At 57.0% G+C, this 55,732-nt stretch carries 64 protein-coding genes (2 of these 64 cut by a window edge); 20 read left to right on the top strand and 44 right to left on the bottom strand.

Features of this window, described 5'->3' with window-relative positions; genetic code table 11:
* Positions 1-52, top strand: partial view of a hypothetical protein gene (locus WFN61_RS09865; protein WP_337038622.1) — the final stretch only. Its footprint begins 680 nt before the window's first position; the window shows 52 of its 732 coding nt (coding positions 681-732); the start codon falls outside the window, past its left edge; it ends in the stop codon at positions 50-52.
* Here WFN61_RS09865 and WFN61_RS09860 read toward each other — a convergent pair.
* The 14 genes from WFN61_RS09860 to WFN61_RS09795 form a co-directional block, all read right to left on the bottom strand.
* Entirely contained in the window at positions 49-1,530 is a 1,482-nt protein-coding gene (locus WFN61_RS09860; protein ID WP_337038621.1) for a terminase, read from the bottom strand. The genes WFN61_RS09865 and WFN61_RS09860 overlap by 4 nt on opposite strands.
* Positions 1,527-2,201, bottom strand: coding sequence for a terminase small subunit (locus tag WFN61_RS09855; RefSeq protein WP_337038744.1), 675 nt, complete (start codon positions 2,199-2,201; stop codon positions 1,527-1,529). Before WFN61_RS09855 ends, WFN61_RS09860 begins: the two co-directional genes overlap by 4 nt.
* 23 nt (positions 2,202-2,224) lie before the next feature.
* Complete coding sequence (locus WFN61_RS09850; protein WP_337038620.1) at positions 2,225-2,563, bottom strand: hypothetical protein; 339 nt, start codon at positions 2,561-2,563, stop codon at positions 2,225-2,227.
* Positions 2,556-2,726: a GhoT/OrtT family toxin gene (locus tag WFN61_RS09845; protein ID WP_337038619.1), complete on the bottom strand. Its 171-nt coding sequence runs from the start codon at positions 2,724-2,726 to the stop codon at positions 2,556-2,558. Before WFN61_RS09845 ends, WFN61_RS09850 begins: the two co-directional genes overlap by 8 nt.
* The gene (locus WFN61_RS09840; RefSeq protein WP_337038618.1) at positions 2,726-3,076 is read right to left on the bottom strand and encodes a DUF551 domain-containing protein; all 351 of its coding nucleotides are present in this window, start codon (positions 3,074-3,076) and stop codon (positions 2,726-2,728) included. The genes WFN61_RS09845 and WFN61_RS09840 overlap by 1 nt, the downstream gene beginning before the upstream one ends.
* Positions 3,073-3,672, bottom strand: coding sequence for a hypothetical protein (locus WFN61_RS09835; protein WP_337038617.1), 600 nt, complete (start codon positions 3,670-3,672; stop codon positions 3,073-3,075). The genes WFN61_RS09840 and WFN61_RS09835 overlap by 4 nt, the downstream gene beginning before the upstream one ends.
* Positions 3,669-4,052, bottom strand: a complete 384-nt coding sequence (locus WFN61_RS09830; RefSeq protein ID WP_337038616.1) for an SAM-dependent methyltransferase — start codon at positions 4,050-4,052, stop codon at positions 3,669-3,671. The genes WFN61_RS09835 and WFN61_RS09830 overlap by 4 nt, the downstream gene beginning before the upstream one ends.
* A complete protein-coding gene (locus WFN61_RS09825; RefSeq protein WP_337038615.1) occupies positions 4,049-4,732 on the bottom strand; it encodes a hypothetical protein in 684 nt (227 codons plus the stop codon). Before WFN61_RS09825 ends, WFN61_RS09830 begins: the two co-directional genes overlap by 4 nt.
* On the bottom strand, positions 4,725-5,345 hold the full coding sequence (locus WFN61_RS09820) for a hypothetical protein (protein WP_337038614.1): 621 nt from the start codon (positions 5,343-5,345) through the stop codon (positions 4,725-4,727). Before WFN61_RS09820 ends, WFN61_RS09825 begins: the two co-directional genes overlap by 8 nt.
* A gap of 61 nt (positions 5,346-5,406) precedes the next feature.
* Positions 5,407-5,751, bottom strand: a complete 345-nt coding sequence (locus tag WFN61_RS09815; protein ID WP_337038613.1) for a DUF1064 domain-containing protein — start codon at positions 5,749-5,751, stop codon at positions 5,407-5,409.
* Positions 5,752-5,850: 99 nt separating this feature from the next.
* The gene (locus WFN61_RS09810; RefSeq protein ID WP_337038612.1) at positions 5,851-6,684 is read right to left on the bottom strand and encodes a DnaT-like ssDNA-binding domain-containing protein; all 834 of its coding nucleotides are present in this window, start codon (positions 6,682-6,684) and stop codon (positions 5,851-5,853) included.
* Positions 6,684-7,853 (bottom strand): DNA cytosine methyltransferase, encoded by a 1,170-nt coding sequence (locus WFN61_RS09805; RefSeq protein ID WP_337038611.1) that lies wholly within the window; start codon positions 7,851-7,853, stop codon positions 6,684-6,686. Before WFN61_RS09805 ends, WFN61_RS09810 begins: the two co-directional genes overlap by 1 nt.
* Positions 7,850-8,044, bottom strand: a complete 195-nt coding sequence (locus WFN61_RS09800; protein ID WP_337038610.1) for a hypothetical protein — start codon at positions 8,042-8,044, stop codon at positions 7,850-7,852. The genes WFN61_RS09805 and WFN61_RS09800 overlap by 4 nt, the downstream gene beginning before the upstream one ends.
* A 139-nt stretch (positions 8,045-8,183) precedes the next feature.
* Complete coding sequence (locus tag WFN61_RS09795) at positions 8,184-8,414, bottom strand: hypothetical protein (RefSeq protein ID WP_337038609.1); 231 nt, start codon at positions 8,412-8,414, stop codon at positions 8,184-8,186.
* Positions 8,415-8,567: 153 nt separating this feature from the next.
* Here WFN61_RS09795 and WFN61_RS09790 point away from each other — a divergent pair, with 153 nt between their 5' ends.
* The 13 genes from WFN61_RS09790 to WFN61_RS09730 all read left to right on the top strand — a co-directional run bounded on the left by WFN61_RS09790 (position 8,568) and on the right by WFN61_RS09730 (position 14,507).
* The gene (locus WFN61_RS09790) at positions 8,568-9,158 is read left to right on the top strand and encodes a helix-turn-helix transcriptional regulator (protein ID WP_337038608.1); all 591 of its coding nucleotides are present in this window, start codon (positions 8,568-8,570) and stop codon (positions 9,156-9,158) included.
* 206 nt (positions 9,159-9,364) lie between these two features.
* Entirely contained in the window at positions 9,365-9,511 is a 147-nt protein-coding gene (locus WFN61_RS09785; protein ID WP_165570648.1) for a hypothetical protein, read from the top strand.
* Positions 9,512-9,652: 141 nt separating this feature from the next.
* Positions 9,653-9,958 carry a hypothetical protein gene (locus WFN61_RS09780; RefSeq protein ID WP_337038607.1) on the top strand — a complete coding sequence of 102 codons (306 nt, stop codon included), beginning with the start codon at positions 9,653-9,655 and terminating at the stop codon, positions 9,956-9,958.
* Positions 9,955-10,854: a YqaJ viral recombinase family nuclease gene (locus WFN61_RS09775; RefSeq protein ID WP_337038606.1), complete on the top strand. Its 900-nt coding sequence runs from the start codon at positions 9,955-9,957 to the stop codon at positions 10,852-10,854. Before WFN61_RS09780 ends, WFN61_RS09775 begins: the two co-directional genes overlap by 4 nt.
* 9 nt (positions 10,855-10,863) lie before the next feature.
* Positions 10,864-11,883, top strand: coding sequence for a recombination protein RecT (recT, locus tag WFN61_RS09770; RefSeq protein WP_337038605.1), 1,020 nt, complete (start codon positions 10,864-10,866; stop codon positions 11,881-11,883).
* A gap of 43 nt (positions 11,884-11,926) precedes the next feature.
* Positions 11,927-12,178 carry a helix-turn-helix transcriptional regulator gene (locus WFN61_RS09765; protein WP_337038604.1) on the top strand — a complete coding sequence of 84 codons (252 nt, stop codon included), beginning with the start codon at positions 11,927-11,929 and terminating at the stop codon, positions 12,176-12,178.
* 10 nt (positions 12,179-12,188) lie between these two features.
* Positions 12,189-12,491 carry a PerC family transcriptional regulator gene (locus WFN61_RS09760; RefSeq protein ID WP_337038603.1) on the top strand — a complete coding sequence of 101 codons (303 nt, stop codon included), beginning with the start codon at positions 12,189-12,191 and terminating at the stop codon, positions 12,489-12,491.
* The gene (locus WFN61_RS09755; protein ID WP_337038602.1) at positions 12,484-12,642 is read left to right on the top strand and encodes a DUF1317 family protein; all 159 of its coding nucleotides are present in this window, start codon (positions 12,484-12,486) and stop codon (positions 12,640-12,642) included. The genes WFN61_RS09760 and WFN61_RS09755 overlap by 8 nt, the downstream gene beginning before the upstream one ends.
* Entirely contained in the window at positions 12,639-13,190 is a 552-nt protein-coding gene (locus WFN61_RS09750; protein ID WP_337038601.1) for a hypothetical protein, read from the top strand. The genes WFN61_RS09755 and WFN61_RS09750 overlap by 4 nt, the downstream gene beginning before the upstream one ends.
* A complete protein-coding gene (locus WFN61_RS09745) occupies positions 13,187-13,789 on the top strand; it encodes an MT-A70 family methyltransferase (RefSeq protein ID WP_337038600.1) in 603 nt (200 codons plus the stop codon). Before WFN61_RS09750 ends, WFN61_RS09745 begins: the two co-directional genes overlap by 4 nt.
* Positions 13,786-13,980, top strand: a complete 195-nt coding sequence (locus WFN61_RS09740) for a hypothetical protein (protein ID WP_337038599.1) — start codon at positions 13,786-13,788, stop codon at positions 13,978-13,980. The genes WFN61_RS09745 and WFN61_RS09740 overlap by 4 nt, the downstream gene beginning before the upstream one ends.
* Before the next feature lie 99 nt (positions 13,981-14,079).
* Positions 14,080-14,241 carry a hypothetical protein gene (locus tag WFN61_RS09735; RefSeq protein WP_337038598.1) on the top strand — a complete coding sequence of 54 codons (162 nt, stop codon included), beginning with the start codon at positions 14,080-14,082 and terminating at the stop codon, positions 14,239-14,241.
* Positions 14,238-14,507, top strand: coding sequence for a hypothetical protein (locus tag WFN61_RS09730; RefSeq protein WP_337038597.1), 270 nt, complete (start codon positions 14,238-14,240; stop codon positions 14,505-14,507). Before WFN61_RS09735 ends, WFN61_RS09730 begins: the two co-directional genes overlap by 4 nt.
* Here the strand turns inward: WFN61_RS09730 and WFN61_RS09725 are convergent.
* From WFN61_RS09725 to guaB, 3 genes are all read right to left on the bottom strand, one after another.
* Positions 14,504-15,757 carry a tyrosine-type recombinase/integrase gene (locus tag WFN61_RS09725; protein WP_337038596.1) on the bottom strand — a complete coding sequence of 418 codons (1,254 nt, stop codon included), beginning with the start codon at positions 15,755-15,757 and terminating at the stop codon, positions 14,504-14,506. The two genes, WFN61_RS09730 and WFN61_RS09725, sit on opposite strands and share 4 nt — an antisense overlap.
* Before the next feature lie 192 nt (positions 15,758-15,949).
* Positions 15,950-17,527, bottom strand: a complete 1,578-nt coding sequence (gene guaA / locus WFN61_RS09720) for a glutamine-hydrolyzing GMP synthase (protein WP_144818175.1) — start codon at positions 17,525-17,527, stop codon at positions 15,950-15,952.
* 79 nt (positions 17,528-17,606) lie between these two features.
* A complete protein-coding gene (guaB, locus tag WFN61_RS09715; protein ID WP_144818174.1) occupies positions 17,607-19,073 on the bottom strand; it encodes an IMP dehydrogenase in 1,467 nt (488 codons plus the stop codon).
* Between the two features lie 157 nt (positions 19,074-19,230).
* Between guaB and xseA the strand changes: the two genes are divergently transcribed.
* A complete protein-coding gene (gene xseA, locus WFN61_RS09710; protein WP_337038595.1) occupies positions 19,231-20,604 on the top strand; it encodes an exodeoxyribonuclease VII large subunit in 1,374 nt (457 codons plus the stop codon).
* A gap of 7 nt (positions 20,605-20,611) precedes the next feature.
* On the opposite strand, the gene WFN61_RS09705 is transcribed toward xseA, so the two are convergent.
* Complete coding sequence (locus WFN61_RS09705) at positions 20,612-21,754, bottom strand: MFS transporter (RefSeq protein WP_337038594.1); 1,143 nt, start codon at positions 21,752-21,754, stop codon at positions 20,612-20,614.
* A 66-nt stretch (positions 21,755-21,820) separates the two neighbouring features.
* On the bottom strand, positions 21,821-22,042 hold the full coding sequence (locus WFN61_RS09700; RefSeq protein WP_144818171.1) for a zinc ribbon domain-containing protein: 222 nt from the start codon (positions 22,040-22,042) through the stop codon (positions 21,821-21,823).
* A 269-nt stretch (positions 22,043-22,311) separates the two neighbouring features.
* Here WFN61_RS09700 and WFN61_RS09695 point away from each other — a divergent pair, with 269 nt between their 5' ends.
* A complete protein-coding gene (locus WFN61_RS09695; protein WP_144818169.1) occupies positions 22,312-22,746 on the top strand; it encodes a Shiga toxin A subunit in 435 nt (144 codons plus the stop codon).
* A 94-nt stretch (positions 22,747-22,840) separates the two neighbouring features.
* On the opposite strand, the gene WFN61_RS09690 is transcribed toward WFN61_RS09695, so the two are convergent.
* The 15 genes from WFN61_RS09690 to WFN61_RS09620 all read right to left on the bottom strand — a co-directional run bounded on the left by WFN61_RS09690 (position 22,841) and on the right by WFN61_RS09620 (position 43,230).
* The gene (locus WFN61_RS09690; RefSeq protein ID WP_337038593.1) at positions 22,841-23,119 is read right to left on the bottom strand and encodes a hypothetical protein; all 279 of its coding nucleotides are present in this window, start codon (positions 23,117-23,119) and stop codon (positions 22,841-22,843) included.
* Between the two features lie 109 nt (positions 23,120-23,228).
* A complete protein-coding gene (locus tag WFN61_RS09685) occupies positions 23,229-23,522 on the bottom strand; it encodes a hypothetical protein (RefSeq protein WP_337038592.1) in 294 nt (97 codons plus the stop codon).
* 337 nt (positions 23,523-23,859) lie between these two features.
* Entirely contained in the window at positions 23,860-25,404 is a 1,545-nt protein-coding gene (locus WFN61_RS09680) for a peptide MFS transporter (RefSeq protein WP_144818168.1), read from the bottom strand.
* Positions 25,405-25,669: 265 nt separating this feature from the next.
* Positions 25,670-26,107, bottom strand: coding sequence for a hypothetical protein (locus tag WFN61_RS09675; RefSeq protein ID WP_222126336.1), 438 nt, complete (start codon positions 26,105-26,107; stop codon positions 25,670-25,672).
* A gap of 2 nt (positions 26,108-26,109) precedes the next feature.
* A complete protein-coding gene (locus WFN61_RS09670; RefSeq protein WP_144818167.1) occupies positions 26,110-26,568 on the bottom strand; it encodes a Panacea domain-containing protein in 459 nt (152 codons plus the stop codon).
* A 185-nt stretch (positions 26,569-26,753) separates the two neighbouring features.
* Complete coding sequence (der, locus tag WFN61_RS09665) at positions 26,754-28,238, bottom strand: ribosome biogenesis GTPase Der (protein WP_103818871.1); 1,485 nt, start codon at positions 28,236-28,238, stop codon at positions 26,754-26,756.
* Between the two features lie 130 nt (positions 28,239-28,368).
* Entirely contained in the window at positions 28,369-29,547 is a 1,179-nt protein-coding gene (gene bamB, locus WFN61_RS09660; RefSeq protein ID WP_144818165.1) for an outer membrane protein assembly factor BamB, read from the bottom strand.
* Positions 29,548-29,557: 10 nt separating this feature from the next.
* Positions 29,558-30,178, bottom strand: coding sequence for a YfgM family protein (locus tag WFN61_RS09655; RefSeq protein ID WP_144818164.1), 621 nt, complete (start codon positions 30,176-30,178; stop codon positions 29,558-29,560).
* A gap of 36 nt (positions 30,179-30,214) precedes the next feature.
* Positions 30,215-31,489, bottom strand: a complete 1,275-nt coding sequence (gene hisS, locus WFN61_RS09650; RefSeq protein ID WP_144818163.1) for a histidine--tRNA ligase — start codon at positions 31,487-31,489, stop codon at positions 30,215-30,217.
* A 105-nt stretch (positions 31,490-31,594) separates the two neighbouring features.
* Complete coding sequence (ispG, locus tag WFN61_RS09645; protein WP_222888493.1) at positions 31,595-32,713, bottom strand: flavodoxin-dependent (E)-4-hydroxy-3-methylbut-2-enyl-diphosphate synthase; 1,119 nt, start codon at positions 32,711-32,713, stop codon at positions 31,595-31,597.
* Positions 32,714-32,739: 26 nt separating this feature from the next.
* Entirely contained in the window at positions 32,740-33,765 is a 1,026-nt protein-coding gene (gene rodZ, locus WFN61_RS09640) for a cytoskeleton protein RodZ (protein ID WP_144818161.1), read from the bottom strand.
* 294 nt (positions 33,766-34,059) lie between these two features.
* Positions 34,060-35,226: a bifunctional tRNA (adenosine(37)-C2)-methyltransferase TrmG/ribosomal RNA large subunit methyltransferase RlmN gene (locus tag WFN61_RS09635; RefSeq protein WP_144818160.1), complete on the bottom strand. Its 1,167-nt coding sequence runs from the start codon at positions 35,224-35,226 to the stop codon at positions 34,060-34,062.
* A 147-nt stretch (positions 35,227-35,373) separates the two neighbouring features.
* A complete protein-coding gene (gene ndk, locus WFN61_RS09630) occupies positions 35,374-35,805 on the bottom strand; it encodes a nucleoside-diphosphate kinase (protein WP_131635837.1) in 432 nt (143 codons plus the stop codon).
* 149 nt (positions 35,806-35,954) lie between these two features.
* A complete protein-coding gene (gene pbpC, locus WFN61_RS09625) occupies positions 35,955-38,279 on the bottom strand; it encodes a peptidoglycan glycosyltransferase PbpC (protein ID WP_312282945.1) in 2,325 nt (774 codons plus the stop codon).
* 1 nt (position 38,280) lies between these two features.
* Positions 38,281-43,230, bottom strand: coding sequence for an alpha-2-macroglobulin (locus tag WFN61_RS09620; protein ID WP_337038591.1), 4,950 nt, complete (start codon positions 43,228-43,230; stop codon positions 38,281-38,283).
* A gap of 270 nt (positions 43,231-43,500) precedes the next feature.
* Here WFN61_RS09620 and WFN61_RS09615 point away from each other — a divergent pair, with 270 nt between their 5' ends.
* The 4 genes from WFN61_RS09615 (at position 43,501) to WFN61_RS09600 (ending at position 48,135) form a co-directional block, all read left to right on the top strand.
* On the top strand, positions 43,501-45,045 hold the full coding sequence (locus tag WFN61_RS09615) for a PTS transporter subunit EIIC (RefSeq protein WP_144818157.1): 1,545 nt from the start codon (positions 43,501-43,503) through the stop codon (positions 45,043-45,045).
* A gap of 11 nt (positions 45,046-45,056) precedes the next feature.
* Positions 45,057-46,418 carry a 6-phospho-alpha-glucosidase gene (locus tag WFN61_RS09610; RefSeq protein ID WP_144818156.1) on the top strand — a complete coding sequence of 454 codons (1,362 nt, stop codon included), beginning with the start codon at positions 45,057-45,059 and terminating at the stop codon, positions 46,416-46,418.
* A 101-nt stretch (positions 46,419-46,519) separates the two neighbouring features.
* Complete coding sequence (sseA, locus tag WFN61_RS09605; RefSeq protein ID WP_337038590.1) at positions 46,520-47,362, top strand: 3-mercaptopyruvate sulfurtransferase; 843 nt, start codon at positions 46,520-46,522, stop codon at positions 47,360-47,362.
* Positions 47,363-47,364: 2 nt separating this feature from the next.
* Positions 47,365-48,135, top strand: a complete 771-nt coding sequence (locus WFN61_RS09600; protein WP_337038589.1) for a MurR/RpiR family transcriptional regulator — start codon at positions 47,365-47,367, stop codon at positions 48,133-48,135.
* 21 nt (positions 48,136-48,156) lie between these two features.
* Here the strand turns inward: WFN61_RS09600 and sseB are convergent, their stop codons facing one another.
* From sseB to iscR, 10 genes are all read right to left on the bottom strand, one after another.
* Complete coding sequence (gene sseB, locus WFN61_RS09595; RefSeq protein ID WP_337038588.1) at positions 48,157-48,939, bottom strand: enhanced serine sensitivity protein SseB; 783 nt, start codon at positions 48,937-48,939, stop codon at positions 48,157-48,159.
* Between the two features lie 55 nt (positions 48,940-48,994).
* A complete protein-coding gene (gene pepB / locus WFN61_RS09590) occupies positions 48,995-50,284 on the bottom strand; it encodes an aminopeptidase PepB (RefSeq protein WP_222888501.1) in 1,290 nt (429 codons plus the stop codon).
* Positions 50,285-50,349: 65 nt separating this feature from the next.
* Entirely contained in the window at positions 50,350-50,550 is a 201-nt protein-coding gene (iscX, locus tag WFN61_RS09585) for a Fe-S cluster assembly protein IscX (protein WP_042389051.1), read from the bottom strand.
* Between the two features lies 1 nt (position 50,551).
* On the bottom strand, positions 50,552-50,887 hold the full coding sequence (fdx, locus tag WFN61_RS09580) for an ISC system 2Fe-2S type ferredoxin (RefSeq protein WP_034459208.1): 336 nt from the start codon (positions 50,885-50,887) through the stop codon (positions 50,552-50,554).
* 1 nt (position 50,888) lies between these two features.
* Entirely contained in the window at positions 50,889-52,739 is a 1,851-nt protein-coding gene (gene hscA / locus WFN61_RS09575; RefSeq protein WP_312177608.1) for a Fe-S protein assembly chaperone HscA, read from the bottom strand.
* A gap of 15 nt (positions 52,740-52,754) precedes the next feature.
* Positions 52,755-53,270, bottom strand: a complete 516-nt coding sequence (gene hscB / locus WFN61_RS09570) for a co-chaperone HscB (RefSeq protein WP_144818150.1) — start codon at positions 53,268-53,270, stop codon at positions 52,755-52,757.
* Positions 53,271-53,342: 72 nt separating this feature from the next.
* Positions 53,343-53,666, bottom strand: coding sequence for an iron-sulfur cluster assembly protein IscA (gene iscA / locus WFN61_RS09565; RefSeq protein ID WP_103818854.1), 324 nt, complete (start codon positions 53,664-53,666; stop codon positions 53,343-53,345).
* A 15-nt stretch (positions 53,667-53,681) separates the two neighbouring features.
* Complete coding sequence (gene iscU, locus WFN61_RS09560; protein WP_042389043.1) at positions 53,682-54,068, bottom strand: Fe-S cluster assembly scaffold IscU; 387 nt, start codon at positions 54,066-54,068, stop codon at positions 53,682-53,684.
* 27 nt (positions 54,069-54,095) lie between these two features.
* Positions 54,096-55,310: an IscS subfamily cysteine desulfurase gene (locus WFN61_RS09555; protein ID WP_144818149.1), complete on the bottom strand. Its 1,215-nt coding sequence runs from the start codon at positions 55,308-55,310 to the stop codon at positions 54,096-54,098.
* Positions 55,311-55,553: 243 nt separating this feature from the next.
* Positions 55,554-55,732 carry the 3' end of a Fe-S cluster assembly transcriptional regulator IscR gene (iscR, locus tag WFN61_RS09550; RefSeq protein WP_144818148.1) on the bottom strand. Its footprint extends 313 nt past the window's final position, so 179 of the gene's 492 nt are visible here — the last part of the coding sequence; its start codon lies off the right edge, out of view — the gene reads right to left on this strand; the stop codon is at positions 55,554-55,556.

Raw genomic sequence — 55,732 nt, 5'->3', positions numbered from 1 at the left:
CAATGAGCACAAAGAACTTCGTGACATCATTCTTGGGCAGCAAAAAAATTAAGCATACGGATCGTAGTCTGTGATCGCCCTTCCCTGCTGGCCCTGCTGCTGCCCGGGAATGTACTGCTTCTTCACTACCGGGAAAGCGTAGGTCAGCACATAGGCGTCGGCGTTGTTAGGCGAACGGCCCAACGTCTCTTTAACCTCCTCCTTGTCCTGCAAAATCTTCCGGCTGTCCTTGAGCCTTACCTTGTACTCCGGCGCGCTCAGCTCGTCGGCTAAGTCTTGGCTGTCCAGTTGAGCGCCAAGCTTCAGCGCGTCGCGGGCTGATTTGTACATCTCGCCACGCTTATTCGCCATCTCGGGATCTGATGTGCCACCACCGAACTGAATCAGCGTCCAGTTTCTCCCCCAGTTATCGCCGACAGATTTAAGCCCCGTGCCATAGCCGTAGTCGATGAATACCGCGTCAGCCTGGTACTGGTCTTCGAAGTCAGCGATCACCTTAGCAAACCATACATCGTCAGTGGTGCGCGGCCACTCGCCAAGCTTCTTGCAGTGCAGTCCCTGCCGCAGGTAGATAACCGCCGGGTCTTTACCCTGGTGAGACGGATCGACACCGAGGACAACAGCGGCATGCTGCACCTGCGCTGGCGTGATAACCCGGACAACAGCCGGCTGCGTCAGGCCGGACGGAATAAACTGGTTCTCCGACGCATCCGGGAAGATCCCCCGCACACGCACCTTAACAAAATCGCTATCCTCGCCGTAGTCCTCAACCCATTTCTGGAGCTGCTCTTTGTTCGTGCCTTCCACGGTGCGACTGTCTATCTGCTTGGCCTTCCAGCGGTGCCGGTACTTGCGGAAACATTCGCGGAATCGCCCGGTGTTTCGCGTCGGGTTACCGAACGCCACCCAGATAATCTCCGTGTCCTCATCGGTCAGCGCCCCCTCTGCTACCTCCCACACCAGATCCGCGATATTGGACGCCTCATCGAACACGACGATGATACGCTTACGCTCGTTATGCAGACCTGCAAACGCTTCGGTATTGTGCTCAGACCACGGGATAGCATCCGCGCGCCAGCGCTTGTCATGGCCCGGATCGTTGCTGTACATCGCCGTCGCGGTGGTGGTGAACCAGTCTTTGGTGATGGACAGATTCGACCACTTGATGATTTCCGGCCAGGTCTTGGTGCGCAGCTGGTTGTCGGTGTTGGCGGTCACCACCACCTTGCAGTCCTCGCAGGTGTCCATCCCCCACTTAATGAGCATCGATATGAATGCCGATTTGCCGATCCCGTGCCCTGATGCGCGGGCTATCAGACAAGGCTCATGGCGTGTAGCCGGGTTTCGCAGGTGCTGTCCTATCTCGTCGAATCCCTCAGCCTGCCATGTGCGCGGGCCGCTGGCGTGCGACAACTCTGTACCCTCCTCACCCCAGGGGAACGCGTATAGCGCATAACCCAGCGGATCGTGAGTGAATCCGGCGATATCCTCAACGAGTTGCTCTTCCGGTGACATGGTTGCGGCTGTCACTGGTCACCACCACGCTCTTTGACGCGCTTGCGGGCGGCGGCCATACGGTCGGCAATGGTCACCGTGCCGGACACCTCCACGCGCTCTTTGAACGCGTTCACGTCGACGTGCTTACCGATTAGCTCCAGGTTCTTGACCTTGTCCGGCCACTTTATCGACTTCAGTACGCCGATAATCTTTTTCTCGTCGCCCTTTCCCTCGAACAGCTCGGCCACCTTCACACCTGACAGGAACTGACGCCACGCCTTCGGCCACGAGCTCAGCGGCTTTAAGCTCAGGTCATCATCCATGATGTCGGCCAGGTCAAGCTCGTCGATCTCCTTCAGCCTCATGAGCACATAGTCAGCCGAGATGCGTGATCGCTTGTTGCGCTGCTCCATCAGCTCGGCGATACGTTTCTGGATGCGTTCATCCCGCATCATCCCGCAGGCCTTGGCAGCTGCCGTGTTGGGCGAGAATCCTGCGTCAATGGCCGCCTGCCGCTGATTTTCTGGCATCTTAATGTATGACTGGCAGTAAGCCTCCTGCATGTCCGTAAGAGGCTTAAACTGCGTTGATTTGCGCTTGTGAGTTTTGGGCGTCGCGGCCATTGTTACCACCATAGTAATAATTACCAATATGGTAATACTATCACGCAAAATAAAGCCGCCATAGTCGGCGGCTACTGTGATAGCTCAAAGTAAATCGTGACATGTCACACCGTTAACTTCAGGGCGTGCCACCCGCCGGTCACCCAGCACTGCGAATCACCCTGGCACGGGCAGCTGTCTACCGGCAGCCTGTCGCCGCACTTGCCGCACTGGCTGGACTCCAGTATCTCCACCTGCTCTTTCAGGCGGGCATCATCCTGGCGTATCAGCAGCGTGATGTACTCGTTCAGGTCGTAAGGCTCGCGCCCGGGACGACGGGCGGCGCAGTTACGCGCCACCATGTCCAGCTCCTGCTGATCAAGCACCAGCTCCATCTTGCGGCCACCGGAAGCGGCCTGGCGGGCACGCTGCGCTGCTTTGCGTTCTGCTGGGGATTTAGGCATCGTCTTCCACCTTTAATTTTGGAACTTGTAGCAACGGCCAGAACACTGCGCAAATAACGGTGTTTATGGCGCGGTAAAGCAACCGATTATTACGCTGAAGTTGCCAGTGGAAAGGTACACACGCCAACACGCCGCCAATGTAAAAATCGAGCAGCACTTCCATCACCCCTCCTTGCCCGGCGCTGCTGGTAGCAGCATCCAGTGGGTTATCTCACTGCTCTGGAACTGTGCCTGTAATTCACTCTTGATAAACCATACAGGGCCTTGTCGCTTGCTTTCGCTCCACCACCCCCAATAGTTACCGTCCACTTCCGGTAACCGCTCGCTGCACTTGATCCAACCCTCCGTAATCACCGGAGAGTTCGACTGAGGCGCGGCATACTCCATGGCCTCGACAAAGAGGCACTGTATTTTGGCAAGCAGCTGGACGTCGCCGCCGATGTGCTCCTGCCTGGTCAGCGCCATCACCTGCCGCGCCAGGGTCAGCGCTTTGCTGTCGTGTGAGTAGGTCATGACTGCCCCTCTTTGCTTGCTGGTTGCTTGATTTCATCGCTCGCACCCTCGCCATTGCTGGCCTGAATGCTTGCTGGTTGCTTGAGCATGGCGGCGCGGCAGAATGCAATGCCATCTCGCGCACGGTGCCATGCCTCGTGGTCGCGGTCAGAAATACGCAGCACTTCTTCCATTGCTGCCAGCATCTCATCCGGCACCGCGACGGCCTGCGCTGGCGGGGCTGGTTGTAGCGCATACTGCCAACGAAGAACATGGTTCGAATCAAGCCTACGCCCATCACTCATCTGTATTGCTACACCTGACTCCCGCGTATCCACTGCGGAACCGTAACCAACAAACTTACCCGTCTCGTCCCAAACTATGAGTTTTGCTCCCGGCACTGGACGAGATACTGGATATTTTGTCGCTTTCCAGGCTGGCTCTACCGGCACAGCCGTTTCCCGCTCTTTGCGCAGCGCCAGAAGCTCCCCTGTCGCATTGAACACATCGTCAATAATTCGGCCCAACTGATCGCTCAGTGGAATCTCGTTATCGAAAATAAATTTGTTCAGACGCGCTGAGATATTCAAAACTTCTTCATTGCTGAGTGTGTTCACTGTTGTTCCCCTGTCTCAAGAGTGATGCCAGCTGCGGGTTTAACAAAAATAATCCAGTGGGTTTTGTCACCTTTGCCAGTGCGCTGCCATATCACCGGCTTAACGTCGGTAAGCGCTATGACCTGGCTAACCGGGATCTGCGTTTCGTTCCATTTAAAGATGAGTACGCCGTGTGGCCGCAGCACGCGGAAAGCCTCATCTGCAAACGGCAGCGCGCGGAAATCGGCGATCACGTCCGGGCTGATTACCAGATGGCGGCCATCGCAAAGCTTGTGCTCTTCGGCGCGGATATCGCTGAACAGGGCGCGGGGATCCTCTTTATCGAACCAGAACATGCGGCTGCCGCAGCACATGTCGAGGATGGTTGCGGTATCTGTCACGCTGCACCCCCATCAACCCGGCGGAACTCGATCACCCACACCCACGGGTTGCTTTCCCAGCTCTCTTCGCCGTAGATGGATGACCACAGCCAGGAAAATACCTCTCTCGCATCATGGCTCGCACCACCGAAATATTGATCGCCCTGATTGATACAGTAGCGACCGCTGGCAGGTAACCTAACCAAACCCTCCCGTGCAGCGTCATTTTGGCTGATTGACTGAAGGCGCTGGACTCCCACATTTGTAATCTCCAGCGTGATACGGCTGGCCCAGCGCGGCATGTGGATACTGGGCGTCCATTTTTGAGACGGCTGTTTAGTGCATGACGCCACCGGCACGGTGCGCGTAGACTCCGTGAAGCTGTTGCGCTCGCTAGCCTTGTACATCAGGCGGGCAACGTCAGTAGCACACCCCATAACGCGGAACGCTTCCCGCACCCACAGGCGATCACCTACTTCACCGAAGGGGCAACGCACGCGGATGGGCTGCTTAAGCAGTGGTGATTTGCCAATAGCCCAACATGCTTTGCCTTCATCTTTGGCACTGGTGCTGCTTAAGACCCATCCGTGGAAATCGTGAGTGGTCGGAACGCCGTTTACTACCCGGCGCGTCTGCGTTTTCCTGCCGTCTAGGATGGCGCCCACCATCTCTGCGTTAAAAATCATGCCGCGCTCAGCCATGATTAGCCTCCCCGGCGCGCAGCTTGGCGGCGAAGTACTCAGCTGCTTCTTTAGCGTGCGTCCAATAGCCTGCGTGAACCTTTAGAGAGCAAGACGAAGCTTTATCCGATGCAGCTTTCGCAAACATCTCCACCCCTTTAGCCATCTGCTCGCGAAGGAAGGAGTCCGTGGCGGGGGTTTCTTCCTTGATGATTTCCTGAGCACGTGGATGGTTGATGCTTGCGCGCATCTGATGAGTTGCCCATGCATCGATGTCGTCGACCTCATCTGGGAACTCGAATCCCGGACCGGCGATAGTTCCGTAAAGCCATTCCTGAGCAGCCTTCTTGTTGCCATTATCCAGATACATAATTGCCGCCTGAATACCGATCAGATATTTATGAAGCACCCATGCATTCGACAGTTCACTGGCAGCTCTCGGCAGCAGATATGCATTCTCAGCCGCCAGTGCATCGCACTGCTTCGACTTCTCGCGCAGCACTATCGCAGTGATATCCAGTTGCGCGGTCAGGCGCTGCACCAGGGACGCGGCATCGTGCATGCCATGCTGAGTGCCCAGCAGCACGACCAGCTCATGTCCGGCCTTGACTAACTCTTTAGTTTTGCTTTCCATCATTACCCCTTTTTACCCGTATAAGTTGTTGATTTAACTGATATCAAAAAGGATCTTCATTTCAGAACTCTTCGACCTTCCAGCCTCCCCCGGCCTTTTTCGTCTGTCTGGTGACACCGATGATGCGAAACGGGTACTGGTCGGCGGCGACTTTGGTTTTTACCCTGGCGTCATCAGTCCAGAAGCCTTTCACCTCGTGCAGCTCCATCTCGCCGGTGGCACGCATGACCGCGAAGTCAGGCGTGTAGAACGTGTTATCAGCCAGGCGCAACTTGATGCCTTCAAACCGGTACCATGCGATCAGCCCGGCGTGCTTCATGCTCTCAAGCGAGGCGGCGTACTCTGCCTCGGTCTTGTTCATCTGTCCGGCCTTGAGACGCCCAAGAGCCTGAATGCCTTTTTTCATACTTACCTCACTGGTAATAATTACCTTTCAGGTAACAATTTGCAAGTAAAAAAATGCGCTTCCGCGCTCGTTTAGCCAGATTCGGTCTGGTTGTTACCGTCAGCCGCTGAAGCCGAAAGGGATCTCGTTATCAGGTTCCGACACTGCCATGATATCCCGGCGTTCCGGTTTGACTGTTTTCGACCTTACCGTTTTAACGCTCTGTACGAGCTTCTGCTGCCATTGCGAATGATGGTAGGCCTTACCCTCGGCTTGCCAGTAAGAAACGAACTGAGCCAGCTCCTGCTTCGTTATTTCGCCTGTCAGAGTTACACCCCACAGCGCAGCCTGCCGGAGGATGTCCGGATCCGGTTTCCATCCATCGTGCATTGTGAACTTTCCGATTGCTCCTTGGCCCCCTGGTGGGACATATCCATCAAGCACCGAATTGTTCGCGCCGGGATCGTGCTCTTCGCTCTGCTGCCCGATATCCAAATTAGACTTATCCACAAACGGAATTTCTTCACGCGCAGAGAGAGTATTTTCCTTTCCCTGTTCCTTTCCATTCCCTTCCCTTCCAGGTGGTAGCTCTCCCGTATCGCTACCGTACTCATACAGTACAGTGCATAAGTCTTTGATTACGCTTCTCTTTGCCTTGTTTATGACCTGATGCTTAGAAAAGTTATTCACAAGCCCGTAGATCTTGCTGTCAGGACCGGAAAAAAGGGTGATATACCTGACGCTGGACAACTCCCGTAGTAGTACCGGAATGCTACCGGACTGTTCCCGAATTGGGAAAATAGCCGCCTTGATCAGCTTGGGGTTGGCATTAAAAAACCCTTCATCGTCGGCATAATTCAGAAGGCCAATAGCCAGAAGGCATGCTGCCTCTGATACCTCTGACAAATCTTCATCTGTCCAGAACTCAGGCTTGATAGTGCGGATGCGGGCCATCAAAGCACCTCCATATAAGCGCGAATGAATGCGGCGGCAGCGTAGACGTTTATGGCGTTGCCGTAGCCTCTGAGCCTGCCGACGCGGTTACGGCCTGCCAGTGCTCGTGGTGAGGACTTACCGTGTCCCATTCCTTTGGGAAACCCATCAACCAGCGGGAATGTGCCGGGTTCAACTGGACGCCATTTTCCGTCCCGACAAAAGAGCCAGTCTGCATCACGCCAAAAACCGTTAACCTCAAGGGGCCGCAGATGTAAGCCTGCCTCGGTAACTGATCCAGCCTGTCCCGTCCTTCCCGCTGTGCAGTCATGCCCGCTGTATCCTTCCAGTCGCGGGTGGTTGGTGTTGTCCATCCAGTGAGCAGCACTGTTCCCGGTAGTTTGAGGCATATCTTCGGCGATCCGTCCGGGTTGCGTCCGCTGTAGCAATGTGTCGAACCGGTCGAGTCCATTGCTATTGGCGTCTGCCAGCCGGCTAATTTCACTGCCCCGGCGATGTTCTGTAACCCCCTTGGCGTTTCCGGCTGAGGATTCACATTGCAGGTGGGTGTAGGCCAGTGTGCCAGTACCGCAAAATCCTGTAGATTCGGCTGACGTCCTGCTTCCTTTCTCGCCATGATCTTGAGCCAGTCCTGATAGCAATTTTTCTCGTTGCTCGCTAAGGGACTCGGCCACCCAGTAAGCTCGTTCCCGGATGTGCGGCGCACCGATGCCCGCTGACGTAAACGGGACAAGCCCGAAGGCGTAGCCCATTCCTTCCAGGTCTGACTGTACAAGGTCGAACCAGACGTTTGCGTTACCAGCTGCAACCTGCTCGCCAAAGACCGCGACAGGCTTTCGCTCGCCGATGAGCCAGGCAAAATCTGGCCAGAGATGGCGCGCGTCATCAAACCCATCGCCTTTGCCTGCCGAGGAGAAAGGCTGGCACGGGCAGGAGCCAGTCCAGACTGGTTTATCGTCTGGCCATCCGGCAACACGGAGGGCATGAGACCATCCGCCGATCCCGGCGAAAAAGTGGCACTGGGTAAATCCTCGCAGGTCGTCAGGTGCGACATCTTCAATACTCCTTTCGTCAACTTCACCCGGCGCTATGTGACCGCCGGCGATTAGATTTCGCAGCCATTGAGCCGCGTATGGGTCCAGCTCGTTGTAATACGCTGCGGGCTTCATGCTGCCCCCTGGGCTGCCCTGAGCGCTTCAGCGAACTTGTTGCGGTGTTTGTTAGCGCTTTCCAGAGCACACTGGACACACGTTCCGTTATGCACGTAACGCGGAGAGCGGTGGCCATTCAGGCACGGCTTACCGGTGTTGTATTTGTTCAGGCCTTCTTTGGCGGCCTGCATACGGGTGATGATTTTCACGTTGGCGACCTCACTTTTTGCTATTGATATCGGCTATTTTCGACTCAGAGCGAAAAAAGATCAACCATAAATGGATATTTATTACCGTAGAGGTACGAATAGGTATGAAAAGACCGCCCGGAGGCGGTCAGAGGGGAGATCAGGAGTAGAAGAAGGTGACCAGCTCGGGCTTGTTCTTAACCCACTTACGGGAGCGGGATGCCCTGAAAAGCCCGTCCATCACGCGTTTGCCGGGCATCTTGCGCCTGCCGGTCAGGTGCGTCTGGATGTAGTGGGCGGTGGTTCCGGCCTCCACTGCGAACTGCTCACGCTCATCCGGTGTGAGTGCCAGCCAGGCCTTTTTAAAATCAAACTGTGCGTTCTCGCTCATAGCTATTGCCTGATATTTATTTCAGATAATAAATATTCACCCAATTGGTAATAAAAATCAAGGAATGTTACCCGAGAGGTTCATTTACCTCTGGGGTAAATGCGCGATAATGACGATCATCAAATCATTCATATAAGAGAAATTTTTCCGGCAATGAAAAGCATCCATGATATTCGTCGCGATAACCTGAAAGACCTGATCGACCGTGATTTTAACGGCGTGCAGTCTCGCCTGGCGGAAAAAATGGGAACTGAGCCTAACCTGGTCAGCCGCTGGACGTCGGGAAAGAAGAACATCGGTGATGCGGCGGCGCGCAAGGTCGAAGCAGCCGGCAACAAGCCGCGCAACTGGCTGGACGTTGATCACTATCTGGCGCTGCAGGCTGACGTGCGCGACTCTATCGACACGTCAGAGATCGGCCTGGTGGCTGCGCACAATCTAAAGCTGTGGATGAGCCAGAACCGGGAGCTGTCATCACAGCAGCGCGTTGCGGATGCGTCCGGCGTCAGCCAGGCAAGTATTAACCGCATGCTGCGTAATGAGGTGAGCATCACCATCGCCAACCTGGAAGCCATCGCCCGGGCGTTCGGCCGCCGCGCCTACGAAATGCTGATCCCGCCTGGTGATGCAACCGTCATCAACTATGACCGCCCGCGCTACGCATTGTTACCTGAAGGCGAGAAGGCGAAGATCGAAAGCTATGTTGATTTTGTGATAGTTCAGAGCGCAAGAACCACTAACTAACTCCTTATAAATCAATATTAAGCCCGCCATGCGCGGGTTTTTTTGTGCCTGCAATATTACCTTTCGGGTAATTTTTTATGTTCATACCTATTGACTACCAATCACATATGGATAATTATTACCTCACTGGTAACGCGTAGTGTCCTGGTGACGGGGCTTCTCACGGAACCAATTATTACCAAATTGGTAAACATGAGGATCAAAACATGCAGTGGCGAATCATTAATGGCTGGCACTGTGTAACCCTCTCCGGGCTGATGAGTTGGAAGTTCCGCTCCCTCGGCGAAGCAGTCACCTGGGCTTTCACTACCAAAGAAGCCCGCAGTGTGGATGCACAGTGGAAACCAGAGTAACCGCACTGTGGCGCGGTCAGCAGTACACGGTCACAAAGCTGGCGTGCGGCTATCTCTGGCGCATGTCATCAACAACAAACCCGCGTAACGGTCAGACGCTGAATTATGACCAGATGATTAAAGCGGGACTACCAACGGGGTATGAAGATGAAAGTTCAACAGCAAATGAAACTCCAGGCTCTGATGCCAATTTTTGAACGCGATTACCATCTGGCCGAGCAGTTGCACGATCGCCAGGTCGAGCTGCAGGAAACTCTCAAAACCGAGTACATCCTGCCCGCGTTCGAAAACCTTCTGCGTGCCGGTGTCCGCAAGGAGATCCTCGAAGTCGCTATGGAGAGCGTTGAGTTTGAAGAAACCCTGGGCGCGTTCATCAGCGAACTGACCGGCATCATCGGACGCTGGGAAATGGCCGACAAGCTGGACGGCGAGAGGAACGCAGCGTGATGCAAAACGTTGGCCAGCTTAATCGCGAGAAATATATCGGCGGCAGTGATGTCGCCGGGATCCTCGGCATCAGTCCTTGGCGGACTCCTTTAGAAGTTTATCTCGACAAGATTCAGCCTCGTCAAAAGCCGATCGATTTGAACAAGCAGAAGGTTTTCACCCGCGGACAGCGCATGGAGCCATACGTTATCGATCTGCTGGCTGAAGAGACAGGACTGGAGATCATCCATCGAGGTAACCGTTACATCCACCGCGACTACGGCTTTATCGCTGCGGAAATCGATGCAGAGGCTGCCAGCGGTGAAAACATCGAGATTAAAACTGTCAGCCCATTCAAGGCTAAGGAGTGGGGTGAGGTGCAAACGGATGAAATCCCGGTGCACTACACCGCTCAGGCCATGCACGGAATGATGGTGACAGATAAGCAGGTATGTGTGTTCGGCGTTCTCATCGGTGGTGATGACTTCCGTATCTACCGGGTCGAGCGTGACGAAGAAACCATACAGGCCATCCTGGAAAAAGAAATCGCCTTCTGGGATCGCGTCGTAAACCTTAATCCACCAGATGCAACTAGCGTCAGTGACATCTACATGATGTTCGATAAGGACGCCGGAACCAGCATTGAGGCTGATGGAAAGGCATTAACGCTCTTTAACGATCTGCGTGACATGAAATCACGCTTCAAAGAACTGGAAGAAGAAATCACTGTATCGGAAGAGAAGCTGAAGCTCTACATGCAAGAGCACTCAATCCTGACACTCGATGGTAAGCCGATCTGCACATGGAAAACACAGGTCAGTAATAGATTCGATCAGCAGTCCTTTCAGGTAGCACACCCAGGACTGTTCGAGAAATTTAAAACTGCGTCTAAATCGCGCGTATTCAGATTGAAGTAAGGAGAAAAAATGTCTACCAACGCACTCAAAGCAGCGGCTACTGGCCAGCAAGTCACCAAACATGGTGAAAAGCCAACCACACTGGCTGGACTTCTCGCTGATCCAAAAATTAAGGCTCAGATGGCACTGGCTCTTCCAAAGCATATGACTGCAGATCGCCTGGCGCGCATTGCAACCACTGAGATCCGCAAGGTTCCCAAACTAGCCGCATGCGACCAGGCAAGCTTCCTCGGCGCAATAATGCAGTGCGCTCAGCTTGGACTTGAACCTGGTGGCGCCCTTGGTCATGCATACCTGATCCCGTTCGATAAGCGCCAAAAGGTAAACGGCAACTGGAAAACCGTATCTACTGAAGCACAGCTGATTATTGGTTATCGCGGCATGATCGACCTCGCCCGCCGGTCAGGTCAGATCCTGAGTATTTCAGCGCGCACTGTCCACGTTAACGACAAATTCAGCTACGCATACGGACTCGAAGAAACCCTCGATCACGTGCCGAGCGAAAGCGGTGATCGTGGTGAATTAACTCATGTCTACGCCGTAGCGCGCCTTAAAGATGGCGGTGTGCAATTTGAGGTTATGAGCCGTGCTGATGTTGAAAAAGTTCGTGCGTTGAGCAAGGCAGGAAGCAGCGGCCCGTGGGTAGATCACTTCGATGAAATGGCGAAGAAAACCGTAATCCGCCGCCTGTTCAAGTATCTCCCGGTCTCCATTGAGATGCAGCGCGCCGTGATAATCGACGAAAAAGGAGAAGCAGGAGTAAGTCAGGATAACGCGGCTGTTATTACAGGTGAATATTCGGTGGTTGATGAAGATGCCCCCCTTGACGAAGCCGTGGACGGAAAACAGGAAGATGCCCGTGCTTACATTGAGGCTCTTTTTAACAGTCTCGATGCCTCTTCCCCTGATGCAAAGGCTTTGTTTGAAAAAATTGAGCAGGAGCTAAAGGAACAGGAAAAAACCCTTGGCCACGAATTATTTTCCGGCTTCATGACGACGCTGAATGATCTGCGCCCTGAATTCAAATAACCACCGCGCGGCGCAGTGCGCGCCGCACCACCTCGGAGTATCTATGAAAAACGCATTAAGCAAGAAGCAGGTGCTGGAGATGGTTCCCCTGTCATGGAGCACCATCGATCGCCTGGAACAGGCGGGGCAATTCCCGCAACGTTTCTACATCACTGACCGCCGCTGCGCATGGAACGGCGACGAGATCGAGCAGTGGCTCGACAAGCGCCAGGCGAACAGCCCGGCAGAGTTCACCGGAAAAAAGCCGCCAGTTGAGCAGCGCGTTTTCCGCCCCGTTAGCTCAGCTGCTGCGTGAGGTGCGCATCATGGCTAAATCCCGTCTCGAAAAGCACCACGAAGAAAAAGTGTTAGCCCGGCCAGCGCCGGGTGCACCGGTGGCAGTAACACCGGCAGCAATGGAGATCGAAAAGCTGGCTATCGCTCGCGAGGAGCGTGGCCAGTACCGCGTCGCCGCCAATCTCTGGCTGAAGTGCATGGACAAAGCGCGGGGAGAGGTAGAGCGATCCCGCATAGCCGTGCGCCGCCAGCGCTGCATAGGCTTCAGTAACGGGCTGCGCCGGGGTGAATACAGCGGCATCAGCGCCGGTTGCGGGGTGATCTATGACTAGCACCACCGACAACATCAGGGTAGGCAGCGTCACTCTGGTCTATTCGGTCACCCGCCGGGGCTGGATATCTCCCCGCGGCGCCGTGATCAAAAACCCGCTCAAGGCTCAGCGCCTGGCGGAAGAACTCAACAGCAGGAAGGTGGCAGCATGAGCTATTACAAATATAACAGTGCTGAGGCGCTGGCGGCATTGGCCGACATGGAGAGCCAGGAGCGGGATCTTAAAAAACTCGGCGAATCCTTTGCCGGCATTTTTGGCGGCAAACCAGTGTTCCAGAAAACAGCTTCTGACTGGAGATTCCACGGCATACGCTTTGAGGATGGAATGTACGGTAGCCACTTATTATGGACAAAACCTAATGCAAACAATGGCTGGTCTCAACAACCTCGCGTTAAGGTTCCGGCCAACCTAAAGGAAGAGTCAAAGGCCCTATGGTTTCTGTGGAATGAAAAGCGTCCTGATCTGATTGTTAGCCGTGATCAATTCTATGAATCACTAGGACTCGATTGGGGGAACTTGCTGTTTGGCGGGTTTGAAATGTTTCGGTTAGGTGATGTTATTTTCGTGGGTACTGGCTGCACGCCGAAATCAGAATCTGGGGCGGTAGAAATATTAGGAAGTGAGTACATATCAGCAAAGCTCAAGGCAGTGGATGAGAATAGTGCTGCTAAAGCAGCGAAAAAGGTTGGTGCAGCATGACAGGTAAATACACCCTTATCTACGCCGATCCACCCTGGGCGTACCGCGACAAGGCTGCCGACGGCGACCGCGGCGCTGGCTTCAAGTACCCGGTGATGGGCGTGCAGGATATCTGCCGTCTGCCAGTGTGGGATCTGGCCGCCGACATCTGCCTGCTGGCCATGTGGTGGGTGCCGACGCAGCCGGTAGAGGCGCTGAAGGTTGTCGAGGCCTGGGGCTTCCGCCTGATGACCATGAAGGGATTCACCTGGAACAAATGCGGCAGCCGGCAGCACGACAAACTTGTGCTCGGCATGGGTCACATGACCAGGGCCAACAGCGAAGACTGTCTGTTTGCCGTGAAGGGTAAGCTCCCTGAACGCATGGATGCCGGGATCGTCCAGTCATTCACCGCGCCGCGCCTGGCCCACTCACAGAAGCCGGACTACGTGCGGGAGAAACTGGTGCAACTGCTTGGCGATGTGCCGCGTATTGAGCTTTTTGCCCGCCAGTCCTCACACGGTTTCGACGTATGGGGTAACCAGTGCTCATCACCGGCGGTGAACCTGCTGCCTGGCATAGCTGAGTTCATCAAAAACCAGAAGGAGCAGGCAGCATGAAGCTCGACGAGATCCATAACGTTGCAGTGTTCTTCAGCATGGGCGGTAAAACCCTGGCACTGCGCATGACGCCAGAGCAGAAGAAAATCGTAGCCCTTTTTGCGCTTAATTCTGCTGTTGATACCGCTGAGCTTATCCCGGTTCCGCACATGACGTTACCAGCAGATCCAGAAATGAAGGAGGCGCTATGACATCTCATCAGATCGCCGCCTGGTGCCTCGGTTACGGCGTACTGCTGGCGCTGGTATGCGTCAGCCAGTGGCTCAACCTGCGCGGGCGGGAGGTGCATCGTGACGCGCAGTGACATCGAGCGATACGAGCGCGAAAGCGTGATGCGCGCCCTGGCTAATCATCGCGGCCCGGGCGATGACGGCGCGCAGCAACTCATCCGTAGCAGTGAGCGCCGCCGGGCGGCGCGTGAAGCAGAACAACATGAAGAGGTGAGGTCGTGAGTGTTTATCAGTACATTACCGCTGCATACCTTGCAGCGGGCCTGGTTTTTCTGATCATCACCGGCATCAAGTTAAAGACAGGCTGGCGCGTCTGCGAAGATCAAAAAAGAGAACTCAACGATATTTATTTCCGCCTGAGTAACTTGCCAGATAGCATGAAGTTCCTGGCATCAACTTTACTGACTGTTTTCGCTATCGCCTTTTCTGCTGCCGTGATCCTTGGATGGCCCTATATGCTGATGAAGAAAAGCAAGCCACGTGATTAACCCCGATCTTCCATCCACATCTCATACTTAGCCGGGGAGAATGGCACCAGATCGGTGTGCTCCCCTGCTATCCAGGCATCTATCATATCGGCCCACTGCTGGAGCATATAGGTACGGCCATCGGCATATTCAGCCTTGTTATAAACAGCCCGCACGCCGCGCTGCTCATGCGCCAGCGCCTTTTCAATCCAGTCTGACGGGAATCCAGCCTCATGCAGTAGTGTGCTGCCCGTGCGCCTCAGATCGTGTACCGTCATAGATTCCAGCACTTCTCCGTCTTTATTGGCCTGATCAACGGCCCGGTCGATTACTGAGTTAAGCGCAGCATTAGACAACGGCTTGCTCGAACTGAAACGACCAGGCACAAGGTACTCACTGCCACCAGCGCACATTTGCAGGCCGACCATAATATCCTGCGCCTGCCTGGGCAGATAGATAACGTGATCCCTGGACGCCTTCATCCTCTCGGCGGGAATGGACCAGGTATTTTTGCGGAAGTCGATCTCCTTCCACGTGGCCAGCGTGAACTCGCTTTTCCTGACCATAGTGATCAGCACCAGCTTAACGGCGAGCTTCAGGGTCGGCATTGTCCCGACATTATCCAGTGCGCGGAATAGCGTGCCGATCTCTTCAGGCGTAAGGCTTCTGTCCTTGGGCTTAAACGTGGCAATAGCAGACGGGTTTATTGCTGCCGCCGGATTAAAGAACCCGTGCCCACGATCATTCGCGTGACGATACACGCTGCTAATTATCTGCCTGGCCTGCAGCGCTGTAGCCCGCCCACCACGACCGACGATCTTATCGCACAGGTCCCGCACCATCCCGGTGTTGATCTCCGTCATCATTTTGTTGCCCAGCGCCGGGAGAATGTCACGCTCAATTACAGATTGCTTCATCTGCCGCGTGCTGTCCGCCAGGGTGACGTGTTTCATGTAGGCGTCGGTATGAGCGGCAAACGTCTCTTCTCCCTTTATGCGTCTGATACCGTCGCGTTTCGCCGCAGCCGGCGACTGGCCTGACTTCAGGAGCTTTTTGGCGGCAATTAATTCCTCTCTCGCTTCCGCCAGGCTGATACCGTCACGACCATACTGGCCGATCACCAGCGTTTCTCTCCTGCCGTTGATCCGGTAATCGTACCGGAATGAGACGCTGCCTGACGTGAGCACCGCTACATACAGTCCGTCACGGTCGGCAACTTTGTAGATTTTGTCCTGCGGTTTGAGGTTTTTTAGTTTGGTATCGGTCAGCACATTTCACCCGGTTTGCGATGATAAAAATGACGGGATGAGCATATACCTTTAGGGTAATACCGTCACGCGTACCGACGAAAAATATGAGGTAGAGTGAATAGATATGAGTAGCTATAAACAAAAACCCTCTGTAAAAACAGAGGGTTGCGTATGTGTTTGAATAGATATGATTAGTTATAACTTAGCTATTAATCATTCCCACTCGATCGTAGCCGGTGGTTTCCCGCTGATATCATAAACCACACGCGATATCCCATTGACTTCGTTGATGATTCTGTTCGACACACGGCCGAGGAAGTCGTACGGCAGGTGCGCCCAGTGTGCGGTCATAAAGTCGATGGTCTCTACTGCGCGCAGGGAGACAACCCAGTCGTACTTACGGCCGTCGCCCATTACGCCTACCGAGCGTACCGGCAGGAACACGGTGAAGGCCTGGCTAACTTTGTTATACAGATCAGCTTTGCGCAGCTCTTCAATGAAGATCGCGTCAGCGCGACGCAGCAGGTCGCAGTACTCTTTCTTCACTTCGCCCAGCACGCGGACGCCCAGACCTGGCCCCGGGAACGGGTGACGGTAGAGCATGTCGTACGGCAGGCCCAGCTCAAGACCAATCTTACGCACTTCGTCTTTGAACAGCTCACGCAGCGGTTCAACCAGGCCCATCTTCATCTCTTTCGGCAGGCCGCCCACGTTGTGGTGAGATTTGATGACGTGTGCTTTACCGGTCGCAGACGCAGCGGATTCGATAACGTCAGGGTAGATAGTCCCCTGCGCCAGCCACTTAACGTCTTCCAGCTTCAGCGCCTCTTCGTCAAACACTTCAACAAAGACGCGACCGATGATTTTACGTTTCGCTTCCGGATCGTTCTCACCCGCCAGCGCGTCAAGGAAACGCTGCTCGCCTTCAACGTGAACAATGTTCAGGCCGAAGTGGTCGCCGAACATATCCATCACCTGCTCGGCTTCGTTCAGGCGCAGCAGGCCGTTATCAACGAATACGCAGGTCAGACGCTCGCCAATGGCGCGGTGCAGCAGCATCGCGGTCACGGAGGAGTCCACGCCGCCGGAGAGGCCAAGGATCACCTTGTCATTACCAACCTGCTGGCGGATACGCTCGATAGCGTCGTCGATAATCTTAGCCGGGGTCCAGAGGGCTTCACACTCGCAGATGTCGCGCACGAAACGCTCCAGCATACGCAGGCCCTGACGGGTGTGGGTCACTTCCGGGTGGAACTGCACGCCGTAGAAGCGCTTCTCTTCGTTAGCCATAATGGCGAACGGGCAGGTCTCGGTGCTGGCAACGGTAACGAAGCCTTCCGGGATAGCGGTAACTTTGTCGCCGTGGCTCATCCACACGTCCAGCAGCGGGTTGCCTTCTGCGCTCAGGGAGTCCTCAATACCGCGCACCAGCGCGCTCTGAGTCTTCACTTCAACCTGAGCATAGCCAAACTCACGCTCGTTGGAGCCTTCAACGTGGCCGCCAAGCTGCATCGCCATCGTTTGCATACCGTAGCAAACGCCGAATACCGGTACGCCTGCCTCAAATACATACTGCGGCGCGCGCGGGCTGTTGTTTTCAGTGGTGCTCTCCGGGCCGCCGGATAGGATGATCCCGTTCGGGTTGAACTCACGGATTTGAGCTTCGGTGACGTCCCAGGCCCACAGCTCACAGTAGACGCCCAGCTCACGCACGCGGCGGGCAACAAGCTGGGTATACTGCGAACCAAAGTCGAGGATAAGAATACGATGCTTATGAATATTGTCGGTCATTGACGATTGTTCCGAGGCAGAAGCAGATAGAGAAAATAAGTGCCGGGCAGCGTTACGCCCACCCGGCCTACAAATTAAATCAGGAACCCATGCGGTAGTTCGGGGACTCTTTAGTGATGGTCACGTCGTGAACGTGGCTCTCCTGAATGCCCGCCCCGCTGATGCGTACAAATTCAGCCTGCGTACGCAGCGCGTCGATAGTACCACAGCCGGTCAGACCCATACAGGAGCGCAGGCCGCCCATCTGCTGGTGAATGATCTCTTTCAGGTAGCCTTTGTACGCTACGCGGCCTTCGATACCTTCAGGCACCAGCTTGTCAGCAGCGTTATCGGTCTGGAAGTAGCGATCGGAGGAGCCTTTGGACATCGCGCCCAGCGAGCCCATACCACGGTAGGATTTGTAAGAGCGGCCCTGGAAGAGTTCGATCTCACCCGGAGACTCTTCGGTACCGGCCAGCATGGAGCCCACCATCACCGCCGCTGCGCCTGCGGCAATTGCTTTAGCGATATCGCCGGAGAAGCGGATGCCGCCGTCGGCGATAACCGGAATGCCGGTGCCTTCAAGGGCTTCAACCGCGTCGGAGACGGCGGTGATCTGCGGAACGCCCACGCCGGTCACGATACGGGTAGTACAGATAGAGCCAGGGCCGATACCCACTTTCACCGCGCTGACGCCAGCGTCGGCCAGGGCACGCGCACCTGCGCCGGTCGCCACGTTGCCGCCGATGATCTGCAGGTCAGGGTATTTCGCACGGGTCTCACGAATACGCTGCAGTACGCCTTCGGAGTGGCCGTGAGAGGAGTCAATCAGCAGCACGTCAACGCCAGCGGCAACCAGCGCATCGACGCGCTCTTCGTTGCCCGCGCCCGCGCCTACCGCAGCGCCCACGCGCAGACGGCCATGCTCGTCTTTACAGGCGTTCGGTTTACGTTCGGCTTTCTGGAAATCTTTTACGGTGATCATGCCGCGCAGATGGAAGCTATCATCTACCACCAGCGCCTTCTCAACGCGTTTTTCGTGCATTTTAGCCAGCACGACATCACGGGTTTCGCCTTCGCGCACGGTAACCAGGCGCTCTTTCGGCGTCATGTACACGCTTACCGGCTGGTTCAGGTCAGTCACGAAACGCACGTCACGACCGGTAATAATACCGACCAGCTCATAGTTTTCCGTCACTACCGGGTAACCGGCAAAGCCGTTACGCTCGGTCAGCGCTTTCACTTCGTGCAGCGTGGTGGTTGGCAGAACGGTCTGTGGGTCGGATACGATACCGGACTCATGTTTCTTCACGCGGCGTACTTCTTCCGCCTGGCGCTCGATGGACATGTTTTTATGGATAAAACCGATGCCACCTTCCTGCGCCAGGGCGATAGCCAGGCGTGCTTCCGTCACGGTGTCCATTGCTGCAGAGAGCATAGGAATATTCAGGCGAATGGTTTTGGTTAACTGGGTGCTGAGGTCGGCAGTATTCGGCAGAACGGTAGAATGAGCGGGAACGAGGAGGACGTCGTCAAACGTCAGGGCTTCTTTAGCGATACGTAGCATGGGCAATATCTCTGACCGGGTGGTTAAATATTGCCGTGGCATTATACAGAGCGTAACCGATTGCATCTACACTTTTTTGGAAAAATAGTTGCGATTGCGGCCCATCGGGTTACTATCGATTAATTAACCTTCTGATTTAAAATTTGATCTGGCTCACATGTCATCGATGCAATCCCCCGCAATTTTTACCGTTAGCCGCCTGAATCAGACGGTACGCCTGCTGCTGGAAAGAGAAGTTGGCCAGGTCTGGATCAGCGGTGAGATCTCAAACTTTACCCAGCCTGCCTCCGGTCACTGGTACTTCACGCTGAAGGATGACACCGCCCAGGTTCGCTGTGCGATGTTCCGCAACAGCAACCGTCGGGTGACCTTTCGTCCCCAGCATGGACAGCAGGTTCTGGTCCGCGCCAGCATTACGCTCTACGAGCCGCGCGGCGAGTATCAGATCATCGTCGAAAGCATGCAGCCCGCAGGGGAAGGCCTGCTCCAACAGAAGTACGAGCAGCTCAAGGCGAAGCTGGCGGCAGAGGGACTGTTTGATCAGCAGAGCAAGCAGCCGCTTCCCTCCCCCGCCCACTGCGTAGGGGTGATCACCTCGAAAACCGGGGCCGCGCTGCACGATATTCTGCACGTGCTTAAACGTCGCGATCCCTCCCTGCCGGTGGTGATCTACCCTACCGCCGTTCAGGGCGAAGATGCCCCGGGGCAGATCGTTCGCGCCATTGCGCTGGCGAACAGCCGCAAGGAGTGTGATGTGCTGATCGTCGGGCGCGGCGGCGGCTCGCTGGAGGATCTCTGGAGCTTCAACGACGAGCGCGTAGCGCGGGCGATTTTCGCCAGCCAGATCCCTATTGTCAGCGCCGTCGGCCATGAAACCGACGTTACCATCGCCGACTTTGTAGCCGACCTGCGTGCGCCGACCCCGTCCGCCGCCGCAGAGATGGTCAGCCGCAACCAGCTTGAACTCCTGCGTCAGCTGCAAAGCGGCCAGCAGCGGCTGGAGATGGCGATGGATTACTACCTCGCTAACCGCACCCGGCGCTTTACTCAGCTGGAGCACCGACTGCAACAGCAGCACCCGCAGCTGCGGCTGGCGCGTCAGCAAACCGTGCTTGAGCGACTGCGCCAGCGGATGACCTACGCGATGGATAATCAGCTTAAGCGTTCAGGTCGGCGCCAGCAGCGGATGACCCAGCGGCTAAACCAGCACTCTCCCCAGCCGCGTATTCACCGCGCTCAGAACCGGGTGCAGCAGTTAGAGTACCGTCTGGCCCAGCTGATGAGCGCCAGGCTTAGCGCTACCCGGGAACGCTTTGGCAACGCCATGACCCATCTCGACGCCGTCAGTCCACTGGCTACCCTGGCACGCGGCTACAGCGTGACCACCGCAACGGATGGCAACGTGCTGAAGCAAACCAAACAGGTAAAAGCCGGGGATGTGCTTACCACCCGCCTGGTTGATGGCTGGGTGGAGAGTGAAGTGAAGGGCGTGACCGCCGCTAAAAAAACACGGGCACGCAAAAAAACCTGACCTGACGCTAGTTCGCCTGATGATGTCTGTCAGGCGTAACGGCAAGCATTATCCATGACAGGCCGGAAAAAATAGCCAGTGCGCCAGTTGCACCGATCGCGCCATAGAGCTGGCCAAAGACCACTGAGCCCACTACCTGCCCTGCGGCCAGCATCAGGAAAGCCATACTGACGCCCGCCGCGGGCGAAGGTTGCGCAATCTCCGCCCCCTGAACCAGCAGCACGCCGGACAAAATGACATACCCCGCGCCGCTCATCGCCACAACCGGAAAAAGCCACCCGCTAAAACCGTGGCTCACCGCCAGCGCGGCCAAAGATACGGCCATAAAGAGCTGCGATCCCCAGTAAACGCCGCGCATGCCGATACGTCTCGCCACGCTGCCGGTAAACACGGCGAGGACGCCTGCACCACCGCTCACCAGCCACAGGATGTTTGTCATCGCGCTATCTACCCTGGTGTGCTGCTGAAGTAACTCAGGCCCAAAGCTCCACCAGGCTGCGCTGGCAGTACCGCTGACAAAAGCAATGACTAACAACCGCAACATGCCCGGCTTGCGAAAAAGTGCGCGCCAGTGCGGCGATCCCTCTCTCGGTTTAGACACGTGCTTAGGAAGAGTACGCCACGCAGCGACCAGGCATATCAGCGCCAGTAAAGCAAAAACCATGCAGGAGACGCGCCATCCGCCAGGTATGAAAAAAAGAATGGGGACAGACAGGATGATGCCCCCGCTTGTTCCGGCGTTAATCGTTGTATTCACCTGCGTCTGCCGTTCATCGGCAACGGCATCGTTGACGGCACCCGCCAGGGAGGGAGAGGCCAGTCCAGAGCTCATACCAGCAACAAACAGGCCGAGCGCCAGCCAGAGCGGCGCAGCCGCAAAAGCCATGATGAGCAACCCAGCGGCGGCCACCATGGCAGCCAATATTGCCGTGACGCGGGGGCCGAAGCGGCTGGTCAAAAAGGACGCGATAAAGACAGATAAGCAATAGGCTACGTAGCTGCAGGCAGCAATTAACCCAGCGACTTCTGGTGTGAAAGGGATCGCCTGCCGAATATCGGGCAGCATGATCCCCCATGAAAATCTCGCCATCCCATAGGTTACGGCGATCAAAGCAAAGCCGGTGACTCCTAACGTCACGTCTCTTTTCATTACGTTTCTCTTTTTATGAGCAGTTAAAAACGTAAGTGCTAAGAGACAATTGCGCAAATTTTGCGGCTAGGCGTCAGACCTGACGAACTCGACGCGCTTTTTCGAGATCAGCCCATGGCCATGCTGGCAGAAGTAGTCCACCGCCCCGCAGGCTTTAAGCACCTCTAATGGCTGATGGCACTCGGGGCAGCGGGCTTCTAACGCCACATCACGATTACAATTTTCGCAATGTGCATGGGTGCCAACAAGCTCCACCGGTTTATCGCAATCAGGACAGGTCAGTTGCATAACGCCTCCTGTAATATTTTAATTAACTCATTATACCGCTCTTATGCTCCTGTGGACAATGCAAGTGACTGCATAGGGTGTGCCGCTTATAAGCCGCCATATTATTCATCAGTAATATGATCAAGAGCCATATATTCACCCCACCTCTTTTGGTTAATTTTATTACATAACATATTACACCTACAAACCATTATAAACGCTAATGAATAGCTAATTGCGTTATAGATTAATATATTGAAGAAAGCTGATGTAGAATTAAAGGTTATCCGATGAAAGTTTTAGTACCTTTCATTATCATAGTGCTGCCGACGGTGAGTTATGCTGCGGGTTTACCCGGAAGTGAATGCGCCGCTCCAGGCCACTACGCTGAAAGTATGTTACAGGTCAGCATTAAAAACGATCTTGGGATTAAGCTGGCAAACATACCAAACAGTAAAATCGTCACGGAGATATTGAGTATTACTCCGGTATCCGAAGTCTTTGCTCGGCAGATGGCTAAAGCCGATAGCGCAACCGGAAACAGTCTATCTGAAAATGATTACTTCGAAATTTATCACAGCAATCATGCAATGAATTTAATAGTACGTTACACCTATACTAATAATGACGGCAAAAAAGACGTATTCATCTCCTCAGCATTGATGAATGATGAAGAGTGCTCAGTACGCTATAACGGCTATATGACAATATCGCGAGAGTTTTAAGCGCCGGGCCGAGGGTTGGCTTAACCTACTCAATAAGTACCGGGGCATAGCATCTGCCCCGGCAACGTTAAGTGTTATCCGGCGTTAGCTGCTGTCAGTAAAGTGCCGCATCAAGATGAATTCTAACGCTGTAACCTACATTTCTAAAAGAATAGACGTTTCCGCGAACATACAAATCAAGCTGCCCATCTCTCACCTCTGCGTTAGCCTTATAGTCGTCAGTAACCATAATAGGCTCCACGTCTTTTATATGCGCCATGAAATCATCAGGACTTTTCTTGGCATCATAGAGATAATAACGGTAGGTATCCTTTGAAAGCGAACTGGATGCCGCCTGCGTGATATAGAGATTTAGCTCATCGTTGACACTCATCTTACCCTTCAGCTGTTCATATACGGTAAACAGATCGCGAATTGATACGCCCAGAACCCAAGGATAAGCAAAACAAAGACAGCCCCTGTACGCCAGCTAAAACCTATATTCATGGTGCAGCTTCAAGATAGATATCAACGCTGTGGATTTCAGAACCACTCTGATACACCGCAGGGCTATCGAAAGAGTAAATTTCACCGCGAACGCGGAGGTAAATTTGGTTATCCTTCACCTTCAGTACGGCTTTTTCATCCCTGGTGTTTAGGAACGGCGCAGCGTTAGCAACGTTTGCCATAAAATCAGCATCGCTTTCCTTTGCATCCACTACGTAATAACGGTACGAATAGGCAGTCGTCGCTCCCGCATCGGTCTGTACTACATAGATATTCGCTTTATCGTTCACAGAAACTTTTTTACAGAGCGTATAAGCCAACAGGGAAAAACCAGCTGGGGAGCATATAGGCTGTCCATGCCAGTACAATGATGACAAGAGCGACAATGTATCGCTTTTTAAAAGCCCATTCTCTTTGCATCACAGCGCCTTATCGGAATGACCTTGCAACATCCTCAAGTTCAAGAGTTCAAGCATAATACGACTTTAGATATGCCGATAACTTGCGCTTTAGTGCTTCGTTATATGCTTCATTGATATGAAAAAGCCCGCAGGATGCGGGCTGAAGAGTAGTTATATGCGACACGATTTTACCGGGGCATAGCATCTGCCCCGGCAACGTTAAGTGTTATCCGGCGTTAGCGGCCGGTTTAGCCTGGGCGTTTGCCAGCATGCGGCGAACCGGCACAATAAGGACGATCAGCACGGCAGCGCAGATCAGTAGGGCAACGGAGCAGCGGGCAAAGAGATCCGGCAGCATATCAAGCTGGTCGGCCTTGACGTGACCGCCAATCAGGCCTGCCGCCAGGTTACCCAGCGCGCTCGCGCAGAACCACAGTCCCATCATCTGGCCGCGCATTCTTTCCGGGGCCAGCAAGGTCATGGTCGCCAGACCAATCGGGCTCAGGCACAGCTCGCCGAGCGTCAGCATCAGGATGCTGCCTACCAGCCAGAAAGGTGACACCCCTGCCCCGCCGCTATTCAACACGTTCTGTGCCGCCAGCATCATCAGGCCAAAGCCTGCCGCCGCAAAGAGAATACCGATCACGAACTTGGTGATACTGCTCGGACGAATGTTCATGCTCGCCAGCTTCGGCCACGCCCAGCTGAATACCGGGGCCAGCAGAATAATGAACAGGGCGTTAATTGACTGGAACCACACGGCAGGGATTTCAAAATCACCGATCATGCGATTGGTATAGTCGTTGGCGAACAGGTTGAACGAGGTCGGCTTCTGCTCAAACGCAGACCAGAAGAATGCTGCGGAGACCAGCAGGATAAAGCAGACCAGTAGGCGGGCGCGCTCTTTGCGGTTCAGGCCAGCAAAGATAAACAGGTAGATGAAGTAAAGCGCCACCGACGCCGCAATCACGTACACCAGCACGCTGGCGACCGCGACCGGGTTGATGACAATCACGCCCTGTGCAATCAGCGTTACGATAACCGCTACGCCAACCGCCAGCGCCAGCAGCCACATGCCTACGCCTTTTCTCTTCACCACCGGGCTGTTCCAGGTGGAGTCCAGACCGACTTCGCTGTCGTAGCGTTTCATGGCCGGAACGGCAAACACGCGGAAGATGATCAGCGCCACCAGCATCCCGATGCCGCCGATACCAAAGCCCCAGTGCCAGCCGTGGCTCTTAATCAGCCAGCCAGAGATCAGCGGCGCAATGAAGGAGCCCATGTTGATGCCCATGTAGAACAGCGAGAAACCGCCGTCGCGACGCGCATCACCTTTTTTATACAGGGTGCCGACCATCACCGAGATACAGGTCTTGAACAGACCAGAGCCGAGCACGATGAACATCAGGCCAATAAAGAACAGGTTGTCGCCCATAAAGGCAGAGAGTGCAATCGACAGGTGGCCGAGGGCAATCAGGATCGAGCCGTACCAGACCGCGCGCTGCTGGCCGAGCCAGTTATCCGCTAGCCAGCCACCCGGCAGTGCGGCCAGGTACATAGTACCGGCAAAGATGCCGACAATGGCGGAGGCATTCTCACGTGCCAGTCCCATCCCGCCGTCATACACCGTGGCAGCCATAAACAGGATCAGCAGCGGACGAATGCCATAAAACGAGAAACGCTCCCACATCTCGGTGAAGAACAGCGAGCCGAGCGGATAGGGATGGCCAAAGAACGTTCGGCTCTCTTGATGATTAACAGAGGATTGCATATTTCTCCCGAAAGGTATGTCGTTGTGCAGGTAAACACCGCGAAGTACGCCGGCCAGTTACGTATCTGACCGATTTTTTTACATGCGGCAAAGTGTTTGTTAACTATTTGATAATCTGGCGCTAGTTTTGTCTAGTACCAACCCCGGGACTTTAAGATGAAAACTCGACGTTTGTCTACTTTCTTAGATTTAAAGTTGGCTAATAACGAATAGTGTTTGACATAGCACAGGGAAATTTGTGTTTTGAATAGACGAGAAACGCGTATTAGCGAGCAGAATAGAGCAGATGATCGGGGTCGAGCCATACAACATGAAATACATCACCGATGAAAAAGCCATGTATGCGGCCATATTCATTGCGGGATACCGCAAACTGGTAGGGAGTGTAGCTCTGAAACTGCTCGTTCAAGAGTGCGAATCCGTCAGGTTCAGAAGTGCTTACCCAATCTATGCAATGCGACTTTAGTGCTGCGTTACGATTAGTTGTGAACTCCAACAATGTAAGGCTCGATATACCCTTAAGTCGCTCGATCACCTTGCAGAAATAGGCGGCACCCTGCTTTGCAAAGCCAAACTTAGCATGGACTGAATCAATATATTGAAAAGAGAAGCTTAAAGCCGATCGGGCGTTTTTAGGCTTGCTTACAACAATCCTGGCGCCTGAAGAGAGGATCTTCCCCGCTTTAACCTTCCCTCTGTTCATTGTTAAGCTTCCATCATGCTGCGATAAAACTCCGCAGTCTCTTTTTTATCCAGAACATGAGTACAAACAGCGCTGACTGCTAAATCTCCTCGCGCGCTTATCCAAGGCTGCTCCTGATGCGTTAACTGCTCCAGCTCGTAAGCGGTATAGCCGCCGAACACCTGATAGATCTCATCCAGATGTTTAGTAATATGGGCAGGAAGGTCCGGACGCGGTATTTCAGCAGTGATAGGCTGCCATTTGTAGTGGGCAAAGCGGACATAGAGATCTCTAGCGACCGGACCATGCACCCAGGCTTCGAAACGTTCGGGCACGAGTTCAGCGCCATCATTCAACGCCATGTACCATGCGTCGGCATAAAATATCATTTTCTGCAATTTAAGCGGTGTAATGATGTCTCCATGCTCTTGAGCAAAGCACAGCAGATAGTCTGCTACATCGTTCAGGGTTGCCACTGCCATGATTTGTCTCCTTTTATAACCCGTTGACAATAGATAGGTATTGATTGCAACGATCGCATGCCCCTGAAAATATTGCGAGTGAAAGCGTGCTATCTCACCACTCAAAACGTTTATCTGCGAGCAAGGCCGAAAAATAAAAAAGCCCGCAATATGCGGGCTAGATAGCGGTGCTACGCTCAGGCCTGTTACTTGCCTTTCTTAATATGCTTGATCAGACGCTTACGCTTACGCATCTGGTTCGGGGTCAGGGTGTTGCGCTTGTTTGCGAACGGGTTATCGCCCTCTTTGAACTGGATACGGATCGGCGTACCCATGACGTCCAGCGATTTGCGGAAGTAGTTCATCAGGTAGCGCTTGTAGGAGTCCGGCAGGTCTTTCACCTGGTTGCCGTGGATCACGACGATTGGCGGGTTGTAACCACCGGCGTGGGCGTATTTCAGCTTCACGCGGCGACCGCGCACCAGCGGCGGCTGGTGATCTTCCGCAGCCATGTTCATGATGCGGGTCAGCATCGCGGTGCTCTGGCGACGAGTCGAGCTGTCATAGGCTTCACGAACGGATTCAAACAGGTTACCAACGCCGCTGCCGTGCAGAGCAGAGATAAAGTGCACGCGAGCAAAGTCGATAAAGCCCAGACGGAAATCGAGGGTCTCTTTGACCTGCTCTCTCACTTCATTGCTCAGGCCGTCCCACTTGTTGACGACGATCACCAGCGAGCGACCGCTGTTGAGGATAAAGCCCAGCAGGGAGAGATCCTGATCGGAGATGCCTTCCCGGGCGTCGATCACCAGCATTACCACGTTGGCGTCTTCAATCGCCTGCAGGGTTTTGATCACCGAGAACTTCTCTACGGTATCGGTGATCTTGCCGCGCTTGCGCACGCCCGCGGTATCAATCAGCACGTATTCACGCTCGTCGCGCTGCATCGGGATGTAGATGCTGTCGCGAGTGGTGCCTGGCATATCGTATACCACCACACGATCTTCACCGAGAATGCGGTTGGTCAGGGTAGATTTACCGACGTTAGGACGACCCACGATCGCCAGCTTGATCGGCAGATCCAGCGGGTTGAAGTCATCTTCCGGCTCTTCAACTTCTTCACCGTTCTGCTCGGCTTCAAACTGCGCCCAGTAGGCCGCATCTTCGTCCACCTCTTCCTCTTCACGGGGATCGATTTCCTGCATCCACGGCACCAGCACGTGCTCCAGAAGGCTGGTCACGCCGCGTCCGTGGGAGGCAGCAATCGGGTGGATTTCGCCCAGACCCAGGGAGTAGAAGTCAAGGACAGCCTGATCGGGATCGAGACCGTCGGTTTTGTTGGCGACCAGGAAGGTCGGTTTTTCACGCGAGCGCAGGTGCTTGGCGATGGCCTCATCGGCAGGCATCAGGCCTGCACGGGCGTCCACCATAAACAGCACCACGTCCGCCTCTTCAATCGCCAGCAGTGACTGCTCGGCCATACGGGTTTCAACGCCGTCTTCCGTACCGTCAATACCACCGGTATCGATACAGATAAACTCGCGGCCCTCGACCTCGGCCCGACCGTATTTACGGTCGCGCGTCAGCCCCGGGAAGTCCGCTACCAGCGCATCACGAGTACGCGTTAAGCGGTTAAAAAGGGTGGATTTGCCAACGTTCGGGCGTCCGACAAGCGCGACCACAGGAATCATGTTTAAAGCCTCATTCAAAAAATCATTGTCAACGTCGCCAATTCGCGCCGCTGGTAAATCAGTAAAAATTAAAAACAGTAAAACGGCCCCTGAAACAGGAGCCGTTTTTCAATGCTAACGACCGCCGTAATTAACGCGTAATCGCGTAGAGCGTACCGTCTTTCGCCTGGATCAGCAGTTTACCATCGGCGACAACCGGTTCGGTCAGCAGACCGGAGCTGTCAACTTTCTGCTGTGCCACGAAACGTCCATCTTCCGGGTTGATCCAGTGCATGTAGCCTTCGCTATCACCTACCACGATGGATCCATTATACAACGCTGGCGAGGTCAGGTTACGGTGCAGCAGGTCGCTGTTTGTCCAGAGCGTGACGCCGCCGTCAGTTGTCAGGGCCAATACGCGATCGGTCTGGTCAACCAGGTAGATGCGGTTGCCGTCAACAATGAAATCGTTCACCGAACCCAGCTCACGTTTCCACATAATCTGGCCGCTGCGCAGATCCAGTGCGGTCAGGTTACCGTTGTAGGCCAGCGTATAGACCACGCCGTTCACCACAACCGGCGTTGTATCAACGTCGCTCAGACGATCGATCTCCGTTGCGCCGGTGGCCTGGGAGATACGCTGCTGCCAGATCATCTGACCCTCTTTCAGCATCACCGCGCTGACGCGACCGTTATCACCGCCAACAATCGCCGCACCAAAGGCCGGAGCCGGAGCGGATTCACCACGCAGCGACAGGGCTGGCATATCAAGGTTAACGGTCCACTTCACTGCACCATCGCTCTCGCTCAGCGCCTGCAGCTGGCCGTTGCTGGTATGGATCAGCACCAGGCCATCGCTCACGACCGGACGGGAAAGCACTTCCCCGGCGGCGGTGGTCTTCCAGGCCTGGGAGCCATCGTTGGTGTTCAGGGCATAGACCTGCGCCTTTTCACTGCCGACGTAGACGTGACCGCCCGCTACCGTCAGGCCGCCAGAGAGCAGCGCCGGGCGGGTTGAGAACCAGCCGCTCTTCTCGGCCAGGCTGATAGACCACACCTCTTTGCCGTCATCAGCATTGAGGGCTTTCACTGTCCCATGACGATCGGCAGCGTAAACCACGCTGTCGGCAAACGCCGGGTGCAGGTTAGAGTAGAAATCGCCAATGCCGTCGCCGACAGAGGTGCTCCACGCGGTGGACGGGTCAAACTGGTTCTCTACCGTCGGCAGCGGAGACATTTTGACAACGTCCTCTTCACCGTTAAACAGAGAACAGCCACTCAGCAAGGTGACCGAAAGCAGCCCTGGCAGAAGTAATTTACGCAATTGCATCGGGTCCCTCTTAGATGGACAAATTATTGATTTTCATCTGCAACATTTCACTCAGCGCTGGAGAAGCGTCGCTTTTCGCGCCTGCTTCCCACGCGCTGCGCGCACCTTGCTTATCGCCCTTGCTGAGCAGGGCTTCACCACGCAGATCGGCTACGATGGCCGTCCAGCCTTCACCCTTGATTGACTCCAGGGTTTTCAGCGCTGCGTCAGGCTGCTTCAGCTGAACCTGAACGCGCGCCAGACGCAGATTGATCACCGCTTTGAGATTCTCATCACTGGCGGCGGCCAGGCCCTGCTGCAGCTGCGCTGCGGCTTTATCCAGCTGGTTGCTCTCTACAAACTGCTGGGCCAGCTCAAGGGAGGCAAAGGCACCGTAAGTGTTTTTCGTATCAGCCGCAAACTTCTCTGCGGCCGCCAGCGTCTCTGGCTTATCTGCCCGCAGCGAAGAGATAGCAGTTTCATAGGCCCAGGAGGACTCGCGCACGGAATCATCCTGATGACTTGTCCAGTAACGCCAGCCTACCAGCGCGCCAACGCCTAAAATAACCCCAACGGCCAGTGCTTTGCCATTCTCGGCAAAGAAGCGTTTAATCGCATCAACCTGGTCGTGCTCGTTCTCGTAGATTTCCACGCAGTCCTTCTCCTAAACGATAATTCCCCGGGGAGATTAACCCAGTAGTGTGCGCACATGCGCGGCAACGCTATCCTGCGCTACGGTAGTCTGCTCACCAGAGCGTAAATCTTTTACCACCACGTTGCCGTCAGCCACTTCTGACTCACCCAGCACCAGCGCAACGCGAGCGCCCCACTTGTCGGCACGGGCAAACTGTTTCTTGAAGTTGCCGCCGCCGTGGTTGGTCATTAATTTTACCTCTGGCACAGCATCGCGGACACGCTCAGCCAGCTGCAGCGCAGCGGCCTGTGTATCCGTACCCGACGCCACCAGGTATATATCGACAACGGGATCGGCATTAAATTCCGGATTAACTGCCTGAACTAACAAAACAAGTCGCTCGAGGCCCATCGCAAAACCTACCGCTGGGGTCGCGCGACCGCCGAGCTGTTCTACCAGACCGTCGTAGCGGCCGCCTGCGCACACCGTACCCTGGGAACCCAGGCTGCTGGTGACCCACTCAAAGACGGTGCGGTTGTAGTAGTCGAGGCCGCGTACCAGACGCTGGTTAACGGTATAGGCGATGCCAGCCGCGTCTAACAGTTTGCACAGACCGGCAAAGTGTTCGCGAGAGTCGTCGTCCAGATAGTCGCCCAGCGCCGGCGCATCGTTTAACAGCGCCTGTACGTCCGGGTTTTTGGAGTCCAGCACGCGCAGCGGGTTGCTGTACATGCGACGCTTGCAGTCTTCGTCAAGCTTGTCTTTATGCTGCTCAAGGAACGCCACCAGCGCATCGCGGTAGTTAGCACGCGCCTCCAGCGAGCCGATAGAGTTCAGCTCCAGGCGGACATGATCGGCGATGCCCAGCGCGCGCCACCAGCGGGCGGTGAGCAGGATCAGCTCGGCGTCGATGTCCGGGCCCTGCAGGCCAAAGACTTCGCAGCCCAGCTGATGGAACTGGCGATAGCGCCCTTTCTGCGGACGCTCGTAGCGGAACATCGGCCCGACGTACCACAGACGCTGCTCCTGATTGTACAGGAGACCATGTTCGATGCCGGCGCGTACGCAGCCCGCCGTACCTTCAGGACGCAGCGTCAGGCTATCGCCGTTGCGGTCGTCAAAGGTATACATCTCTTTTTCAACCACGTCGGTGACTTCACCGATGGCGCGTTTGAATAACGGGGTCTGCTCTACAATCGGCAAGCGGATTTCACTGTAACCGTAGCTGCCGAGCACGTTCTTAAGTGTGCCTTCAATGCGCTGCCAGATGGCGGTGTCGCCTGGCAGGTAATCGTTCATGCCGCGAATGGCTTGAATATTCTTTGCCACGTTTATTCTCTTTATAAATATAAAAATGAACCCTCAGGGCAAACCCGAACGTGCGGGCCCTGCGGGTTCAATCATACACGGGAAGCCAGCCGCTTCCCAGCTACGTTATTTTTCCAGCTGCTGAACGTCAATGCGGCGGGCTTCATCAAGCATTGAGGCCTTGGCGCGGATGCGTGCTTCCAACTGGGCGATCATATCGCCGTTATCCAGCCGATCCTTACGCACGCCGTCTTCATACAGACCGCTTTTCTTGTTGCCGCCGGTGACGCCAAGGGTGGAAACCAGCGCTTCACCCGGACCGTTCACCACGCAGCCGATGATCGAGACATCCATCGGGGTGATGATATCTTCCAGGCGCTGCTCAAGGGCGTTAACCGTGCCGATAACATCAAACTCCTGACGGGAGCAGGTCGGGCAGGCGATAAAGTTAATGCCACGTGCGCGGATACGCAGGGACTTGAGGATATCGAAGCCCACTTTGATCTCTTCAACTGGATCCGCCGCCAGCGAGATACGCAGCGTGTCGCCGATCCCTTCTGAGAGCAGCAGCCCAAGGCCGATAGCGGATTTCACCGCGCCCGCACGTGCGCCACCGGCTTCGGTGATCCCCAGGTGCAGCGGCTGATCGATCTGCTTCGCCAGCAGGCGGTAGGACTCAACGGCGAGGAAGACGTCGGAGGCTTTCACGCTCACCTTGAACTGATCAAAGTTGAGACGATCCAGATGATCCACGTGACGCATGGCGGACTCCAGCAGCGCCTGCGGCGTCGGCTCGCCATACTTCTCCTGCAGATCCTTCTCCAGCGAGCCGGCGTTAACGCCGATGCGGATCGGAATATTTTTGTCACGCGCGCAGTCCACAACGGTGCGAATACGCTCTTCGTTACCGATGTTGCCTGGGTTGATACGCAGACAGTCGACGCCGTACTCCGCCACCTTCAGCGCAATACGGTAGTCAAAGTGAATATCTGCGACCAGCGGAACGTTAACCTGCTGTTTGATGAGCTTAAAGGCTTCCGCCGCGTCCATAGTCGGCACGGAAACACGGACGATATCCGCACCCACGCGCTCGAGGGCTTTGATTTGATTAACCGTCGCTTCCACATCCGTGGTGCGCGTATTGGTCATTGACTGAACGGCGATAGGGGCACCATCGCCGATTGGTACATTCCCCACGTAGATGCGTTTCGATTTTCTACGCTGAATAGGGGCCTGGTTATGCATGAAAACTCTCCCGCGTTGCCCGTCAGTTACTGAGCTGCTGATTGTTCGGCATTGAGGGTCAGGCGCGCAACCTGGTTACTTCTGATAAAGCGGCTCAGATCGACGGGCTTGCCCTGGAACTGGATCTGCACGGCTGACGGTGCGCCAATTTTTAATTTGTAAGGGGTCTGACCGGCCAGGTTCAGGTTAGCACCGCTGCGCTGGATGCCGCTGAACAGCTTTTTGCCGTTTGCATCGGTCACTTCCAACCAGCAGTCGGCGGTAAAGGTCATGACCAGCGCGTTGGCATCGGCGGTATTGTTTACGCCCGCCTGATCGGTTGGCAGCGGCGCGGCACCCGGCGTGCTATTTGCCGCCGCGGTCGCCGCAGGTGCGGTGGTGGTCGCAGGGGCAGTCACCGAGTCAACGTTAGCCTGAGAAGGAGAGACCACGGCGTTTTGCGCATTGGTTTGCGCCGGTGCGCTGGTGGTAGCCGCTGGCGGTGTCTGGGTCGCCACGTCGGCAGGCCCGGTACCGGTGGTCTGCGCGTCAGCAGGCTCGGTTGGGTCGGTGTTCAGGGGGACGCTTTGCGTTTCGTTGTTGTTAGCGTTCAGTTCAGCAGAGGATTGATCGGCCATCGTGCTGATCTCTTCCTGCTGGGCTTTGTGGTTCTGCCACCACCATGCGCCGGTCAGGCCAACAACGACAAAGACAATCAGCCAGGTAATGCTCGACAGCCAGCCATCGCGCTTCTTACGGCGTTTACCGAGGGAGAAAGAGTGCATTGGGGCGACCTTAGCCGCTCTGACCGGAGCCTGTTTCTCCATCATAGGCAGCAGCTCTTCTTCCGGGATGTGCACAAGACGTGCATAGGAGCGGATATAGCCCCGCAGGAAGGTGGAAGCCAATTCGGCAGGCGCTTTGTCTTCTTCGATATCGCGAACGGTGGAAACCTTGAGGCACAGGCGTTCAGCGACCGCTTGTTGGCTTAGCCCAAGTTGTTCACGGGCGTTGCGCAGACGGACGCCAGTGGTTTGTGTTGCATTTAGGTCTTGAGTGGCTTCAGTATTCATTCGCTACAGCTGCTGGTACGTGAGATGTAAAATCAGGTGCCGGTAAGTCACAATGCCCACCCGCACCGCGAAACTTCTGGGTCAGTTAACCTTAGACCGACAGTATAAGGCTGTCAGGCCGGGGATAACAGAACAGCTTTTACCTCAAGGGCTAAACTGTTGTTCCATCGTTACATACTGCCTTAAACACGACGGAAACGCACCGTAATTATTTATCGAAACTGTATATTTAGGTTACTTATACCACGCGATTATGCTGCACGATCCCCGTACGGGACCGTGCAGAAAGCATAATTAAACGGCCTTAACTGAAATTGGCTCGCCCTGCATACGCTTGCGCAGGGTGCGCTTGGTACGGTCGATTACTTCACCTGCCAGCTGACCGCAGGCAGCATCAATATCGTCACCGCGCGTTTTACGCACGATCGTGGTAAACCCGTACTCCATCAACACTTTAGAGAAGCGGTCGATACGGCTGTTCGAGCTACGGCCATACGGCGCGCCGGGGAACGGGTTCCATGGGATCAGGTTGATCTTACATGGGGTATCCTTCAGCACTTCCGCTAGCTGATGCGCATGCTCGGTTCCGTCATTAACGTGATCCAGCATAACGTACTCAATGGTGACGCGGCCCTGGTTAGCATTGGATTTGCTAATGTAACGGCGCACGGCGTCGAGGAAGGTTTCGATATTGTACTTTTTGTTGATCGGTACAATTTCGTCCCGGATTTCGTCCGTTGGCGCGTGGAGCGAAATAGCCAGCGCCACGTCAATCATGTCGCCCAGCTTATCGAGGGCAGGCACCACGCCAGAGGTCGACAGCGTCACGCGGCGCTTGGAGAGGCCAAAGCCGAAATCATCCAGCATGATCTCCATCGCCGGGACGACGTTGTTCAGGTTGAGCAGCGGCTCGCCCATGCCCATCATCACCACGTTGGTGATAGGACGCGTGCCGGTGACTTTAGCTGCGCCAACGATTTTCGCCGCGCGCCACACCTGGCCGATAATCTCTGACACCCGCAGGTTACGGTTAAAGCCCTGCTGAGCGGTAGAGCAGAATTTACACTCCAGGGCGCAGCCGACCTGGGAAGAGACGCACAGCGTGGCGCGATCCTCTTCCGGGATATAGACCGTCTCAACGCGCTGATCGCCCACCGCGATTGCCCATTTAATGGTGCCGTCGGTAGAGCGCTGCTCTTCCACGACTTCCGGGGCGCGGATCTCTGCGACCTCTTTGAGCTTGTTACGCAGCACCTTGTTGATATCGGTCATATCATCAAAGTTGTCGCTGCAGTAGTGGTACATCCACTTCATTACCTGATCGGCGCGGAACGGTTTCTCGCCCATCTCTTTAAAGAATTCGCGCATCTGCTGGCGGTTCAGATCCAACAGGTTGATTTTTCCATTTTTATTTGGAACCGCAGGAATGACGACTTCGGAGGTATTAACTAATTCAGACATAATTTTTTCCGGCCTCGTTGTTACACGTTATGGCCCATGGAGGGTTGAAAAGAAACGCCCCGGAAAGCAGTGTGCTCATCCGGGGCGTTGCATTGTACAAAGTCTGGCGCAGGGATGCCACGTTTGCACGCGGCATTTACGAAATTATTAACGCGTGCGAGCGCACACTTCGCCTTCGGCGAAGAAGAATGCGATTTCACGCGCGGCAGACTCAACGGAGTCAGAGCCGTGGGTGCCGTTCTCGGTGAAGCTGTCAGCGTAGTCGGCGCGCAGGGTGCCGGCCAGCGCGTTGTCCGGGTTAGTAGCACCCAGCAGATCGCGGTGACGCTGTACGGCGTTTTCACCTTCCAGCACGGAAACCACGATCGGACCAGAGGTCATGAACTCAACCAGACCATCAAAGAAAGGGCGACCTTCGTGCTCAGCGTAGAAACCACGAGCCTGCTCAACGGTCAGATGCAGCATTTTGGTGCCAACGATTTTGAACCCAGCGGATTCAAAGCGCGAAAAGATGCTGCCAATAACGTTTTTTGCCACCGCGTTCGGCTTGATGATGGAAAAAGTACGTTCAATTGCCATGATAACCTCTGTTATGTGTTTTGTTGTCGTGCATACACGCGTATGACCCGGCGCGAATTATAGAGAGCAACGTCACCCTTGCCTATGGATGAAGATAACATTTTTTTAAAATAAGATGAGTTTTAGCAACAGCCAGTCGCAAACTGGCTCTACAAAACCCGAAAAAGCACCGTCGCGGTCTGTCCTACCCCGTCCATCACCACCAGCTGATACTCCCCTTGCTTCTCAAGACGCAGGCTTAACGCTCGCCCATGATCCTCTAACGGCTCACCGTTGATAAACCACCAGCGCGCCCCCTCCCCGCCCGTCGCCTGTAGCGGCAGGGAGACGTACGCCTCACCGGGCAGGCGCTTCACTACGGCCCCCTCTCTTACGCCGGTAAGCAGCAGCGGAGGGGGATACTCCTGCTGACGCGGTGGGCAGGAGACCGAAGGCGCAGGCAGGCGGGCGGCGCGGCGCTCGCTGGCAGGCAGCCACGGCTCTAGCGGCAGAGGCCATACGACCTGGGTTTGCTGCCGGGCATCCGGGCAATCCGCCGCCACGCGCTGACCCTGCGCATTAAGCCAGACCGGGAAGCGGATCCCGCGGATCCCCTCCTGCTGCGGCAGTAAAAGCGTGGGCGGCTCGCTCTTGTCCAGCAGCCAGGTCGCGAGACGGCGGCGACAGTTGCTATCCCCGGCAGGCAGGCTCTGACCGCCGGGCCAGCAGATAACGCCCCGGCTAACCGACTCCGGACGCGGATCGCGCGGCTGGCGGGCAACGTCCAGCGCCGAGCGAGCCTGCAGCATCGTGTTAACCTGGTTAAGCAGTGGTATGGCACTGGCAAAGCCAAACTGTCCGGCAACCGGAGTGCCGTCGGGCCGCCCAGTCCAGATGCCAATCACGTAGCGGGCGTTGATCCCCACCGCCCACGCGTCGCGATAGCCATAGCTGGTACCGGTTTTCCACGCCAGGGGAACAACCTGGCCCAGATCGGCGTCGGGAAGCGGCTGCGCCTGAGAGGCAAGAATACGACGGATAATCCACGCGGCTCCCGGCGACATGAGCGGTCGCTCCACAAGCGGATCGTTCGGCTGCAGACGTAAGTACCCCGCCTTGCCGTGGCGGGCAAAGGCGCTGTAGGCGGCAGTGATATCGGCCAGCGTTGCGCCTGCTCCGCCGAGGATCAGCGACAGGTTCGGCTCGGCTCCGGCGGGCAGGGTCAGCGGTAGCCCGGCGTTGCGCAGGCGGGCGGCGAACCGCTTCGGGCCATAGGCCTCCAGCACCTGCACCGCAGGTAGATTAAGCGAGCGGACCAAGGCCTCGCTCATGCTGACCGGACCGTGAAAGCCGCTGTCAAAGTTGCCGGGACGGTAATCCTCCGCCAGCCGGGGGACGTCCTGTAACAGCGATGCCGGATGGATCAGCCCTTCGTCCATTGCCAGCCCATAGACAAAGGGCTTGAGCACCGATCCAGGGGATCGGATGGCGGTGACCATATCCACATGGCTGAAGCGGGTGTCATCGTTGATATCCACTGAGCCAACCCAGCCGCGCACCTTCATGGTGGTGTGATCGACAACGATCATCGCCAGCGAGCTGCGCGGCGGCAGCTGCGGCTTAACGTTGAGGGCCAGTGACTCCAGCTGGCGTTGCAGCGAGGCGTCGAGGGTAGTGATAATTTTGCTCTGCTTATCCCGGCCCGCCACACGCCGGGCAAAGAGCGGGGCAAGCTGCGGCATCTGCCGGGGTGCAAGCCACACTGGCTCCTCGCGGGACTCGCGCACCTGCTGCGCTGACCAGACCTGCTGCGATGCCATGCGCTCCAGCACCTTATCCCGTGCCGCCTGCGCCCGCTCGGGCCAGCGATCCGGGCGCAGACGGCTCGGCGCCTGAGGCAGCACCGCCAGCAGCGCGGCCTCGGCATAGCTCAGCTGCGCCGGAGACTTACCAAGATAAGCCCAGCTAGCCGCACCGACACCCTGCAAGGTGCCGCCGAAAGGGGCGCGATTAAGATAGAGGGTCAGAATTTCGCGCTTGGAGAGATGCCACTCCAGCTGCATCGCGCGCCACAGCTGGCGCACCTTGCCGCCGAAGGTGCGCGGATGGGGATCGAGCAGTCGTGCAACCTGCATAGTGAGAGTGCTGCCGCCAGAAACCACCCGGGCCGAGCGCAGATCCTGCCAGGCAGCGCGGGCGATCGCCAGCGGGTTAACCCCAGGATGCGACCAGAACCAGCGATCCTCATACTGGATCAGCGCCTGCAAATAGCGCGGCGACACCTCTTCAATGGTCACCGGATAGCGCCAGATGCCGTCGGCGTCAGCAAATCGCCACAGCGGCGTGCCATCTTCAGCCACCACCACCCGCGCCGGGTTGACCTCGGCGAGAGGCAGAGGCCAGATCCGATCCGCAAGCAGCAGCGCAATAAGCAGAGTAACCAGCGCCCCCGGCAGCAACAGCCAGCGGGAGCGTCCTACACGACCACGTTTCACGCTATGGCCGGACAATCAGCGGGCCGCTTGCTTCGCCCGTTGCCCGCCACTGGGGGACGTACATCGACTCGACCTGCGGCATCGGTACCTGATAGCTGCCCGGCGTAACGGCGCGGGCCAGATAGACCAGCGTCACCGGCTGCCCCTCGTTTACCGCTACCGCTGCCACAAAGCGATCGTCACGGAACTCCATATGCTGGATATCCGCCTGCTGCATCTGGTTAAGCAGGTTCTGCACCTCGCTGGCGCTCTCCTGCAGGCTGGCGCTGCTGCTGGCCAGGTTCTGGTTCTCCAGCTCCAGTCCGGCAGGCAGCAGATCAACCACCAGCGCATCCGGCACGCTCTGGCTGGCCTTCACCTCCAGCCAGACCAGCACCAGCTCGCCGCTCTTCAGCGCCGATAACGATTTGCTCTTGCCGTCGGTGCCGAGGATCTGCCGTTCGATGTGCAATACGTTCGATGACGGCGATGGCGCATACTGCGCATAGCCGCTTGTATCGAGACGCAGCCAGAGCGGTGCGCTGCCGGTGTTGGTTACCTGCAACGCCGCGAGCGTATCTGCCGTCAGCGGCAGCGTCCGGGCACGGTCGCCGCTTAGCGCCTCCCCTGCGAGGGAGGTCTGGGCCTGCCAGTTACCCGGGCTTGCCGCCAGGGTTCTGCCCGCCAGGAAGAGCGCGTTGCTCTCCTGGGTCGAGAGCCAGCGCTGGCCAAATGCCTGTGCGGAGAGCGTGTGCAGCAGACGGTTTTGCTCATTTGGCAGCAGGTTGTTCTCCTGCAACAGAGAGAGCATCAGGGCGTTATCCCGAATGGCGCTGCCGTAGTCTGCCAGCCAGCGGGTATCATCCTGACGCGGCGTTTTTAACCCCAGCGCCACGGCCTGATCGCCTCGCTCACCGTCGCCCATCAGCTTCAGAGCAATGCCCACCTGCACCAGAGGCAGTCCTGACGCCGCCTGGTCATGGCGCTGCCAGATCTCACGCAGCGCGCCGAGCGGCGCTTTCTGCTGCTGAGCCAGCACCAGCCCGGCGTAGGCCTGCACGGCAAACTTACTTGCCTGGTCGTTGTCGCTGTAGCGGATCGCCATCATGCCCGGGTCCTGCAGATAGCGCAGAAGGCGATTGTTGGCCTGGGTCAGCGCCTCGGCGGGCACGCTGTAGCCCTGCTGACCGGCACGTACCAGGAAGTCGGTAACATAGGCGGTAAGCCAATACTCTTCCAGCCCGCCCTTATCCCAGAGCGCAAACCCACCGTCGTCGCGCTGCATCTGCAGCAGACGCGCGATCCCCGTCTCTACCGCGGCACGCCGTTTCTCATCGCTGTCACCGGCAATGCCCAGCGCCTTAAGCTGTGCGGCATTGGTATAGAGCGATGGGAAGAGGCCGCTGGCGGTCTGCTCCAGGCAGCCGTAAGGATAGGCCTTCAGCTCGCGGATATAGCGCGCCAGGTTCAGCGGGGGTTTGCCGCTCAGCAGCAGCTGCCCTTGCAGCGTGGCAGGCGCGAACCCTGCCAGCAGATCGGCAGGTGCGGTCCAGCTCTGACCTGGAGCCAGCATCGTCCCGGTGTTGACCGTCTGTGCAGGCCAGGCGGGACGCACGCCGATCTTCCACTGCTTGTGCTGCGGAGCGAAGGTTTCGCCAGGCAGCGTCAGGCCGTTAATCTGGGCACCGATCTCGCCGTCGCCAAAGCCATCCCGGGCGGTGATGGGTATAAAGATTGTGGTCCGCGCCTGAGGGGCAAGGCTCACTGGAGTGGGCTGCTGGCTTTGCAGCTCTACGAGGCCGCTGGCGGTGAGCGCGACGTTCAGCGTCTGCGGGCTGTCGGTCAGGTTGGTGATATCCAACGCCAGCCGGGTGCTGTCTCCGCTGGCAAGAAAACGCGGCGTGTTCAGCTCGGCGATCAGCGGCGCGGCGACCACCACTTTGCTTTCAGCGCTGCCAAACTCATCCTCGCTCCAGGCCTGGGCCATCACTCGCAGCTCGCCGTTGAAATCACCGATTGGCAGCGTCACCGTGCCTTCGCCGTGCTCATCCAGCGCCACCGGCTGCGCCTGCTGGGCGATGATATTGACGTGGTTAACCGGCGGCTTCCCGCCCCGGTTCAGCTCGTCGCCGTCACCACCAAAGCGCAGGGTGGCTGCCCGGCCCTGGCCTTCAATCACCTGGCCGTAGATATCATAGATGTCGGCCCCGTAACGTTTCTGACCAAAGAAGGATTTCCACGGATCCGGCGTGACGTAGTCGGTAATATTGAGCACGCCGCTGTCGACCGCTGAGAGCAGCACGTTCACCTTTTTCGGCATCTCGCCTGCATTTACGCTGGCCTTGACCTTAACGGTCAGCGTCTGGTCAGGGCGCATCTTCTGCGGACCGTCGAGGCTTATCGCCAGACGGCGACCCTCATCGCCAAGCGGCAAGTGCAGCAGGCCAACCGCGCGCTTCGGCGTCGCGGCGCGGGACTTATCGCCGGGACGCACCACCAGCGTGCTGAGGTAGAGATCGTGGCGCTGCCAGGCTTTATCCACCGGGATAGCCAGATCCAGCCCCTCTGCAGGAACGTCGATCTCCTGCCACCACAGCGGACCATCGCTGGACTCGACCATCGCATAGCCCTTACCGGCAGCGGGGGCAGCAATATGCAGCTTGATGGTATCGCCCGGCTGATAGGCGGGCTTATCGAGCTTCAGGGTGACGCGGTCAGGACGCGCCGTATCCGCCCCGTCGTTATTATCCTGCCAGCTGTAGCCTGCCCAGAAGCGCACGCTGCTGACTGTCTCATCCGGCGCTTTGACCTCAAGGCGGTAGGAGCCCCACTCTACGGGGAAGCTGACTTTACCGGTCTCATCCGCCGTCAGGTTGAGAGACTGCTCGCCCTCCACCAGATCCTTTTGATCGAACTGGGACTGCCAGCCGTCGCTCTCGGACCAGTTCCAGTAGTAGTCGCGACGCTCGCGGATCAGCCGCACCTGCAGATCGTTTACCGCTTTTTTCACGCCGTTGGCATCAACGTAGACAATGTCAAACCCGGCCTGACCGTTCTCGTCAACCGTAGGCCGGTCAACGGTGGTATCGGTGCGGTAGTCATAGACGGATTTAGCCGCAAACTGCGGACGAATGCCCGGCAGCGCGGCGGCGGGCCAGATGGCCTGCTCGGCACGACGGGTCACCGGACGACCGCCGGACTCCAGCAGGCTTGCCTGAAGGATCAGCTGCAACGGCGAATGGGCCTCCTGCCACTGGCTATCAGTTGTCACCTCGCCGTGGCCTTTCTCGTCCAGCGTTACCTGTACCTCATCAAGGCTACGAGAGAGATTCTCCTCGGCAATGTTACCGAACTGGAAGCCTGGCAGCGCAGGGACGGCCTCCCGCAGCGGGCGCAGGAACAGCTGTCCCTGTAGCGTATTGCCGTTGGCAGGCGCACCGTAGAGATAACGTCCCGTGACGTCGAAGCTGACGCTGTCGGCCATCGCCAGCGGCGCTTTTTGCGCAGTCAGGTTGAGCGCCATGCGCTCCGGCATAAAGTCTTCCACCTGGAAGCGCCACTGCGGGCTCTGGTTATCCCCGGTATTGGCGCGAACGTGCCACATGCCGGTTGGCGCACCGGCGTCCAGCGAGTAGGTGAACTGGTAGAGCCCCCCTTCCTGCGGCTGGCTGACAACCGTGCGCACCACCTGGCCATCCGGCTTCACCACCTCGAGCTTCACCGGCTGGGCAGGGAGCGGTTTTCCGTCCCGATCGCGCAGCAGCGCGTTGAGGATCACCGTTTCGCCGGGGCGGTAGAGATCGCGTGGACCAAACATAAACAGCTGCTTGCTGTATCCCGGCTCGCCGGCAATGGCAAACTCGGCCAGGTCCAGCGCCGGCAGGGTTAAATCGAGCAGCGTGGTTTCACCATCTTTGCGTGCCAGCAGCAGGGCAGCCTCTTTGTCGGTGTTCAACACCGCATGGCCTTTGGCGTCGCTGGTGGCCTGGGCAAGGGTCTGCCCCTTCTCATTGAGCAGGGTAACCTCAACGCCCTCACCCGCCGCGCCGTTCTCAAGGCCCTGGGTAAAGACATCCAGCTGGTTATGGTAGCGATGCACCGACAGGCCGATATTGCTCAGGGTAAACAGCGTGGCGGCATTGCTGTAGCTGTAGTGCCCGGCCTGATTCATGACGGCGATATAGACCCCCGCCTGCTGGAGCGGTTTGATCTCGGCCAGCGGCAGAAGCAGCTTCTCGCGGGTATTCCGCGCGGGGTTCAGGTCGAAACGCCCGGTATAGACCAGATCCGCCATCTTCAACAGCGTATCGGACTCCCAGTTAGTGAGCGAGTTGCGGTACTCCCACTGGCTGACAAAGGATGTCAGCGACTCGGGCTTCACGCGATAGAAGTTAACGTCGACGTTATTGACGTTGAGCGCCATCACCGGCAGCCCCTCTACCACCTTACCTGGCAGCAGCGAGCCCCGGCTGGCAAAGCCGACGCTCGGCTCCACGTCGCGGGTGGTAAGGGTTTTTTCGAAACTGCTGCCGAAGGTCGCCTTGTTCAGCGCCACCAGCCCGCTATCAACGGAGACAATCAGCTCCCGGTTCGGCTCCAGATGACGGAAGCGCAGCTCTTTCAGGTTTGGTGCCAGCTCCCACGCCCCGTCCAGCTTGCCGCTCTTCTTATCGACAAGGTGCACCGTCCGGGAGAAGTCCTGATCGGGATCGAGGGGGATATTGAAGGCCAGCACCAGGGCGGCTGCGCCATCAAGCTGCACCTCTGAGGCATCCTGCAGAGTCAGGGATTTACCTGCGCTCTGGGCAGCAAGCTTCTCCCGCTGGGCGCTGTCGACTTTAGCCACCGGCTTTGGGTCAGCATCCGCGGCTTTGGTGACCGCCGCCTGGGGGGCGCCGCTGTTATCACAGCCCGCTAAAAAAGAGGTGGCGACCAGCGCCATCGCAAGCGCAGTAAAACGTAACGGTTTCATTCCTTTATCCCTGCCGTTGATCGAGAGTCAGCCATAGTATGCGCCAGTTTTTGCACCAGCCAAAAGAGAATGAAAACTTTGGAAAGCGGCTCGCAATCTTTGCTTGACGGCGGGCGCAACTGTTAGGTCGATCACAACCCAAAACGTCACATGTTACGTTAGCCGTCATTTGTTTTTAAAACAAGAAGATAGCTGGCATGAAACCGCCTGGCACTGCTAACGTTACTCTGTTATCGCACCTCTGTGCGCGGTTCATAATGAGAGACGACGATGAAAAGAGCCGTTAATGCCCTACAAAATTTTGGTAAGTCCCTTTATGGTCCGGTGCTGATTTTACCCATCGTCGGCCTGTTTATTGCCTTCGGTAATTTGCTGGGCAACGGCAATGTGGCGGAGTACCTGCCCTTCCTCGGCTACCCCTTTATTCAAAGCCTCGGCCAGCTAATGGCGAAATCGGCCGTGTCGGTGCTGGTCAACCTGGCGCTGGTCTTCGCCGTGGGGATCCCTGTGGGTCTGGCGGCCCGTGACAAGGGTTATGCGGCGCTGATCGGGCTGGTTACCTTCGTCGTCTTTATCAACGCCATGAACGTCACCCTGAGTTTGCAGGGCGAGCTGGCGGCGGCGGATCAGATGAAGGCCGCCGGTCAGAGCATGGTACTGGGCGTTCAGGTGCTGGAGATGGGCGTCTTTGCCGGGATCCTCACCGGCGCGCTCTCGGGCTACCTGTATAACAAATACTCCGGGGTGCAGTTCTCCGGTGCGATGGCGGTCTACTCCGGCCACTGCTTCGTGGCCATCATTATGCTGCCGGTCTCCATGCTGCTCGGCGTGATCATGAGCGAGCTGTGGCCTTTCGCCCAGCAGGGCATCAGCACCGCCGCGCTGGCGATTAAGGGCGCGGGGCCGTTTGGCGTGGCGGTCTACGGTTTTCTGGAGCGCATTCTGGTTCCCACCGGCCTGCATCATCTGGTCTATACCCCGTTCCTCTATACCGAGCTGGGGGGCACGGCGGACGTCTGCGGCCAGACTTACCAGGGCGCACGCAATATCTACTTTGCCGAGATGGCCTGCCCCTCGGTGCACCAGCTGAGCAGCACCGTGGTATGGGACGCGCGCGGCATCAGCAAAATGTTTGGTCTGCCCGCCGCCGCGCTGGCGATGTACATGACCGCTAAACCCGAGCGCAAAGCGGCGGCCAAGGCGATTCTGATCCCCGCGGCGCTTACCTCCCTGCTGGTGGGCGTCACCGAGCCGATTGAGTTTTCATTCCTCTTCGTCGCCCCGCTGCTGTTTGTGGTTCACGCGGTGCTGACCGGCATTGGCATGATGCTCTTCTACCTGCTCGGGGTTCACGCCATCGGAGCGAACGGCATTGTTGATTTCATTATCTATAACCTGCCGCTCGGCACCGAAAAATCCAATTGGCCGATGTATATCGTGGTCGGCCTGATTATGTTCGCCCTTTACTTTGTCATCTTCCGCTTCCTGATCCTGCGCTTCAATATGAAGACGCCGGGGCGCGAGGAGGAAGATCAGGAGACCCGCCTCTATAGCAAGCAGGAGTATCAGGCGAAGGGTAGCAACGACGGCCTGGGCGAAGCGATTGTCGCCGGGCTGGGCGGGCGCGACAACGTTGAGGTGGTGGATAACTGCTATACCCGCCTGCGCGTAACGGTGAAAGACGTGGCAATTATCGACGAGCCACGCCTGAAAGCCACCGGCGCGAAGGGGGTGATTAAACAAGGCAATAACGTTCAGGTGGTCTACGGGCTGCACGTCAAAAAAATGCGAGAGGCCGTTGAGGCGTTTCTTTGAAGGAGGCACACATGCTTACCCCCCCATTTATTCTCTCCATCGCCGGCGGCGGCAGCACCTATACGCCGGGCATCGTCAAAAGCCTGATGGTGCGGCTGGAGGATTTCCCCCTGGCGGAGATCCGTCTCTATGATATCGATGAGGCACGCCAACGTACGCTGGCCCCGGTAGTGGAGAAGGTGATCCGCGACCACAGCGACACGATTAAGTTTACCGTCACCAGCGATGCCGAAACCGCCTTCAGCGGAGCACACTTCATCTTTGCCCAGATGCGCGTCGGCCAGTACAAAATGCGCGAGCAGGATGAGAAGATCCCTCTGCGCCATGGCGTAGTAGGCCAGGAGACCTGCGGGCCAGGCGGCCTGGCTTACGGTCTGCGCACTATCCTGCCGATGGTCGAGCTTATCGACCTGGTAGAGCAGTATGCGGATAAAAAAGCATGGATCGTGAACTACTCCAACCCGGCGGCGATTGTGGCCGAAGGGGTACGCCGCCTGCGTCCTGACGCGCGGGTGCTGAATATCTGTGATATGCCAGTGGCGGCGATGCGTAACATCGGCGCTATTCTGGGGGTCGATCGCCACAAATTACAGGTGGACTACTTTGGCCTGAACCACTTCGGCTGGTTTACCCGTATCCTGGTGGACGGTGAAGACCGCCTGCCCGAGGTGCGTCGTCACGTGGCACAGTTTGGGCTGCTGACGGAGGACGCCTCGAAGACCGATCCGCAGCACGCCGATCCCTCCTGGGTGAAGACCTGGCGCAACATTAAGCCGATCATGGATCACTTCCCGGACTATCTGCCGAACCCCTATTTGCAATATTACCTGATGCCGAACCAGATCGTTGAGCATCAGGATCCGCACCTGACTCGCGCCAACGAGGTGATGAACGGCCGCGAGAAGAAACTGTTTGCCGCCGCCGAAGAGTACCAGCGCACCGGGATCCTGCCGGATGCCTTCCACGTTGGCGTCCACGGGGCGTTTATCGTCGATGTCGCCTGCTCGCTGGCCTTCGACCTGCGCCAGCGCCATCTGGTGATTGTCGAAAACAAGGGAGCAATCGCAAACCTGCCCTATGACGCCATGGTTGAGGTGCCAGCCTACATTACCGCCAACGGGCCTGAGCCGGTGCGCATGGGCGCGGTGCCGCTGTTCCACCAGACCCTGCTGATGCAGCAGCTGGCCTCTGAGCAACTGCTGGTGGAGGCAACCATTGAGGGTAGCTATGAGAAAGCCCTTCAGGCCTTTACGCTGAACCGTACTGTGCCCACGATGCAGCACGCGAAAGCGATCCTCGACGATATGATCGAGGCCAACCGTGACTACTGGCCGCAGCTGCAAAAAGCCTGGCAGGACGGAGAATCCATATAAATTTCTGAAGCCTGCTCGCGGCGTTGCGAGGGTAAACTTGTCGGTGTGAGAAAAAACACCGACAATCCTTTAATCAACACATTAAAGGAGGCCCACCTGCTATGACTACCTCATTCTTCGTTGCTGCCGACTGGCTAATTGAACACGGCGACTCGCCTGACGTACAGATTATTGATGCGCGCATGGCACCGGTTGGCCAGGAGCACAGGGATATGCGCGCCGAGTACCGCGCCGGACACCTGCCGGGCGCGGTCTTTTTCGATATTGAAGCCCTCTCTGACCATACCTCTTCCCTGCCCCATATGCTGCCGCGCCCGGAGGCCTTCGCCGTTGCCATGCGTGAGCTAGGCATCAGCAGCGATAAGCACCTGGTGGTTTACGATGAAGGTAACCTCTACTCTGCGCCTCGGGCGTGGTGGATGCTTAAAACCTTTGGCGTGGAGCAGGTATCGATTCTGGCGGGTGGCCTGGCAGGCTGGCAGCGCGACGAGCTGCCGCTTCAGCAGGGTGACGTGACGCTGCCTGAAGCTGAGTTTGAAGCCCACTTTGACGCCGACCGCGTGAAGCGCCTCACTGACGTGCTGCTGATTAGCCATGAGAAAACCGCTCAGCTGGTAGATGCCCGTCCTGCCCCACGCTTTAACGCCGAAGCGGATGAGCCGCGTCCGGGACTGAAGCGCGGTCATATCCCTGGGGCGCTGAACGTGCCGTGGGGCGATCTGGTGTTTGAGGGCGAGTTAAAGACCACCGACGAGCTGAGCGCTGTGTTTGGCCGTCAGGGTGTCGATCTCAACAAGCCGATTGTGGTGAGCTGTGGCTCAGGGGTTACCGCTGCCGTGGTGGCGCTGGCGCTGGAGACGCTGGGTGTAGAGGGCGTTACGCTCTATGACGGCTCATGGAGTGAGTGGGGCGCGCGGGACGATCTGCCCGTTGAACCATCCTGAGCATGGACAACCGCCTTGCGCCGTTGCTGTCGCGCGGCGAGTCGCTGACCCGCGCGGAGTATCGCGTGCTGGCCCATCTCACCGCCCACCCGCTTCTGGTGGGCAACATCACCGTGCGCGAGCTGGCCCAGGAGACCTTTGTCTCTACCGCCACCATCATGCGCCTGTGTCAGAAGCTGGGTTTTAGCGGCTACAGCGAGCTGATCTGGTACTGCAAGCAGCTGCTTGCCGATACGCCACACATCGCGGTCCCGGCGGATGAAACCGCCGATCTCTCGCTGCGGTTTAATCAGTTTATCGCTAACTACCAGCAGACCTTTCGCTGGGCGACGGAGGAGAAGCGCCGTTGTTTCGCCGCTCTGCTGCGTGAGAAAGAGAGCTTTTCTCTCTACGGGGCGGGCTTCTCCTATCTCTTTGCGGAGTATCTCACCAAGAAACTACAGGTGCTGGGCAAGACGGCGTTTATCTCTGGGCCGGGGGACAGCCGCAATATTTTTCTCAGCAACGCCGCCCGCTATGAGGTGTTTATTGCCGTCTCCCGCAGCGGTGAAACGGAGCAGGTGCTGGATAAAGCGCGCATAGCGAAAAACGTTGGCATGACTACCGTGGCGTTTACCCGCGCCTCGGCCAATACCCTGGCGGGCATGGCAGATCTCCATTTCGGACTGTATGACGAGGCGGTGCATTTTGCCGCCGAAGCCGCAGGGGTAACCTCGTTCGAGTCGAACCTGGTACTGCTGATGGATTTGCTGCTGCTGGAAGCGACGGGGTGAACGCTCACCCCGTCAGAGGGACTAGATAATGCGCTGCTTGAAGTCGCGCAGGAAGCTGCCCCAGCGACGCTCGTAGAAGGGCGTAATGTGCGCCAGCATAAAGTGGCTGATGCCCTTCTCGCCTTCGGCAACGAGGCAGATGTCGACGGGCTCATCGCCCGGCAACGTGTCGGAGGCAACGCTGCCAGCTGACTGGATAATCGCGTCGATGTCGCTGTCGGCCTCAACTTCAATGCCGATCAGCAGGTTGGGCTGGGCGTCAGCCTCCTCTTTGATAGAGCAGAGAAACGCGCGTTTGACCGTTTTCATGGTCTTAAACAGCGTCGTCAACGAGTCAACCATCTGCGCAGGCGGCTCGGCCACCTCGGAGAGCAGCAGCGCGCTGCCGCCCTCTATGACCTTCTGCTGGCTGAGGGGGTTTCCCTCCTCTTTCCCTACCAGGTGGGCGATTTCACTCGGCGTAAACTCTTTGCCCGTCGGCAGCTTAGCGTTGAGGAACAGCGTCTCGCCGAGGGTCATCTCAAACAGAGTACGCACCGGCATTACCACGAATGCCTGCTCATCCTCAACCGCCTGCTGTAAAGCCTCAAGGGAGGTGAAAAACGGGATCACCGAGGTGCCGTCGTCTTTCTCCCAGTGCTGAATATCCAGGGCGCTATCTTCAACCACCGTCTGGCCCTCTGCCGCCGTACCGGGAACCCAGACGGTGGAGGTCATCAGCGTGCGGAAGAACGCAGGACGGTGACCCGGCTCGGTCGCCGCCTGCTCAAGCAGGGTCTCTAATTCGTTTTTCGTTTCAGACATAGACTCACAACTTCGTAAATCGCCGGGTGGCACTACGCTTACCCGGCCTACGTTATTATTCCGCAGTTAACAGGTTGGCGATGGTACGTACGCCCAGACCGGTTGCCCCAGCAGCCCACTGATCCACGGCCGCTTTACGGTAGGTGGCAGAGCAGTCGATATGCAGCCAACCTTCACGGTAGTTCTCAACAAAGTGGGAGAGGAAACCGGCGGCGGTGCTGGCTCCCGCCGGGAAGGCGGCGCTGGCAGTGTTGTTCAGTTCGGCAAAGTTAGACGGCAGCTGGCTGCGGTGGAACTCCGCCAGCGGCAGACGCCAGAACGGCTCGTTCTCCGCGCTGGCGCTGGCCAGCAGGCGATTTGCCAGCTTGTCATCAAAGCTCAGCAGCGCGTGGTAGTCGTTGCCGAGGGCGGTTTTCGCCGCGCCGGTCAGCGTTGCCGCGTCGATAATCAGCTCTGGATTTTGCTTCACCGCGTCGATCAGGCCATCGGCCAGCACCAGACGGCCTTCGGCGTCGGTATTCATGATCTCAACGGTTTTGCCGTTGCGGTAGCGAATGATGTCGCCAAGCTTGAAGGCGTTGCCGCTGATCAGGTTATCTGCGCAGCAGAGGTAGAGCTTCACGCGTTTGTTCAGGCCACGCGTAATGGCAAATGCCAGCGCGCCGGTGACCATGGCTGCGCCGCCCATATCGGACTTCATCGAGTCCATAAAAGCGCTCTGCTTAATGCTGTAGCCGCCGGAGTCAAAGGTGACGCCTTTGCCGACCAGGCAGGCGTAGACCGGGGCATTTTTATCACCGGTGGGGTTGTAGTCCAGCGCCAGCAGAACCGGCGTGCGCTCGGAGCCGCGGCCAACGGTGTAGATCCCCATGTAGTTCTGCTCGCGCAGATCTTCGCCTTTGGTAATGCGGTAAGAGATGTTCTCCCCGCCCACGCCGCTCAGCAGATCCACCGCGCGCTGGGCCAATTGCTCCGGCCCCAGCTCTTCGGGAGAGGCGTTGATGGCATCGCGCACCCAGTCGATAACGTTGCGGCGGCTCTCCAGCTCTTTCTGCTGGGCATCGTCCAGCGCAGCCCACTCAATTTTGCGGCTGCCTTTCGGCCCGCGGTAGCCCTGCCAGAATGCCCAGCTGCGGTCGACGTCCCAGCCCTCGCCTGCCAGCTGGACGTGCTTGATGCCCATGCCGTCGATTTTGCGCGCCGCGCGCTGGATCAGGCCCAGGTCGTCTGCACCGGTAAGGTGTAGCGCAACGCCGTCGCTGTTAATGCTGTAAGCTGCTTTCTCGCCCCAGCGCGCATCGGCGGGCTGAGTCGTCAGAGTGATTTTCATGGCTTCGGTTGTCATTATTCTGTCCTTATGATCAAGCCTGCGATGTGAAAACGGGCTACCCGAAGGCAGCCCGCTGTGCATTATGACGCTTCGTCTAACCAGACTAACAGAATCGCTTCCAGAATCTTTTCATTGGATGCGTTTGGTTCGTCATCAAAGTCGTCCAGTTCACAAATCCACTGGTGCATATCGGTAAAGCGCACGGTTTTCGGATCGAGATCCGGGTAAGCGTCATACAGCGCCTCGCCGATTTCACGGCTGTCACTCCACTTTAGGCCCATATCAATGCTCCCGCGCGTGGTTAATAGTATAACGCGGCATCTCGACCACCAGATCTTCGTCGGTGACGCGAGCCTGACAGCTCAGACGGCTCTCCGGCTCCAGACCCCAGGCTTTATCCAGCATGTCGTCTTCGTCTTCGGTGCTCTCCGCCAGCGAGTCAAAACCTTCACGCACTACGCAGTGGCAGGTGGTGCAGGCACAGGATTTTTCACAGGCGTGTTCAATCTCAATGCCGTTACGCAGGGCAACGTCAAGAATGGTCTCACCGACATTCGCTTCCAGAACAGCGCCATCCGGACAGAGATCCTGATGGGGCAAAAATACAATCTTTGGCATATTAAACCTCGTCCACAGAGTGGCCCTTCAGCGCTTTACGAACCGACTGGTCCATGCGGCGTGCGGCAAACTCCTGGGTTTGTTTGTCTATATTTTTAATGGCTTGCTCTATGGCGTCAGCGTCATCGCCCTCGGCGGCTACACGCAGACGTGCAGCGGCGTCGTCAATAACCTGACGTTCTGCGGCGCTTAACAGCGCGGCATCGGTTCCGAGCGCGCTTTGCAGACTCTCCAGCACGCGCGCGGCCTCCACTTTCTGCTCTGCCAGCATTCGCGCTTTCACGTCTTCGCCAGCAAAGCTCATGGAATCCTGGATCATGGTGGCGATTTCGCCATCGGTCAGCCCGTAGGAGGGTTTAACCTGAATTGAGGCGGCCACGCCAGTGGATTTTTCCATGGCGGTGACGCTCAGCAGGCCGTCGGCGTCCACCTGGAAGGTCACGCGAATGTGTGCCCCGCCGGCAGGCAGCGCCGGGATACCGCGCAGGGTAAAGCGCCCCAGCGAGCGGCAGTCGGCGACCAGCTCACGCTCGCCCTGCATCACGTGGATCGACATGGCGGTCTGGCCATCTTTAAAGGTGGTGAACTCCTGGGCGCGCGCCACCGGAATGGTGGTGTTACGCGGGATCACTTTCTCTACCAGTCCGCCCATGGTCTCAAGACCCAGCGACAGCGGGATGACGTCCAGCAGCAGCATTTCGCTGTCCGGCTTGTTGCCGACCAGAATATCGGCCTGAATCGCCGCGCCGATGGCAACAACCTTATCGGGATCGATGGTGGTCAGCGGCTGGCGACCAAAGAACTCGCCGACGCGATCGCGCACCAGCGGCACGCGGGTGGAGCCCCCCACCATTACCACTTCCAGCACCTCGCCGGCCTCAACGCCTGCGTCTTTCAACGCCCGGCGGCAGGAGAGCAGCGTGCGCTTAACCAGGGTAGAGATGAGATCGTTGAACTCGGTGCGGGTGATGCTGCCCTGCCAGCCCGCCACGTCAACGTCGACGCTTTCGGCATCGCTGAGGGCAATTTTTGCGTCGATAGCCGCGTCCAGCAGCTGACGCTGCAGACGCGGATCCTGACGATCGCTGATGCCCGCCAGCTCACGGATGCGATCCGCCAGCAGGTGGTCGAAGTCGTCGCCGCCCAGCGCGGAGTCGCCGCCGGTGGCCAGGACTTCAAATACCCCACGGCTCAGGCGCAGGATAGAGATATCAAAGGTGCCGCCGCCCAGATCGTAAACGGCGATCACGCCCTCTTTGCCAGAGTCGAGGCCGTAGGCGATGGCTGCCGCCGTCGGCTCGTTAAGCAGGCGCAGCACGTGCAGGCCCGCCAGCCGCGCGGCGTCTTTGGTGCCCTGACGCTGGGCATCGTCAAAGTAGGCCGGGACGGTGATCACTACGCCGTCCAGCTCGCCCGCCAGCGCTTCAGTGGCACGCGCGGCCAGCGCCTTGAGAATATCGGCAGAGATGCGCACCGGGTTCAGCAGGCCCGCAGCGGTGGCGATCATCGGCAGGCCGTTTTCGCTCGCCTGCAGCTGATACGGCAGATGCGGGTAGCGCGTCTGGATGTCGGCCAGCGAGCGGCCCATCATGCGCTTAACCGAGCTAATGGTATTAGCCGGATCGTTGACCGCATTGCTGCGCGCCTCAAAGCCCACCCGGTGGCCCTGCGGCTGATAGTGCACCACGGACGGCAACAGGTGACGCCCGTCGCTGTCCGGCAGCGTTTGTGCCTGGCCGCTACGCACGGTAGCCACCAGAGAGTGTGTTGTACCCAGATCAATGCCCGCCGCCAGACGACGCTGGTGCGGCGCGGCACTCATGCCCGGCTCACTAATTTGTAATAAGGCCATGTTTGCTTCCGAAATTTAAAAATCGAGCAGCTTTTCTTCGAGTTGTTCTGCTGTGCTGCGTAGTTTATCGAGAAAACGGAGTTTACGCACCGTCTCTGCGGCATCGCTCCACGACTCACCGTCAAGCTGCTCTACCATGGTCTGGTGGCGCGAGGTAAACATCGCCGCGACACGCTTCAGAAATGCCTCAAGCCGATCGGTATCGCGGGCCTGCTCAATCTCATCCAGCTCTTCACGCAGCTCAAGCTGCTCCATCAGGAAGGCGGTGTCGCGGACGGTGTGCTGCTCGCTGGCGAGGTCGAAACCGTGCAGGGAGAGCAGATACTCGGCGCGCGGCAGCGGATGGCGCAGCGTCTGCCATGCCTGGTTGATGGTCGCAGAGTGTTGGACGGCGGCAAGCTGTTCAGCGGCGGTGCCGCTGGCAAACCGGTCGGGATGGTATTGACGTTGCAGATCCTGAAAGCGGGTGGCCAGCGCCTGGGTATCCAGATGATAGCTGGCGGGCAACCCAAAGAGGGTAAAGTAATCCATAACAGTCTCGGGGTTAGGCGGGTTAAAGCAAACCCCACCGCAGAGCAGTGGGGTTGAGTCGTTCAGGCGCGGTTAAACGTGGAAGCTTTCGCCGCAGCCGCACTCATCTTTCACGTTCGGGTTAGTAAACTTAAACCCTTCGTTGAGGCCCTCTTTTACGAAGTCCAGCTGAGTGCCGTTCAGGAACTGCAGGCTTTTGCCATCGACCACGACCTTAACGCCTTTGTCTTCGAACACGGTATCTTCTGCCGCAGGCTCGTCAACAAATTCCAGCACGTAGGCCATACCCGAACAGCCGGAGGTTCTCACCCCCAGGCGCAGACCAAACCCTTTACCCCGGTTGGCCAGGAAGCTATTTACTCGCGCGGCAGCACTGTCGCTAAGGGTAATCGACATACAAACCTCTGCTCGTTATTTCGCGTCACGTTTGCTTTTGTAGTCCGCAATCGCCGCTTTGATTGCATCTTCCGCCAGGATAGAACAGTGGATCTTAACCGGCGGCAGCTCCAGCTCATCGGCGATGTCGGTGTTTTTAATCGCCTGGGCTTCGTCCAGGGATTTGCCTTTCACCCACTCGGTTACGAGGGAGCTGGAGGCGATCGCCGAGCCGCAGCCGTAGGTTTTAAAACGCGCGTCTTCAATGATGCCGTCGTTGTTTACTTTGATCTGCAGCTTCATGACGTCGCCACAGGCCGGTGCACCCACCATGCCGCTACCAACGCTGGCGTCGCTGTTGTCGAAAGAGCCAACGTTGCGCGGGTTTTCGTAGTGATCGATTACTTTTTCGCTATAAGCCATTTTAAATTCTCCTGATACCGCTACCGATTAATGATGAGACCATTCAATGCTGTTCAGATCCACGCCCTGTTTGAACATCTCCCACAGCGGAGAGAGGTCGCGCAGACGGCCAATGGAGTTGCGAACCAGATTGATGGTGTAGTCAATCTCTTCTTCGGTAGTGAAACGACCTAAAGAGAAACGAATAGAGCTGTGTGCCAGCTCGTCAGTCATGCCCAGCGCGCGCAGCACGTAGGATGGCTCAAGGCTTGCAGAGGTACAGGCGGAACCAGAAGAGACCGCGAGATCCTTCAGCGCCATGATCAGCGACTCGCCTTCAACGTAGTTAAAGCTGACGTTGAGGATGTTCGGTACGCCCTGCTCAAGATCGCCGTTCAGATACACTTCTTCCATATCTTTCACGCCGTCCCACAGACGGTTACGCAGCGTACGCAGGCGTGCCATCTCGGTGTCCATCTCTTCTTTGGCGATGCGGTAGGCTTCACCCATGCCAACGATCTGGTGCACAGGCAGCGTGCCGGAACGCATGCCGCGCTCGTGACCGCCACCGTGCATCTGTGCTTCAATGCGGATACGCGGTTTACGACGCACGTACAGCGCGCCAATCCCTTTCGGACCGTAGATTTTGTGGCCGGAGAAGGACATCAGGTCAACTTTCAGCTGGCTCAGATCGATAGGCAGCTTGCCCACGCTCTGGGTTGCATCAACGTGGTAGATGATGCCGCGCGCACGGCAGAGTTCACCGATGGTCGCGATATCCTGCACAACGCCGATTTCGTTGTTCACGTGCATGATGGAGACCAGAATGGTGTCGTCGCGCATGGCGGCTTCCAGCTCTTTCAGGTCGATAATGCCGTTGCTCTGCGGCGCGAGATAGGTCACGTCAAACCCTTCACGCTCCAGCTGACGGCAGGTATCCAGCACGGCTTTGTGTTCGGTTTTGCTGGTGATGATGTGCTTGCCTTTTTTCTGGTAGAAGTTGGCAGCACCTTTGATCGCCAGGTTGTCAGATTCGGTTGCACCGGAGGTGAAAACAATTTCACGCGGATCAGCGCCAACCAGCTCGGCAATCTGATTACGGGCGATATCTACCGCCTCTTCAGCATGCCAGCCAAAACGGTGTGAACGGGAAGCTGGGTTACCAAAGTTTCCGTCCAGGGTCAGACACTGCATCATTTTCTCGGCAACACGCGGATCCACCGGCGTAGTTGCGGAGTAGTCGAGATAGATCGGTAATTTCATTGCTCTATAGACTCCGTACATCGCTTCAATGCAAGGAACCAGGCAACCGGCTGGATGTACGGCCGACGTGGCGGAGCGTGGCGCTCCGGCCTGGTTCATAAATCTTTTATAGTTTTTTACCCTAACTGTTTTGCGGTGCGGCAAGGCGGCAAGCTTGTGAATCCCCAGGAGCTTACATGAGTAAGTGACTTGGGGTGAACAAGCGCAGCCAACGCAGCAGCGCCCCGAAACAGGACGGGTAAATTAGGCGCGCAGTTTGACGTTAATGGCGTCCTGCGCGCGGGTGGTGCGCTGTGTTTCCTGGCTGTGCTGGCGATCGGCAACGTCCATCACTTCCTGGTTATTGACCAGTTCACCGAGGGTGATATTGTTCAGGAAGCCGGTCAGACGATCGCTCAGGTCGCGCCACAGCGCGTGGGTCA

Source organism: Pseudescherichia sp. AS216, assembly GCF_037152055.1.
Classification (GTDB): domain Bacteria; phylum Pseudomonadota; class Gammaproteobacteria; order Enterobacterales; family Enterobacteriaceae; genus Pseudescherichia.
This window is presented reverse-complemented; position numbering and strand designations above follow the sequence as displayed.

Excerpts from the sequence above, each read along its gene's own strand:
- WFN61_RS09850 (WP_337038620.1), bottom strand. The coding sequence starts at position 2,563 with ATGCCTAAATCCCCAGCAGAACGCAAAGCAGCGCAGCGTGCCCGCCAG.
- WFN61_RS09845 (WP_337038619.1), bottom strand. The coding sequence starts at position 2,726 with ATGGAAGTGCTGCTCGATTTTTACATTGGCGGCGTGTTGGCGTGTGTA.
- WFN61_RS09840 (WP_337038618.1), bottom strand. The coding sequence starts at position 3,076 with ATGACCTACTCACACGACAGCAAAGCGCTGACCCTGGCGCGGCAGGTG.
- WFN61_RS09825 (WP_337038615.1), bottom strand. The coding sequence starts at position 4,732 with ATGGCTGAGCGCGGCATGATTTTTAACGCAGAGATGGTGGGCGCCATC.
- WFN61_RS09820 (WP_337038614.1), bottom strand. The coding sequence starts at position 5,345 with ATGGAAAGCAAAACTAAAGAGTTAGTCAAGGCCGGACATGAGCTGGTC.
- WFN61_RS09815 (WP_337038613.1), bottom strand. The coding sequence starts at position 5,751 with ATGAAAAAAGGCATTCAGGCTCTTGGGCGTCTCAAGGCCGGACAGATG.
- WFN61_RS09810 (WP_337038612.1), bottom strand. The coding sequence starts at position 6,684 with ATGGCCCGCATCCGCACTATCAAGCCTGAGTTCTGGACAGATGAAGAT.
- WFN61_RS09805 (WP_337038611.1), bottom strand. The coding sequence starts at position 7,853 with ATGAAGCCCGCAGCGTATTACAACGAGCTGGACCCATACGCGGCTCAA.
- WFN61_RS09795 (WP_337038609.1), bottom strand. The coding sequence starts at position 8,414 with ATGAGCGAGAACGCACAGTTTGATTTTAAAAAGGCCTGGCTGGCACTC.
- WFN61_RS09790 (WP_337038608.1), top strand. The coding sequence starts at position 8,568 with ATGAAAAGCATCCATGATATTCGTCGCGATAACCTGAAAGACCTGATC.
- WFN61_RS09785 (WP_165570648.1), top strand. The coding sequence starts at position 9,365 with ATGCAGTGGCGAATCATTAATGGCTGGCACTGTGTAACCCTCTCCGGG.
- WFN61_RS09780 (WP_337038607.1), top strand. The coding sequence starts at position 9,653 with ATGAAGATGAAAGTTCAACAGCAAATGAAACTCCAGGCTCTGATGCCA.
- recT (WP_337038605.1), top strand. The coding sequence starts at position 10,864 with ATGTCTACCAACGCACTCAAAGCAGCGGCTACTGGCCAGCAAGTCACC.
- WFN61_RS09765 (WP_337038604.1), top strand. The coding sequence starts at position 11,927 with ATGAAAAACGCATTAAGCAAGAAGCAGGTGCTGGAGATGGTTCCCCTG.
- WFN61_RS09760 (WP_337038603.1), top strand. The coding sequence starts at position 12,189 with ATGGCTAAATCCCGTCTCGAAAAGCACCACGAAGAAAAAGTGTTAGCC.
- WFN61_RS09755 (WP_337038602.1), top strand. The coding sequence starts at position 12,484 with ATGACTAGCACCACCGACAACATCAGGGTAGGCAGCGTCACTCTGGTC.
- WFN61_RS09750 (WP_337038601.1), top strand. The coding sequence starts at position 12,639 with ATGAGCTATTACAAATATAACAGTGCTGAGGCGCTGGCGGCATTGGCC.
- WFN61_RS09745 (WP_337038600.1), top strand. The coding sequence starts at position 13,187 with ATGACAGGTAAATACACCCTTATCTACGCCGATCCACCCTGGGCGTAC.
- WFN61_RS09740 (WP_337038599.1), top strand. The coding sequence starts at position 13,786 with ATGAAGCTCGACGAGATCCATAACGTTGCAGTGTTCTTCAGCATGGGC.
- guaA (WP_144818175.1), bottom strand. The coding sequence starts at position 17,527 with ATGACCGACAATATTCATAAGCATCGTATTCTTATCCTCGACTTTGGT.
- guaB (WP_144818174.1), bottom strand. The coding sequence starts at position 19,073 with ATGCTACGTATCGCTAAAGAAGCCCTGACGTTTGACGACGTCCTCCTC.
- xseA (WP_337038595.1), top strand. The coding sequence starts at position 19,231 with ATGTCATCGATGCAATCCCCCGCAATTTTTACCGTTAGCCGCCTGAAT.
- WFN61_RS09705 (WP_337038594.1), bottom strand. The coding sequence starts at position 21,754 with ATGAAAAGAGACGTGACGTTAGGAGTCACCGGCTTTGCTTTGATCGCC.
- WFN61_RS09700 (WP_144818171.1), bottom strand. The coding sequence starts at position 22,042 with ATGCAACTGACCTGTCCTGATTGCGATAAACCGGTGGAGCTTGTTGGC.
- WFN61_RS09695 (WP_144818169.1), top strand. The coding sequence starts at position 22,312 with ATGAAAGTTTTAGTACCTTTCATTATCATAGTGCTGCCGACGGTGAGT.
- WFN61_RS09690 (WP_337038593.1), bottom strand. The coding sequence starts at position 23,119 with ATGAGTGTCAACGATGAGCTAAATCTCTATATCACGCAGGCGGCATCC.
- WFN61_RS09680 (WP_144818168.1), bottom strand. The coding sequence starts at position 25,404 with ATGCAATCCTCTGTTAATCATCAAGAGAGCCGAACGTTCTTTGGCCAT.
- WFN61_RS09675 (WP_222126336.1), bottom strand. The coding sequence starts at position 26,107 with ATGAACAGAGGGAAGGTTAAAGCGGGGAAGATCCTCTCTTCAGGCGCC.
- WFN61_RS09670 (WP_144818167.1), bottom strand. The coding sequence starts at position 26,568 with ATGGCAGTGGCAACCCTGAACGATGTAGCAGACTATCTGCTGTGCTTT.
- der (WP_103818871.1), bottom strand. The coding sequence starts at position 28,238 with ATGATTCCTGTGGTCGCGCTTGTCGGACGCCCGAACGTTGGCAAATCC.
- bamB (WP_144818165.1), bottom strand. The coding sequence starts at position 29,547 with ATGCAATTGCGTAAATTACTTCTGCCAGGGCTGCTTTCGGTCACCTTG.
- ispG (WP_222888493.1), bottom strand. The coding sequence starts at position 32,713 with ATGCATAACCAGGCCCCTATTCAGCGTAGAAAATCGAAACGCATCTAC.
- rodZ (WP_144818161.1), bottom strand. The coding sequence starts at position 33,765 with ATGAATACTGAAGCCACTCAAGACCTAAATGCAACACAAACCACTGGC.
- WFN61_RS09635 (WP_144818160.1), bottom strand. The coding sequence starts at position 35,226 with ATGTCTGAATTAGTTAATACCTCCGAAGTCGTCATTCCTGCGGTTCCA.
- ndk (WP_131635837.1), bottom strand. The coding sequence starts at position 35,805 with ATGGCAATTGAACGTACTTTTTCCATCATCAAGCCGAACGCGGTGGCA.
- WFN61_RS09620 (WP_337038591.1), bottom strand. The coding sequence starts at position 43,230 with ATGAAACCGTTACGTTTTACTGCGCTTGCGATGGCGCTGGTCGCCACC.
- WFN61_RS09615 (WP_144818157.1), top strand. The coding sequence starts at position 43,501 with ATGAAAAGAGCCGTTAATGCCCTACAAAATTTTGGTAAGTCCCTTTAT.
- WFN61_RS09610 (WP_144818156.1), top strand. The coding sequence starts at position 45,057 with ATGCTTACCCCCCCATTTATTCTCTCCATCGCCGGCGGCGGCAGCACC.
- sseA (WP_337038590.1), top strand. The coding sequence starts at position 46,520 with ATGACTACCTCATTCTTCGTTGCTGCCGACTGGCTAATTGAACACGGC.
- WFN61_RS09600 (WP_337038589.1), top strand. The coding sequence starts at position 47,365 with ATGGACAACCGCCTTGCGCCGTTGCTGTCGCGCGGCGAGTCGCTGACC.
- sseB (WP_337038588.1), bottom strand. The coding sequence starts at position 48,939 with ATGTCTGAAACGAAAAACGAATTAGAGACCCTGCTTGAGCAGGCGGCG.
- pepB (WP_222888501.1), bottom strand. The coding sequence starts at position 50,284 with ATGACAACCGAAGCCATGAAAATCACTCTGACGACTCAGCCCGCCGAT.
- iscX (WP_042389051.1), bottom strand. The coding sequence starts at position 50,550 with ATGGGCCTAAAGTGGAGTGACAGCCGTGAAATCGGCGAGGCGCTGTAT.
- fdx (WP_034459208.1), bottom strand. The coding sequence starts at position 50,887 with ATGCCAAAGATTGTATTTTTGCCCCATCAGGATCTCTGTCCGGATGGC.
- hscA (WP_312177608.1), bottom strand. The coding sequence starts at position 52,739 with ATGGCCTTATTACAAATTAGTGAGCCGGGCATGAGTGCCGCGCCGCAC.
- hscB (WP_144818150.1), bottom strand. The coding sequence starts at position 53,270 with ATGGATTACTTTACCCTCTTTGGGTTGCCCGCCAGCTATCATCTGGAT.
- iscA (WP_103818854.1), bottom strand. The coding sequence starts at position 53,666 with ATGTCGATTACCCTTAGCGACAGTGCTGCCGCGCGAGTAAATAGCTTC.
- iscU (WP_042389043.1), bottom strand. The coding sequence starts at position 54,068 with ATGGCTTATAGCGAAAAAGTAATCGATCACTACGAAAACCCGCGCAAC.
- WFN61_RS09555 (WP_144818149.1), bottom strand. The coding sequence starts at position 55,310 with ATGAAATTACCGATCTATCTCGACTACTCCGCAACTACGCCGGTGGAT.